Genomic DNA, 55,554 nt, shown 5'->3' on the forward strand with positions numbered 1-55,554 from the left:
AGACCGGGGAGATCGTCTCCGGCGGCAATTTCCACGCCGAGCCGGTGGCGTTTGCCGCAGATGCCATCGCGCTGGCGCTGTCGGAAATCGGCGCGATCAGCGAGCGGCGCATCGCGACGCTGGTCGACCCCGCGCTCAATTTCGGGCTGCCGCCGTTCCTCACCCCCGATCCCGGCATCAATTCCGGCTTCATGATCGCCGAGGTGACGGCGGCCGCGCTCTATGCCGAGAACAAGCAGCGTGCGCTCGCCTGCTCGATCGATTCGACGCCGACCAGCGCTAATCAGGAAGACCATGTCTCGATGGCCGCGCATGCTGCGCGGCGCCTGTCCGACATGGCCGACAATCTCGCCGCCATCCTCGGCATCGAGCTTCTGGTCGCTGCCCAAGGCATCACGCTGCGCGCGCCGCATGCAACCAGTGCGCCGCTGGTCGCCGTCATTGCCGCATTGCGCGAGCAGGTGCCCGCACTGGGCGCCGATCGCTACATGGCCGGCGATCTGGCCAAGGCCGCTGCATTGATCGAGGCCGATGCGCTTCCAGCTGCTGCGCTCGCCCAGCTTCCCACCGATCCGTTTCCGAGACTCGTCTGAAGAGGCCCGCATGAACCGCCGTCTGGACAATGACCGTACCATCCGCGCTCCCCGCGGCAGCGACATCAGCGCCAAGAGCTGGCTCACGGAAGCGCCGCTGCGCATGCTGATGAACAATCTCGACCCTGACGTCGCGGAACGCCCGAGCGAGCTCGTCGTCTATGGCGGCATCGGCCGCGCCGCGCGCGACTGGGAGAGTTTTGACCGGATCGTTGCGGCCTTGCGCAAGCTCGAAGCCGACCAGACGCTGCTGGTGCAGTCCGGCAAGCCGGTCGGCGTGTTCCGGACCCATGCCGATGCACCACGCGTGCTGATCGCGAATTCCAACATCGTGCCGCATTGGGCGACGCTCGATCATTTCAACGAGCTCGATCGCCAGGGCCTGATGATGTACGGCCAGATGACGGCGGGCTCCTGGATCTATATCGGCAGCCAGGGCATCGTGCAGGGCACCTATGAAACGTTCGTCGAGGTCGGTCGGCGTCATTACGGCGGCAGCCTCGCCGGTAAATGGATTCTCACGGCCGGCTTGGGAGGAATGGGCGGCGCGCAGCCGCTGGCGGCGACCATGGCCGGCGCTTCGATGCTTGCGGTCGAATGCCAGCCGAGCCGCATCGAGATGCGCCTGCGGACCGGCTATCTCGACCGGCAAGCCGCAACGCTTGATGAAGCGCTCGCGATCATGGCGGACGCCGCGAAGACGAACAAGGCGGTCTCGGTCGGCCTGCTCGGCAACGCCGCGGAGATCTTCCCTGAGCTGGTGCGCCGCGGCGTCAAGCCCGACATCGTCACCGACCAGACCAGCGCGCACGATCCCATCAACGGCTACTTGCCGAAGGGCTGGACGCTTGCCGAATGGGAAGCCAAGCGCGCGTCCGATCCGAAGGCAGTGGAGCGCGCCTCGAAGACGTCGATGGTCGAGCATGTCCAGGCCATGCTGGATTTCCATGCCCAGGGCATTCCGACGCTCGACTACGGCAACAACATCCGCCAGATGGCACAGGACATGGGCCTGAAGAACGCCTTCGATTTCCCCGGCTTCGTGCCCGCCTATATCCGCCCCCTGTTCTGTCGCGGCGTCGGGCCATTCCGCTGGGCCGCGCTGTCGGGCGATCCCGAGGACATCTTCAAGACCGATGTCAAGGTCAAGGAGCTGATGCCTGACGACAAGCATCTGCACAATTGGCTCGACATGGCAAAGGCGCGCATCAAATTCCAGGGCCTGCCGGCACGCATCTGCTGGGTCGGCCTCGGCGATCGCCATCGCCTCGGTCTTGCCTTCAACGAGATGGTGGCGCGTGGCGAATTGAAAGCGCCGATCGTGATCGGCCGCGATCATCTCGACAGCGGCTCGGTGGCGAGCCCCAACCGCGAGACCGAGGCGATGAAGGACGGATCGGATGCGGTGTCCGATTGGCCGCTGCTCAATGCGCTGCTCAATTGCGCCAGCGGAGCGACCTGGGTGTCGCTGCATCATGGCGGCGGCGTCGGCATCGGCTATTCGCAGCACGCGGGCATGGTGATCGTCGCCGACGGCACGCCCGAGGCTGCGAAGCGGATCGAGCGCGTGCTGTGGAACGATCCCGCCACCGGCGTCATGCGCCACGCCGATGCAGGCTACGACATCGCGATCGAGTGCGCGCGCGACAAGGGGCTCGATCTGCCGAGCTTGGCGGAGTAGACGAGGCTCAGGCCACGACCTTGGTCCCGGTGCCGTCGAGGCGCCGGCTCTCCTTCGCAAGATGGTCGCCAATCGCATCGGCCGGCATGGGCTTGGCGAAATAGTAACCCTGGATGAAGTCGCATCCCAGGCGGCGCAGGGTGTCGAGCTGAGCACGCGTCTCGACGCCCTCGACGACGCAGGCGATCTCCATGTCGTCGCAGAGACCGGTGAGCGATTTGATGATCTTGTGGCTGACGGGATTCTCGTTGATGTCGGAAACGAAGCTGCGGTCGACCTTGATCTTGTCGAGCGGCAACCGGTGCACGTGGCTCAACGACGAATAGCCGGTGCCGAAATCGTCCAGCGAAATGCCGCAGCCCATTGCCTTCAGCGTTGCGATCGATTGCTGTGCGCGGACGAAATCGAAGGTGACGGCGGTCTCGGTGATCTCGAAATCGATCCGGCGCGGCGGCAGCCCGCTCTTCTCGATGATCGAGATCAGCGGCAGGATGCCCTCCGCCGCACAGACATCGTGGGCTGAGAGATTGAACGACAGGCGGATGTGATCGGGCCATGTCCTGGCGATGGCGAGCGCGCGCACCAGCAGCGCTTGCGTCAGCGGCCGGATCAGTCCGATGCGCTCGGCGGCCGGAATGAAATCGGCCGGGGAGACCAGGCCGAGGCGGGCGCTGCGCCAGCGCGCCAGAACCTCGAAGCCGGCGGTGTGCTCGCTCATGGCATCGACGATCGGCTGGAACACCAGGTCCATCTCGGTGCCGAAATCGGCGGTGCGCAGCAGATTCTCGATGACTCCGCGACTGCGGATCTCGGCCTCGAGCTCGCTCGAGAAGATCACGGTGCGGCCGCGCAGATGGCGCTTGGCATGATAGAGGGAATAGTCGGCACATTCATAGAGTGCTTCCGCGGTCGTTGCCGATTGGGGAAACGAGGCAAAGCCGATCGAGCAGGACAGCCCGGTATGGGCAGTGTCGAGCTGATAGGGAAGCCTGACCTGGTCACCGATGCGCTGGCCCAGCCGCAGCAGGTCCGCATCGTCGGGGTCGCCGCAAACGACCAGGCCGAACTCGTCGCCGCCTAATCGGGCGAATTCGACCAAAACCCTCGCAGACCTCGCGGATGCGCCGGCCGGCCTCGATCAGGACGCGGTCTCCCACCGAATGGCCGTAATTGTCGTTGATCGGCTTGAAACCGTCGAGATCGATGATGCCGACCGCGATCCGAACTTTCCTGCGTTCGGCATCGGTGAAGGCGCTCGACAGCTCGGCGAAGAAGCGGCGGCGGTTCGGCAGCTCGGTGAGTGAATCGAGATTGGCAAGGCGGAAGTTCTCGTCAGAGAGCGCCTGCGTCGCCGCCTGTTGCGCGAGCAGCGACTTGCGGCTGGCGACGAGATCGGCGAAGTCGCGGTAGTAGATGAACAGCACCGTCACCATCGCGGCGGAAACCAGGAGGTTGTTGACCGCGATCGCCTTCAGCGTCGGCTCGCCCGTGGCAAAGAAGAACAGCACATAGGGCACGTCGACGATCAGCGTCACGATCAGCGCCGCCGAGCGCAGATGCATCAGCGAGAAGATGCAGCCGATCACGGTGACCGCCATGTAGAACGCGACCTGGCTCTTGGCGAAGGGATCGCCGTAGGGGTAGAGCGCGAAGGACCAGGCGGTGAAGCCGGCACCGATCGGCAGGGTCAGCCAGTTGGTGGCGCGCAGATTGCGCAGGATGTCGGCATCGCTGCGCACCAGCCGGCGCTGGCGTAGCCACCAGAAAGTCCGTAAGGCCGCGAGCACCGTCAACACGGCCGGCACGATCATCGTCAGCCAGTCCGGCGCCACGTTCACATAGGTGTAGGCGACCGCAATCGTGTTGCTGATGAGGATGAAGTAGAGCAGCGGGATCTGCTTGGAGAAGGCGTCGAACTGCGCCCGCGTCAGGTCCGGATTGTCGGCGGGAACGCGAAACAATCGCATCGCGGCGGCAAGATGAGATTTCAAATCGGCAATAGGCATTGCAATACGAGCCCCAGATCCCCTGAAAAACGTGGGCAATCTTGCACGGCAGGGGTAAAGGGCCCGTTAGATCAATTCTGGCCCGGGCAGGCCAGCACTGGTTGCGCGCTGCCTTACGATTTTCCGATCGCGTGCATTGGTGAGGTCCCGTTAAGGATGTCCGGCCGCAGCGTGCGCACGTCTCAGGCACAGATCGCCCGAAATCGCTGCAGCTACCGCCTGCTATCGCCCATGCGCGACATCAGCCTAGCACATGGCCACGGTCGGATCAGGCGAGGACGGCCTGGCGCTCGCGCGCCGGTTCGCGGACGCGCTCGCTGGTCCGCGGCTCGGCAAGCTGCGTGAAGCTCCGATGGCTCGCCTGAACCGGTGCCTCGACGATCACGCCCTCACAGACGATCTGTCCGCCGAGCATCCTGAATTCCAGCTTGTCGTAGCGCGGCATTGTCTCGCCGGGTGCCGGGGGCAGCAGCCCGATGCTTCCCTGGATGTTCAGCGCGGCTTCGCCGTTGCCGTGCAGCCGCGGATTCCACATCCTGATTCCGCTCTCCGCCCAGCGCTGCCGGATCAGCGCGGCGCGGTCGGCGGGCTCTGCGGCTCTCGCGCGAACTTTCGGTACGCGGCGGAGCTCGGAAGGGGGAGACGCGAGAGGCTGAACCGGCTCGATGGCGGTGACGCCGCTCAATGAGTCGTTAGTCGCCGCAGCGAGCGGAACATCGTTTGTAGGGACTTGCGGGCTTTCGACAACGAGCGCCGGTTCGCTGTCGGCGCTGGCTTCAGAGGCATCAGTCGTGACGCTATCGGCCTCGGCGCGGAGAAGCTCGACTTCTTCGACGGCGACCGGATCGACAGCGGCGGAAACGTCGGGCGAGGAGGCTGCCTCGATGATGACATCAGGGACATCAGTCAAGGCGGTCGCGACCTCCGCCGACGAAATCACAACCTCCTCTATGACGGCGGAGTCGATCTCTGCAGGAATCTCAGCAGGCGATGCATCGTCGTCAACGATGGCGAGATCAGAGGCTGCAACTGGCCCGCTCTCCGCACCGACCGATGCAGTCAGCACCTCCTCGGAGACTGGCGGCGTCGCGGGCGCCTCGATTTCCGTCACGGTCTCCGGAGAGGAGTCCCCGCTGATACGGATTTCGTCGGACGGATTCTCCGCGACGACAGACACAGCCGCATCGTTCTCCGCGACCAGGGCCTTGGTGGCGGGGGCAGCGTCGTCGCGCACCGGGGCGGTGCTGATCTCGGCGCTTGGAGCTTGAGCCGGGACCTCGACGTCTTCGATTATGGCGGGCGAAGCGTCCGTGGCGGTCGGCGCGACCTCAATGTTGCCGCTGTGCGGCACAGGCCGGAGTCGGGAAAACGCCCAATTCACCGCAGGGATGCGGCGCAGCAACGATATCAGTCTCGAAAGCACTGGGAGTTGTCCAAGAGGTGCTCGGCGTGAGGCAATCGCTGATTCGTCAGCAATATGAAAACCTGCCCCGGCCGTCACATCCGTGTCAATGTAGGGTGGACCAATTGCAGAACATCCGCGCATCCAGCGCGCATCCGCCCGAGTTACGCAACCCGCACAGCAGCCGATGATGCAATAATACCCCTGTTTTGCCCGACGCCGCAAGCGTGTCTTCGGCAACACCGAAATGCTCAAGCCTTTCAACCCCATCGCTACTGTGCATGGGGTTGTTTTTTCACTTCTTGTTTTGCAGGCGTGCCTAGCGCGCCGGCGCGCTTTTTCTGCCAGACGAGGTGCACCGCGCGCATCAACTCTCGTTGCAATCCAAGCTTGGGGTTCCCGTCGTCGCCGCGAGCCGCTATTCAGAACCGTCATTGTATGGCCGAGGACGTCGCATGAGGAAGCTTGTTGCCATCGGAGCGGTCCTGCTCTGGTCCACAATCGCATCCGCACAGGATCGCACCATCACCGTGGCTTCGACCACCTCGACGGAACAGTCGGGGCTGTTCGGTCATCTGCTGCCGCTGTTTTCGAGGGCCGAAGGCATCGGCGTGAAGGTCGTCGCCGTCGGCACCGGTCAGGCGCTGGACATCGGGCGGCGTGGCGATGCCGACGTCGTGTTCGTTCACGACCGGACGGCCGAAGACAAGTTCATGTCCGAAGGGCAGGGCGTGAAGCGCTTCGACGTCATGTACAACGACTTCGTCATCATCGGCCCCAAGAGCGATCCGGCGCAGATCTCGGGCAGCAAGGACGTGGTCGATGCGCTGCGCAAGATCGCGACGCAGAAGGCGCCGTTCATCTCGCGCGGCGACAAGTCCGGCACGCATGCGGCCGAGCTGAGACTATGGAAGGAGGCAGGCGTCGACCTCAGTGCCGGCAAGGACATTTGGTACCGGGAGATCGGCCAGGGCATGGGTCCGGCGCTGAACATGGCCTCGTCGTCGAATGCCTACCTCCTGTCGGACCGCGGCACCTGGCTGTCGTTCAAGAACCGTGGCGAACTCGCCATCCTGACCGAGGGTGACAAGCGGCTCTTCAACCAGTACGGCGTCATGCTGGTCAATCCTGCAAAGCATCCGAACGTGAAGGCAAAGGAGGGACAGGCCTTCATCGACTGGCTGGTTTCGCCGCAAGGGCAGCAGGCGATCGCCGGGTACAAGGTCGGCGGCGAGCAGCTATTTTTCCCCAACGCGCCCAACTAGGACGAAGGCGACGGTCGAGACCGCGACGCTGAGAGCGAGCAGGATCAGCCCGAGTCCGAGCGCCAGCGGCAGCTCGCCTTTGCTGGTTTCCAGCGCGATCGCCGTCGTCATCGTGCGGGTGAAGCCACGGATGTTGCCACCGACGATGATGATGGCACCGACTTCTGCGATGGCACGTCCGAACGCGGCGAGAAAGGCCGTCAGCAACGAGGTCCGGCCGAGCGCGAACAGCAGGGCCATGCTGCGCAGGGCCGACAGCCCGTCGATCCGCGCCAGGTCGCCATACTCCGCCCACAACAGGCTTGCCGGCCGGTGCACCAGCGCCACCACGATCGGCGTCGCCAGCAGCGTCTGCGCGATCACCATGGCGGCCGGCGTGAACAACAAGCCCGCCGCCCCGAACGGGCCGGACCGCGACAGCAAGAGATAGAGCGCGAGCCCGACCACGACCGGCGGAAGCCCGAGCAGGGCATTGGTCAGAATGATGATGATTTGGCGTCCCCGGAAGCGGGTGATCGCAAGCAGGGCTCCAAAGGGGGCGCCGATCAGGAGCGCCAGGATGCTGGCGGTCAGGCTGACCCGCAACGACAGGGCGACGATGCCCAATAGCTCGGTGTCGGCGTCGCCGATCAGCGCAAAGGCGGCACCGATGGATCGTGCGAAATCGTTCATCCGGTCTCGGGCAAGCCCCTGTTCCGCGGTAGCCCCGCGCCGCCCTTCTCGCTGCTGCCGCTGCCATAATCAAGGGGCGAGGGGGTGGGCAGCCCCGCCGGAGCCGTTGGAGAAGGGCTCAGGATGATCGGTCAACGCGGCCAGGGACCCACAATCGAGGCACCTGGCCGGCCCCGCGGGCGGCTTTCTTCCGGCCTTGGATGCGCTAAGGAACAGGATCGGGTCGCGCCGGCCCAATGGCGGTGCTAGACCCTAATGCAGGAACAATGGAGCCGGGCTGCGACTGGCGCGCCCGCAAGGATGAAGGATGTGACGCAATGATCCAGACCGTTGGCATCATCGGGGCAGGGACCATGGGAAACGGCATCGCGCAGGTCTGCGCGGCCGCCGGCCTCTCGGTCGTAATGGTCGATATTTCCGATGCGGCGGTGAACCGCGGCCTTTCGACCGTCGGCGGAAGCCTCGAGCGGCTGGTCAAAAAAGAGAAGATGTCGGCGGCCGACCGCGAGGCGACGCTCAAGCGCATCACCGGCACCACGGACCGGGCGAAGCTGTCGGATTGCGACCTCGTCATCGAGGCCGCGACCGAGAACGAGGAGCTCAAGGTCAAGATCCTGAAGGATCTCTGCGCCACCCTGTCGCCGCGCACGCTGGTCGCGACCAACACCTCCTCGATCTCAATCACCAAGCTCGCCGCCGCGACCGACCGTCCCGACCGCTTCATCGGCATGCACTTCTTCAACCCGGTGCCGGTGATGGCGCTGCTCGAACTCATCCGCGGCCTGCAGACCTCGGACGACACCCATGCCAAGGCGCTGGATTTCGCCAAGCGCGTCGGCAAAGTGGCGATCACGGCCAAGAACAGCCCGGGCTTCGCCGTCAACCGCATCCTGTGTCCGATGATCAACGAGGCGATCTTCGCGCTCCAGGAGGGCATCGCGACGGCGGAAGAGATCGACGCGGGCATGAAGCTCGGCTGCAACCATCCGATCGGGCCGCTCGCACTTGCCGATCTCGTCGGGCTCGACACCATGCTTTCGGTGATGGAGGTCTTTTACAAGGGCTTCAACGATCCTAAATATCGGCCAGCGCCGCTGCTGAAAGAGATGGTCGATGCCGGCCATCTCGGCCGCAAGACCGGGCAGGGCTTTTACACTTATTCCGCCTGACGAAGGCATTGGCGGCGGGCGCCCAGCGTCCGCCGCCAGATCCCGCAATTTGCGCTGCGACAAAGACGCCGCGTGCGATAGGCCCGACAATGTCGAACGGGCGGCCTGCGGGGATAACGGAACGGATAGCAAAGGACATGTCGGATCGACTGAAGGCCGAGCGGGAAGCTGCGGCCGCGCGCCGGAGCCTGTTGACCCAGGATGCGATCGAGCGCACCGGGATCACCGAGGAGATGATTGGAGAACTCGTCACCCGCTTCTACGGACGCGTGCGCGAGGACGCGCTGTTGGGGCCCGTCTTCGGCGTCGTGCAGAATTGGGACGAGCATCTCGCCAAGCTCAGGGATTTCTGGTCGTCGGTCGTGCTGATGAGCGGCCGCTATCATGGCTCGCCGATGCGGGCACACCTGCCGCTCAGCCTGGCCGGCGGCCATTTCGATCGCTGGCTCGACCTGTTCGAGCAGACCGCGCGCGAGGTCTGCCCGCCGGCGGCGGCTGCACTCTTCATCGACAAGGCGCGTCGTATCGCCGACAGCTTTGAGATGGCGTCGGCAACACTTGCGGGCCGCATCGCTTCGCCGCGTCACGTGCTCAGGTCGTGAAGGACACGATGCCTGCGTGGGATTCCGCATCGCATCGTGGCGTCGCAGCAATTCCTCCATCATCGGATCTGATCTGCGAAATCATCATGCCATTCGCGCAACGCGATGTAGAAATCGCGAAAACGCGCTTGAACGCATTTACTCCTACGCAATCAATGCGAGCAAAGCCATATTGATGCACTGCGGCGCCAAGTCTTCGCCTTGTTTTCGGCAGAGTTCCAGCGCCTGCTAGCGGGCATGGCTCGCGCATCGTTCGATACCCATTCATCATCTTCCGAAAATGCTACGGAACCCGACGTCGAAGCGGGCACCGAACAGACACGGCGATCCCTGCTGCTCGGTGCGATGGCCACGACGGCGTGTCTCGGCTGTTCAACCAGGGCCCGCGCAGGTGAGGATCCGCCCGGCTCGGACGAGCGGCCGCAGAAAGGCGATCTGCTCGTCTTTTCCGAAGGTGACCAGGAGGGAAAGCTCATCACTGCGGCTGATCTACGGGTCGGTGGACCGCCGATCCATGCCTGGCCGAAGGACCCCACCACATCGGTGGTGCGCAGCGCCTCGCGGCTCAACGAAATCCTGATCATCAAGCTCGATCCCGCCGACCTCGACGAGAAGACCCGCGCGCGCGCCGTCGACGGCATCATCGCCTATTCGGCGATCTGCTCGCATGCCGGCTGTCCCGTCACCGCCTGGGTGAAGAGCGATGTCGGCGACAAGGAGGTTTTCAAGTGCATGTGCCACAACTCCGAATTCGATCCCCGCGCGGGCGCGCAGGTCGTGTTCGGGCCGGCGCCGCGGCGGCTAGCAGCGCTGCCGCTGGCGCTCGCTGACGGTTCGCTCAGCGTCGCCGGCAATTTCATGGGAAAGGTAGGTGGCACACAGCCAGGATGATGGACGGTTGCGGGCTGGGCCCGCCTCACGACTAGCCGCCACCGCCGAAGGGCGGAAGACGGGACGAACGACAAGAAATCACAAAAAGAATTCAAGCGGATGAAAAAGGGGAACGTCCATGAAAACTTCCATGATCAGGAAGCAATGGTTACTGTCCGGCTTGGTCGCCTTCACGTGTCTTGCCTCAACCGCCGCTCTATCGGGGCCGATCGAGAGTTATTCTCCGGTCACCGCGCAGCGGCTGGAAAACCCCGAGCCCCACAACTGGATGCTTTACCGGCGCACCTATGACGGGCACGGCTATAGCCCGCTCGATCAGATCAACACCTCCAACGTGAAGAACCTCACACCGGTCTGGACCTTTTCCACTGGCGTGGTCGAAGGCCATCAGGCCCCGCCGATCGTCAACAATGGCGTGATGTTCGTGACGACCCCAATGGGCCAGGTGATCGCGCTGAATGCGAAGACCGGCGACGAATACTGGCGCTACAAACGGCAGCTTCCTGACGATCTGTTCCAGCTGCATCCGACCAACCGCGGCGTCGGCCTGTGGGAGGACAAGCTCTACCTCGCCACCACGGACGACCACGTGGTCGCGCTCGATGCCAAGACCGGCAAGGTGCTGTGGGACACGAAGGTGCAGGACTACAGGAAGGGGCAGTACCTCACCCTGATGCCCTTGATCGTCGACGGTAAGGTCATTGTCGGCGGCTCCGGCGGCGAGTTCGGCGTGCGTGGCTATATCGTTGCTTATGATGCCAAGGAGGGCAAAGAGTTGTGGCGGACCTACACCATCCCCGGTGAAGGCGAGCCCGGTCATGACACCTGGCAAGGCGACGACTGGAAGAACGGCGGCGGGTCGGCCTGGATGACAGGCAATTACGACAAGGAGACCAGGACGATCTATTGGGGTGTCGGCAATGCCGCGCCATGGCCCGGCGACTCGCATCCCGGCGACAATCTCTACACAGCATCGGTGCTCGCGCTCGATCCCGACACTGGCAAGATCAAGGCCTATCACCAATACCACCAGAACGATTCCTGGGATTGGGATGAGGTCGACGCGCCGATGCTGATCGATTTGCAACGCAACGGCCGCACCATCAAGAGCCTGGTCCATCCCGGCCGCGACGCGATCTTCTGGGTGCTGGAGCGGACTCCGACCAAGATCAATTACGTCGCCGGATGGCCGTTCGTCTTCACTGACGTCTGGAAGGGCATCGACGAGACCGGCAAGCCGATCGTGGATCCAGCGCACAAGCCGGTGATCGGCAAGCGCGTCGAGTTCTGTCCCTCGCTGTGGGGCGGCAAGGATTGGCCATCGGCGGCCTACAGCCAGAGGACCGGCCTCGTCTACGTGCCTGCCAACGAGAATTTCTGCGGCGGCTTTACCGGCGAGAAAGTGCCACTCAAGCCGGGCGAGCTCTGGCTCGGCACCAAGCCGGAAGACATCGGCCTGAAGACAAAGCCGGGCGCGGATCATTTTGGCGAGCTCCAGGCCTGGGATCCCGCGACCGGAAAGAAGGTCTGGCAGCACAACTTCCCCAAGTCGCATCTGTTCGGATCGGTCACCGCGACCGCGGGCGATCTCGTCTTCGTCGGCGGGACCAACGACCGTTATTTCCGCGCCTTCCACGCCAAGACGGGCGAACTGCTGTGGGAGCAGAAGACCAACTCCGGCATCGTCGGCATGCCGGTGTCATATGAGATCGACGGCACGCAGTACATCGCGATCCAGTCGGGCTGGGGCGTCGACGCGCAGCGCATCCAGGATGCGCTCGTGACCAACAATATCGGCATCGAAGCCAACGTGCCGCAGGGCGGCGTCGTCTGGGTCTTCGCGCTGAAGAAATAGCTCCGCGGGCGGATCGAAAGAAGCGGAGCAGCGGGGGGTGGCGAATGCGGCGGATGGCAACATCCGCCGCATTTGTTTGCGATGGGCGTCGAACGCGCCATGCACTCGTCGTCATGCCCGGGCTTGTCCCGGGCATCCACGTCTTCGTGCCGCGGCAAGGCCGTGGATCGCCGGGACAAGCCCGGCCATGAGGGCATGTGGTGCGAGGACTACTTCCCCTCGCGCTCGACCTCGTCCTTCTCCTTCTGGTTCATCTCGCGAATCTTGGGATCCGGATTGTGCTGCCCGGTGGTCTGGGTGGCGGAGGCGGGTGGGGCGTTGGCGTTCGGCAGCGAAGTCTGGTCGGGGCCGGTGGGGCGCGTCGCGGTGGTCGGCGGCGTCGTGTTGCTCTGGGCGAATGCGCCCGCGGCGGTCAAAAGAAAGGCGCCCGACAGCGAGACTGCGAGCGCACTTGAGATGTTGGTCATCGATCTGCTCCTGTCAGATCGATGGAAACGGCGCGAGGCGGCTTGTGTTCCGCCTCGCACTTCGGTTCCGTCTCACGCCTCCAATTGCTTGCCGATCGGAAGCGCGCGGATGCGTTTTCCCGTCGCTGCGAAGATCGCGTTGATCAGGGCTGGCGCGAACGGAGGAACGCCGGGCTCGCCGACGCCGCTCGGCGGCGTGTCGGGTCCGGGCGGCACGATGTAAACGTTGGTCACCACAGGCGAGTCGTCCATCCTGACGACCTGGAAGTCGTCAAAATTCTTCTGCTGCACCTTGCCGTCCTTGAAGGTGATCTCGCCGTATTTGGCGAGACTGAGCCCCATGATCGCCGCGCCCTCGATCTGCGAAGCGATGCGCTCGGGGTTGACATAGGTGCCGCAATCGATCGCCGTGTCGACCCGCGGCACCGTCAGCTTGCCCTTGTCATCGACGGCGACCTCGACGATGGTCGCGATGTAGCTGACGAAGCTGCGGTGCACGGCGATGCCGAGACCGTGGCCCTTCGGCACCTTTCGTCCCCATTCGCCCTTCTCGGCGACCAGCTCGACCACCTTGCGCAGGCGCGCGGTGTCGATCGGGTAGCTGTCCTGGGGCTCGCCGTAATTCCAGAGGTCCTTCACGTTGGGCTTGACGATGCGAGGCGAGCCGATCAGCTCGAGCAGCATGTCTTTCTGGTCGCGGCCCGTTGCCTGCGCGATCTCGCCGACCATCGACTGGACGGCGAAGGCGCGCGGGATGTTCGAGACCGCGCGGAACCAGCCGATGCGGGTGAACGCCGCGGCTTCCGGGTTCTCACACGAGATGTTCGCGATCTCGAACGGCATATCGACCAGGCCCATGCCGATCTCGAACGGCGCCTGATGCACCGTGCCGGCGGCAAAGGTCGAGGCGATGCTGGGAGCCACGCTGCGGTGGCGCCAGGCGATCACCTTGCCGCTCTTGTCGAGGCCGGCCTCGATCCGCTCGACCGAGACGGTGTGCAGGAAGCCGTTGTGGATGTCGTCCTCCCGCGTCCACTGCACCTTCACCGGCGCGCCGAGCTCCTTCGAGAGCAGCGCGGCTTCGAGCGCAAAGTCGCATTTCGACTTGCGTCCGAACCCGCCGCCGAGCAGCGTCACGTTGACCGTGACGTTGGCCTCGGGAATGCCGAGCGTCTTGGCGACGTCCTCGCGGGTGCCGCCGGGGCTCTGAACCGGCGCCCAGATCTCGGCCTTGTCGCCCTTGACGTCCGCGACCGCCACCGGCGTCTCCATGGCGACATGGGCGAGATGCGGAAGGTAGTATTCGCCGACGATCACCTTGTCGGCGCTCTTCAGGGCAGCGTCCGCATCGCCCTCCTTGCGCAGCACGAGCCCCGGCTTGCGCGAGGCCTCCTCGAGCTCCTTGCGGTAGGCGACGGAGTCGTACTTGCCGTTGGGACCGTCGTCCCAGGTCAGCTTCAGCGCGTCGCGGCCCTTGATCGCCGCGCCTGTGTTGCGCGCGATCACCGCGACGCCGCCGAGCGGCTGGAATTTCGAGGGCCACGGCCAGCCGCGCACCTGCATCACCTTCTCGACACCGGGGACCTTCAGCGCCTCCGCCGGCTCGAACTTGACCAGCTTGCCGCCGGTCACCGGCGGACGGGCGATCACGGCATATTTCATGCCGGGCAGCCGCACGTCGGCGCCGTAGTTCGCCTTGCCGGTGGTGATATCGTGGAGATCGACAATGCCGATCTGGCCCTTGCCGAGATAACGGAAGTTCTTGGGGTCCTTCAGCTTGAGGCCCTCGATGCTGGGCACCGATTCCTTGGCGGCGTCGGCAGCGAGCTCGCCGAAGCCGAGCTTGCGGCCGCTGGCGCTGTGCACGACCTCGTGGTTGACCGCCTTGACCTCGGTCGCCGGCACGCCCCAGCGCTTGGCCGCGGCCTGCTCTAGCATTGTGCGAGCCGAAGCGCCGATCTGGCGCATCGGGATCAGATAATGCCGCGTGCTGCGCGAGCCGTCGGTGTCCTGGTTGCCGAACTTGACCTCGTCGCCATGGGCTTGCTGCACCTTGACCCTGGACCAGTCGGCCTCCATCTCCTCGGCCACGATCAGCGGCAGGCTGGTGCGCACGCCGGTGCCCATTTCCGAACGATGCCCGACGATGGTGACGATGCCATCCGCGCCTACCGAAACGAACACGCGCGGATCGACCACGACGCCGTGCGGCATCTTGCCGGCGCCGGTCTCATAGGCGAGCGCCTGGCGCGACATCACGGGGGCGGCGAGCACGAAGCCGCCGGTGACGCCGAGCCCCTTCAGGATGCTGCGGCGCGACACCTTCTCGACCTTGATGTGCTTTTCGAAGCCGCGAAGCTTGCGGGGATTGTCGATGAAGTTCATGTCACACTCCCGTCGATGCGAGATGGACGGCGTTCTCGATGCGCTGATAGCAGCCGCAACGGCAGATGTTGCCGGCCATCGCCTCGCGGATCTGGTCGTGTGAGGGTTTGGGATTCTCCATCAGAAGCGCCGCGGCCTGCATGATCTGGCCGGCCTGGCAGAAGCCGCATTGGGGCACGTTGACCTGACGCCACGCCTTCTGCACCGGGTGATCGCCGTTCGGATGCAGCCCTTCGATCGTGGTGACCTCGCGTCCGGCGACGTCGTTGACGGACGTGATGCAGGCGCGCACCGCTTGCTTGTCGACGATGACCGTGCAGGAGCCGCACAGGGCCTGGCCGCAGCCGTATTTGGTGCCGGTGAGACCGGCCTCGTCACGCAGGAACCAGAGTAGCGGGAGATCCGGGTCACCGTCCCAGCTCTGTTCCTGGCCGTTGATCTTCACCTTGATCATGATCGTGCCTCGCTCTTCATAAGCATGCCAAATTCAAAGTCCGCCGACGCCGGTCGGCGACCGCTCGTGCGTCGTCTCGCCACATCCCGCCGTAGTCCCGCGCGGGCAAATCCCGGAGGGAGGCAGGAACGCAGGTAGCGATGTCTGGATGTGCTCGATACCTCCCGTTTTCTTCTTAATTGATTGTACGTCGTGCGGCATCGTGACGGCGCGACCCTAGCAGAGATCGCGCCGACCCGGCGTTCACAGCCGAGTGTTCTCACCGGGAAAAGATTGCATCGACGGTTTGTCAAAAGCAGGGCGCGTCATCCGCCACGTTGCCTATCAAATGGACGCAACGAAAAAAGCTTCGTCCGCCGGCTGCACCGAACGGACGAAGCAGTAGGCCTCAGTCGAGGGAGGGAGAACGCAGAGCACCGCGAACTTCAAGCAGGAAGCGGACGGTCCTGCGCAGTCATTCAGAGACCAGGACTGAGGAGCCGATGGTCCTCACCCACGCGTGGTGCAGAAGCGGCGGCATCGCGCCGCGGTGGTCCCGGCAGCGGGGACCCGTGAGGCTCGCTGGCGGCAACGAACGCCAGCGAGTTGCAGATGGTGTAGCCAAGATCCGGCGGCCGGCCAGTTCAGGCGGGCGTCCAGGCAGTCTTCCTAAGCGGCTTTGGCCTTCGCGACATGGGTCGCGATCGCGTCCATCAGGGGCGGGGACAGGCAGTCATAGGGCTCGAGGCCGATCTCCTTCAGCCGCGAACGGATGCCGGCCATCTGCTCGGGCTTCACACCCGATTCGATCACGGAGGAAACGAAGGCGGCGAATTGCGGCGCCTGCGAGCCCTGCTCCTGGAACAGTTCGGGATGGATGAAGTCGAGGCCGTAGAACGGATGGTTCTTGTTCTCGATCCGGCCGTACATGTGCGTGCCGCAGGCCTTGCAGGCGTAACGCTGGATCACCGCGGAGGGGTCGACGATTTGGAGCTTGTCGCCGTTCTCGAGCACGGTGACGTTCTGGCGCGGCACGACGGCGACGACGGAGAAGGTCGCGCCCTGCGGCTTCCAGCACTTGGTGCAGCCGCAGGCGTGATTGTGGGCGACGTCGCCCTTGATGCCGACCTTCACCGGATGGTCGCTGCATTTGCAGGCCAGCGTGCCGCCGGCGAAGCTGCCGCTGCCTTGCTTGATGCCGTTGTCAATCGAGGGATGGAGTGCAACAGTCATGGTCGATCCTCCTTGGTGTGACGTTTTCGAGCTAGAACACGACGACTGAACGGATGGATTTGCCCTCGTGCATGAGATCAAAGCCCTTATTGATCTCCTCGAGCTTGAGCACGTGGGTGATCATCGGATCGATCTGGATCTTTCCGTTCATGTACCAGTCGACGATCTTCGGCACGTCGGTTCGCCCGCGCGCGCCGCCGAAGGCCGTGCCGCGCCAGTTGCGGCCGGTGACGAGCTGGAACGGGCGGGTGGCGATCTCCTTGCCGGCCTCGGCGACGCCGATGATGATCGAGGTGCCCCAGCCGCGATGGCAGGCCTCCAGTGCCTGGCGCATCACGGTGGTGTTGCCGGTGCAGTCGAAGGTGTAGTCGGCGCCGCCGTCGGTGAGGCCGACGAGGTGCTGAACGATGTCGCCGGTGATCTTCTTCGGGTTGACGAAGTCGGTCATGCCGAACCTGCGACCCCATTCCTCCTTGGAATCGTTGATGTCGACGCCGATGATCTTGTCGGCGCCGGCCATCTTGGCACCCTGGATGACGTTGAGGCCGATGCCGCCGAGGCCGAACACGACCACGTTGGAGCCCGGCGTCACCTTGGCGGTGTTGACGACGGCGCCGACGCCGGTGGTGACGCCGCAGCCGATGTAGCAGCTCTTGTCGAACGGCGCGTCCTCGCGGATCTTGGCGACCGCGATCTCGGGCAGCACGGTGAAGTTCGAGAAGGTCGAGCAACCCATGTAGTGGTAGATCGGCTTGCCCTTGTAGGAGAAACGGCTGGTGCCGTCGGGCATCACGCCCTTGCCCTGCGTCGCGCGGATCGCGGTGCAGAGATTGGTTTTCTGGCTGAGGCAGCTTTTGCACTGCCGGCATTCCGGCGTGTAGAGCGGGATGACGTGATCGCCCGGTTTCACCGAGGTCACGCCGGGGCCGATCTCGCGGATGATGCCGGCTCCCTCATGTCCCAGGATCGACGGGAAGATTCCCTCGCTGTCGAAGCCGTCGAGCGTGTAGGCGTCGGTATGGCAGATGCCCGTCGCCTTGATCTCGACTAGGACTTCGCCGGCCTTCGGGCCTTCCAGATCGACCTCGACGATCTCGAGCGGCTTCTTGGCTTCGAAAGCAACGGCGGCACGTGTCTTCATCGGTAGCTCCTCAAATTCTCATCAGGCGCCAAGAAGTAGTCCTGGCAGCCCTCGTAACGTTCATTTCTTGCCCATGCAGGCGTCTTCAGCCTGGGTATAGGCCTCCGTCTTCTCCTCCTTTTTCGCAGGACGCTGCCGGCCCAAGGCGTCGGTGGAGCGCGCGCGGAGATAGACGTAGAGATCGTCCATGTAGCAGGCGACGTTCGGGTTGTCGCCGAAGGCCGGCATGACGTTCTCCTGCGCGGCCGAGATGTTCTTGCGGCCGGAGGCGACCACGCCGAGGAAGTCACCGTAGCTCATCGACTTCACGGAATCCCTCAGCGCCGGCGCGTATGTCGATCCCATGCCGTCGGGGCCGTGACACACGTGACAGTCCGAATGATAGCGGCGGTATCCGGAATAGGTGAACCAGTCCACGGTGCCGTCGGCCGAAATCTTGTAGGTCGGGTTTCCGTCCTTATCGAGCCACTTTCCGTCGTCTTCCTTCTTCACGGCGGTCGGGTCGCCCGGACCCTCTGCGACCGCGCTTCCTCCGGACACAACGAAGATCATCATCACAGCAATGACAGAGCAGATTTGACGCAAGAGATTGTTCCTCGGTCGGCATTCGGTGGAGACGAGCCGGCGCGTGGAGCGATCCACGCGCCGGAGCGATGCTGACGGGTTTAGTTCGGCAGCGAGAACACGGTCAGGGTACCGCCGAGCGCCGTGTAGTTGCTGAGGGCCGCGTAGCCGCCGACCGCACCGAGGCCTGCGGTCGGGTCGGTCAGGCCTGCCGCCAGTCCGATGCCGGCCCAGCCGCCCACGCCGGAGAGAATGGCAATGTATTGCTTGCCATTGTTCTCATAGGTGGTGACGTTGCCGATGATGCCCGAGGGAGTCTTGAACTTGTAGAGCTCCTTGCCGGTCTTGGCGTCGACCGCCTTCAGGTAGCCTTCGAGCGTGCCGTAGAACACCACGCCCCCGGCGGTTGCGAGCGCACCCGACCAGACCGAGAACTGCTCCTTGTTCGACCAGACGATCTTGCCGGTCTTGTTGTCCCAGGCGATGAAGTTGCCCATGTGGCTTTCGCCCTGCGGCGGATACATCGAGAGCGTCGCACCCACATAGGGCTGACCCGCGGTGTAGCTCACCTTGAACGGCTCATAGTCCATGCAGACGTGGTTGGTCGGAACGTAGAACAGCTGCGTGTCCGGCGAGTAGGCTGCCGGCTGCTGGTCCTTGGTGCCGAGCGCGGCCGGGCAGATGCCCTTTGTGTTCTTGTCCTCTCCGCCGTGCTCGGTCGAGTATTGTGCGACGACCTTGGGACGGCCGTAGGTCGGCGAGTTCTTGTCCATGTCGACGCCGCTGGTCCAGTTCACCTTCGGGTCGTACTTCTCGGCGACCAGCAGTTCGCCGCTCTCGCGGTCCATCGTGTAGGCGAGGCCGTTGCGGTCGAAGTGCGTCAGCAGCTTGCGGTTCTGGCCGTTGATCTGCTGATCGCTGAGGATCATTTCGTTGACGCCGTCATAGTCCCATTCGTCGTGGGGCGTCATCTGGTAGACCCACTTCGCCATGCCGGTGTCGGCATCGCGGGCGAAGATCGCCATCGACCATTTGTTGTCGCCGGGACGTTGCTTCGGGTTCCAGGTCGAGGGATTGCCCGACCCGTAATAGACGAGGTTCAGAGCGGGATCGTAGGAGATCCAGCCCCAGGTGCAGCCGCCGCCGATCTTCCACTGATCGCCCTGCCAGCTCTTCAGCGAAGAGTCCGGGCCGACCGGCTTGCCGAGCGAGGTCGTCTTCGCCGGATCGACCTTGATCTGATCATCCGGGCCTGTGGAATAGGCGCGCCAGACCTGCTTGCCGGATTTGAGGTCGTATGCGGTGACATGGCACTGCACGCCGAACTCGCCGCCGGAGATGCCGACCAGGACCTTGTCCTTGACGACCAGCGCAGACGACGTGCCGGTCTCGCCCTTCGCGGGATTGCCGTTGGTCGCCGACCAGGCCACCTGGCCGGTCTTGGCGTCGAGCGCGACGAGGTTGGTGTCGGCCTGATGCAGGATGATCTTGCCGTCGCCATAGGACAGGCCGCGGTTGACGGTGTCGCAGCACATAACGGGGATGACGTTGGGATCCTGCTTCGGCTCGTATTTCCAAACGATCTTGTTCTCTTGCGAAAGGTCAATGGCGTAGACCTTGTTCGGGAACGGCGTATGGACGTACATCATGTTGCCGATGATCAGCGGGCCGCCTTCGTGGCCACGCAGTACGCCGGTCGAGAAGGTCCAGGCAACTTGGAGTTTCCCGACATTCTGTGCGTTGATCTGGTTTAGCTTCGAATAGCGGGTATTGGCGTAGTCGCCCGCCGGCATCACCCAGTCTTTCGGGTTTTGCGACATCTTGATCAGCTCGTCATTTGCTGAAGCGCTGCCGACGGCGAGAGCCGCCGCCGAACCAAGACAGGTCGCCAGAAGCACCTTGCGCATAGTCATTCCTCCGTTGGTCTCGTTTATTATTTCCGAAGCATTGCTCAATCGCCGGGCTTCTCGTCCGGCGTCTGCTCGTGCAGGGCGGTCACGATGGGGACCAGAAACGATGCTGTGCTGTTTCCTCCTCCTGATGAGAGCCACGGGTCCACGTGCAGGAGCGGCCCGTTCTTGTTGTTCCTGCCGCAATCCCTAACGGCTTCGCCATCGGGAAACTTGCCCAAGAGCGAAGGCGGTTTGCTCGACAGCGCACGGAGGTGAAGATTTTGATTTTGCAGTAGCGAATTCAGCGGCTTCGGTGCGCCCTCGAGGCCGGCCTCGGCGCTCAGGTTCCCCTTGACGGCGCTGCAACTAAGGCGGAGGATTAAGTTTCAAGAGTGGCAATGGAACGATGGCGCTCGTTGCAAGAGACCGCTCAAATGCGAGGTAAACGTCACGCAATCACGGTTGAGGGCTCCGGCAGCGCTGGTTGCGATTCGCGCCGAACCTCCGGATCAAATCAGTGGCTGGATTAATGTCCGACACCATTCACACGCTCTCGACGACCGGAATGACGCCGAAGCGGCAGATCCAGAGCTGGATCGACGGGCTCACGAGCCTGTGCGGGCATTTCGACGTCGATCCGCTGGAAGCGTCCTCGCTCGAAGGTCGCATCGATTACACCACGGTCTCGCGCCTGAAGCTCTGCCAGATCGAGGTCAGCCAGCATCGCATCGCGCACACGCTGGCGCGCGCCAAGGCCAATGAACACCCGTACATAAAAATCCACTTCCAGACCTACGGCGTGTCTTATTTCGAACAAGAAGGCCGTCACATCGAGATCAATCCGGGCGACATCATCGCCTATGACGTCTCCTGTCCACATTCGATCATCAGTCCCGCCTTCACCCGTCACGACGTGGTGATCGTGCCGAAGGCGCTGCTGCGCGACCGCGGATTCCCGTCGCAGCGGATGCCGGCGTGCAAATTGACGGCGAAGACGGGGACCGGGCGGATCGCCCACGATTTCGTCCATGCCACCTTCGACGAGGCGGCAAAGCTGTCGGCCAACAGCGCGGTCGGCGTCGCCGATTCGCTGATCGACCTGTTGCTGCTGCCGCTGCGCGAAGCCGACACGATGTTCGATCGTGTCGGGCCCGAAGCGATGTATGTGCGCGCGCAGTTCTTCATCCGGGAGCACTTGCGCGACCCGGATCTGTGCATCGACCAGATCTCGGCCGAGCTCGGTTGCTCCAAGCGCTATCTGCACATGCTGTTCTCGGAGCGCGGCACCACGGTGAGCGACTACATCTGGCAGGCGCGGCTGCAGAACTGCCGCCAGGAGCTCGAGGCCCACGCCGGCAAGACCATTACCGACGTCGCCTTCTCCTGGGGGTTCTCCAGCTCATCGCATTTCAGCCGGGTGTTCCGAAAATACTTCGGCGTGGTGCCGTCCTCGATCCACAAGGCACAGCAGGGCGCGGCGAGCTCGGGCGAGCATTAGACGCGGTTTTTCCAGAAGCGGCGAGGCCGTCCTCCTGATGCGCCCAACTTTCTGATCAGGCCGGCTCGAGGCCCAACGACTTCGCGCTCTCGATCCAGATCGGCAGCTCGCGCTGGTACAGCGCATTAGTCTCCTTGAAGCCGATTGCGGGCTCGAGCACGAAAGTCGAGAGAACCTCCTTCACTTTCGGATCGGTGTTGGCGGCGACGCAGAGCTCGGCCAGGCGGTCGACGACGGCTTGCGGCGTCGCCTTGGGCACGGCCCAGCCGGTAAATCCGCTCACGGTGAAGAATTTCGACGTCGCGCCCTGCTCGGGAAGGGTCTTGATCGCGGGGATCGCATCGACCTTCTTCGAATGCACGGCGAACACCGTGCCGCGGTCGCTTTGCAGGACCGACTGCGCGGCCGTGTAGCTGCCCATCGCGGCATCGAGGGTGCCTTCCAGCATTCCCGTCCACATCGGCGCCTCGCCGCGATAATGCACCGGCTCGATGTTGAGACCATACTGCTTGTTGAGCTCGTTGACGGTCATGTGCGGGGCCGAGCCCGCGCTGTAGGTGCCGAAATTCACCTTGCCGCTCTTGCGCGCGAAGGCGACGAAATCCTCCAGCGTCTTGACCCCGGTTTTCGGGTTCGCGACCAGCAACAGGCCCGCGCCGGGAATGACGCTGACGAGCGTCAGATCCTTGTCCATGTCGTAGCCGGGATTTTTCATCACCACCCGGTTCATGATGTAGGTGGTCGAGATCGAGCACAGGATGGTGTGGCCGTCGGGCTCGGCGCGGGCGACTTCCGCCGTCCCGATCGCGCCGGAGGCGCCGGGCTTGTTCTCGATGACGACGGTCTTGCCGACCTGCTTGGAGATGAACTCGCCATAGGCGCGCGCGAGCAGGTCGGTCTGGCCGCCGGCGGGATAGCTGCAGATCATGCGAATTTGCCGCGCCGGCCAGCCGCCCTGCGCCGATGCGCCGCGCGCGACGAACGGCATCGCCAGTGCACTGGTACCGGCGGCGATGAAGTGGCGGCGATCGAGCTTGGCGGACATGATTCTCTCCCTGATTTTTGCCGAACCTACTGCATCAGGCCGTCGCTGCCATGGGCCGCAGGCGAGACAGATTGGCGCATTGGCTCGCACTGCGTTCGGGCCGCGGGAGCCTCACCGCTGGATGATCTTCGTCCAGACATCGCCGAGGATCGCGGGCTCGCGCGGCGGCAGATAGGTGAGGCCGGCCTGCTTGCCGAATTCGGCGATCTTGCCCGAAGCCGTGAGCTCAGTCAGCGCCTTGTTGACGGCCGCGATCAGCGCGCCATCGCTGGCGAGCCCGACATAGCCGCGATTGGCTCCGATCGGATAATAGTAGCCGGACGCCGTGATCGCCGTGTCCGGGTGCGCGGCGCGATGGGCGTCGAAGCGGGCAAGATCGATCAGCGTCGCGTCATGGTCGCCGCGCTCGAGTCCGCCGAGGAGATCGTCGCGGCCGGGGACGAGATGGGTGATGTTGTCGATCAGGCGCCCCTTGTCGAAGGTCATCAGGATGGCGTCGCCGAGCGATCCGCTTTCGATGGCGAGACGAAGGCCGGCGAGATCGCCGATGTCGCCGACCTTGCGCCCGCGGGCCTTTGGCCCCAGCACCACCGTCATCGGCGAATAGATGTAGGGCTGGCTCGGCGCGAGCACGCCGAGCGGGACGCGGCGCCGCCGATCGTCGCGCGTGGCGCCGGCGAAACCCGGCAAGCGCGCCGTCTTCATCCCGGGTGCGACAAGCGAATCCTGCGTCAGCGCGTAGCCACCGACCAGCGAGCAGCGCCCGTCCGAGAGCAACGCATTGGCCTCGAGCTGCGGGCTCGAATCCTCATCCAGCCTGCTCTCGAACCACTGGATCTTCAGCGGGCGTCCCATCCGCTCGGCGATCGCCTGCGCCAGCAGCACGTCGAAGCCGGCATCCGGCTTGTCGCGGCGATGCACCGAGAGCGGCGGCCGGTCCTCGTCGAGACAGACCTTCAGAGGATCGTCGGCTGCGAGAGCGACCGACGCCATCGCGGACAGAACGGCCGCAACGCTCCAGGCAACGCGCCGGCCCCTCATGGCTTCCTCCGGCTGGAGACGAACGCCCAGAGGTTTCCGATCTCGTCGTCGCTGAGAATGTCGGCCCAGGGTGGCATCTTGTTGTTCTTGCCGTTCTTCACCGTGGTGACGAAGCGCGTCTTGTCGTCGGGAATGGCACGCAGATCCGGCGTGACGGTGCCGGAATTCATCAGATTGGGGCCGTGGCAGTGGGAGCATTTCGAGGCGTAGGTCGACTTACCATGGTCGATCTGCGCCTGCATGGAATTGCCGGTGGTGTCATCGGCGCGGACGGTCGCCGCATGCGCGACCGAGAGCACCGCGACGGCGGCGATCATCGCCGCCGTCTTGTGAGAGATCACTTTCAGCATCGTACCCGTGTTTACTGCTTGACCGCAAAGACCCACAGCGAGCCGCCGGGCGGCACGTTGGCAAGCCGCTCGTCGCCGGAGAACAGCGAGTAGACGCCGCCATAGCCGCTCGTCACGGCGACATACTGCACGCCGTCCTGCTGCCAGGTCACCGGCTGTCCCTCGATGCCGGAGCCGGTCTGGAACTGCCAGAGCTTCTTGCCGGTGTCGGCGTCGAAGGCCTCGAACTCGCCGGTCAGCGCGCCAGAGAATACGACGCCTCCGGCCGTCGAGAGCACGCCGGAGAAGCGCGGAATGTCGCTCGGCGCTTCCCATTTCGATTTGCCGGTCATGGGATCGATAGCCTTGAGATGGCCGCGCGGCCCGTCGCCGTATTCCCAGAGGTCGGTCAGGTCCATGCCGAGGTACCATTCGCCCTGCTTGTAGGTGACGGGCTCGGTCTTGTACCTGCCGCCGAAGGCGAGCGTGTTGGCATAGGCGAGGCCGGTCTGCGGATTGAACGACATCGGCTCCCAGTTCTTGCCGCCGAGGATCGAGGGATACACCGTCACCTTCTTGCCCTCGCGTGCGTCCTTCGAGATGTCGGTCTCGATCGGACGTCCGGTCTTCATGTCGATGCCGGTCGCCCAATTCACCTTCACGTAAGGATTAGCCGCGAGCAGCTTCCCGTTGGTGCGGTCGAGCACGTAGAAGAAGCCGTTGCGGTTGGCATTCATCAGCGTCTTGGTCGGCTTGCCCTCGATGTTTACGTCGGCGAGCACCATCTCGGCCACGGCGTCGTAGTCGAACGGATTGTTCGGCGAGAACTGGTAGTGCCACTTGATCTTGCCGGTCTTGGGATCCAGCGCCAGCACGGAGCAGGTGTAGAGATTGTCGCCGGGGCGCACCGCCGAGTTGAACGGGCCGGGATTGCCGGTGCCCCAATACACCGTGTTCAGCTCGGCGTCATAAGAGCCCGTGATCCAGGTCGAGCCGCCGCCGAGCTTCCAGGTGTCGCCCTTCCAGGTGTCGCCGCCGGGCTCGTCCGGCGAGGGGATCGAGTGGGTTCGCCAGAGATGCTTGCCAGTCGCCGGATCCCAGCCGTCGATGAAGCCGCGGGTGCCGAATTCGGCGCCGGAAATGCCGGTAATGACGACGCCGTCGGCAACGAGCGGGGCCACCGTCATCGAATAGCCTTCCTTGATGTCGGCTGCCTTCTGCCGCCACAGCTCCTTGCCGTTCTTGGCGTCGATGGCAACCACGTGGGCATCGAGCGTCGTACGGAACAGCTTGCCCTCGTGAATCGCGACGCCGCGGTTAATAATGCCGCAGCAGACGATTCGCGGCGTCTCCGCCGGATATTCGATCTTGCTCTTCCAGATCTGCTTGCCGGTCTTGGCATCGACCGCCATCGTGGCATTGTGCGAGGTGACGTAGATGACGCCCTGATAGACGATTGGCTGTGATTCCTCGCTCCGATCGTCATTGAAGCTGTAATTCCAGATTGGGACGAGATTCTTGACCGTATCCTTGTTGATCTGCTTCAGCGTCGAGAACCGCTGGAGATTGTAGCCCATTCCGTAATTGAGAACGTTCGATGTGTCGGTCGCACCCTTGACCAGCTGCTCGGTGGTTTGTGCATTTGCACAGGTTGACGCAAGCATGACGAGGCTCGCGGCCATCGCAAAGCGTTTCATCCGTTCCTCCCAAAATGCGCGCCTTTTGACGCTGCGGCTGCAACACTCCGTCGGAAACCAAAACGCGTCAATACGAAAGTCGTAACTGCCGTGCCGATATCGTCGGCGGTCACCTGACGAAAACCTGACAAAGGCAACTCCAACTTGTGCGCAGACGCTGAGAAATTCCGCGACGCGAAGCACTATTGGGAGCAGGGCAATGCATCTCTACCGGTTGTGGCGCGCGCAAGTTGCAGGTCCGGACTTGAACCGAGGGCCGCTTGCGGGTTTATCTCGGCTCTGCCCCATTGATCTGGGGGCTATGTCAGGGAGGTCTCGATGATTTCGGCTCGCTCGATTGCCCTTGCACTTGTGATTGCACTTTCGGCCGGCCCGGCGTGGTCGGCCTCCGGCAATGCGGTCAAGTTGTTCGACACCGACAATGACGGTACGCTCGATCTTGCCGAGGTGAAGAAGGTGGCCGCCGCCTCGTTCGCAAAGCTCGATCCCGATCGCGACGGCACGCTCGATGCGCGCGAATTGCGTGGACGGTTGAGCGCGAAAGAACTCGCCGCGGCAGACCCCGACCGCGACGGGACCCTCACCCTCGACGAATATCTGTCGGTGGTCGAGCAGCGTTTCAACGCAGCCAATCCCGACAAGGATGGAACGCTGGATGCGAAGGAGCTGAATTCGCGTGCCGGGCGCGCGCTCGTACGATTGCTCCGGTGAAGCGCCGCAAGCGGAACGGGCATGACGGGCGTAACGTTTGCGATCATTCCGGCCTGACGCTCGGGAACATCGGGCTGCTCGGCCTGTTTCTCCGCATGTCCTGCCGGCGCCGGGGCTGCGCTGCGGGAGAAAAGGAGATGCAAATGAATACGAAGCGTTCCCTTCTTGCTGCCTGCGCAATCCTGACGCTGAGCGCCGGGGTTGCGGTCGCCGGTCCCTGCAACACCGGCAGCGCCAGCACCGACAAGACCGACAAGGATGCCGGTTCTGGCCCTGTCACCGTGGGCTCCGCGCAATCGCACACGTCCGGTTCGGCGAGCGATAGCAGCCAGCATCCGCCGACCAGCACGATGAACCGGGCCAGCGGTGAATCGCCGGCGTCGTCCGAGGATGCGCAGCGGCAAATGCAGAGCGAGCCGACGGCGGCTCAGCGCGCCGCGGGCGCCAAGCCGAATGCCGAAATGGCCGACAAGGACTGCTGACGGCACCGTTGTCGATTGGACGCGCGGTGCATTGCACAAGGCGGTGTCTCGCTGGTCGTGTTTGACCAGGAGGGAACTTGCTTTGTCCGAGAGAGAAATTGCGGCCGCGAAGTATCGGCACAGACGTGACGGCAGTCGAATCGAGGCTTGAACTGCACTCGACGCAGCCCTAGGTTTTTCGCCGCGCGATGTCGCGCTCAATACCTTGGGAGACCCGAATGGCTTGGAAAGCTCCGAAGATCGTGGAAGTGCCGGTCGGCATGGAAATCAACATGTACGCCTGCGCCTCGCGCAAGTAAGACCGACGACCTGCCGCGGCTTCGATGGCAAACGCCGTCGGAGCCGTGGCAGTGTCGGATCTGCGCCTCGCCGTGCTCCATGCTTTGCGGATCGCGCGAAAGCCGCACGTGGAGGGGCTTCAATTCTTTCCCCGCAAAATTTCGACCGTGCTCTGCGGCAGTGTGTTACGCTGACGCCCGGTCAGCGCTGCTGCCGGATCACAGCGGCGCGCGCCTTTGGGGCACGGGATGGGCGGCAGAGCCTGCAAGTTCTGGACGGTGATCGTGTGCGCGATCGTGCTGGCGCCGGCGCGCAGCAGCGCCGAGGCAGGTTTTGATACCGAGCACATCTTCGGCTTCATGATCGGCACCGATATCGGCAATGTCGGCGAGCGCGAATTCCAGACCCAGACGACGGGGCGCTTCGGCAAAGGCGGGGGCGCTTATCGCGCCCTTGAACATGAGGTCGAGATCGAGGTGGTGCCGCTGCCGAATTTTCGTGTCGAAGTCGGCGGCACCGCCAGCTTGCACCACATTACCGGCGTCCCTGACATCGACGACCGCCGCCAGTTCAACTTCCAGGGCATCTCGCTCGACCTGCGCTATCGCCTGCTCGACCGTGAGCGCGCACCATTCGGCCTCACCATTGCGGCCGAGCTCCACGGCGACCGCATCGACGAGACCAGCGGCGCGAAAGGGCGGATGTACGGCACCGAATTTACGCTCGCCTTCGACCGCGAACTCATTCCGAACTTCGCCATCGGCGCCCTCAACCTGATCTACCAGCCGGAATGGGCGCGCTTCGAGATTGGAGGGGCATCCGAGAAGAGCTCGACGATCGGGGCCGCGTTTGCCGGCCTGGTTCGCGTGCGGCCCAATGTGCTGCTTGGCGGCGAGATGCGCTACTTCCGGCAATATGAGGGCATCGGCCTTAGCGAGTTCTCAGGCCAGGCCCTGTTTGTCGGCCCCACCGCCTATTTCCAGCTCTCCGAGCGTTCCCGGCTCACCGCAAGCTGGAGCATGCAGGCCTGGGGGCGCCCGGCCGGCTCAGGCGGCAATCTCGACCTCGTCAATTTCGAGCGGCATCAGGCGCGATTGGTGTTCGGCGTGAACTTCTAACACGGAAGGTCGTCATGCTCGGGCTTCTCCCGGCTACGCGGCCTAAGCCGCTTCGGCGAGGCGACGGCCCGGGCATCCACGTTCTTTGTTCCACGAGGCAAGGCGTGGATGGCCGAGCCCGGCCATGACGAGGCTTCGGCGCTATGAAACTTCCCCCTCCTTCGCGCGTAGCTTCATGTGCTAATCTCTCCATCGCCCCCTTGCGAGAGGATCCCGGCATGAACCCGATTGACCTGGTGGTGACTGTGTGCGCGGTGCTCTCGCCTGCGACCTGCGAGGAGCGGCATCTGGTGTTCCACTATTCCGGGTCGCCGCGGCAATGCGCGATGGCCGCGCCGCCCTATATCGCGCAATGGGTCGGTGAGCATCCGAAGTGGCACGCGGTGAAGTGGCGCTGCGAATATCCACACCCGAACGACAAGGCATAGCAGCTCCAACGGAGAGCCGCTGCGCTACTTGGTGCAGTCCTTCAGATCCTTGTCCGCAATCGAGAACACTGCATCCGCCTTGATCTCGATATCGCGGACGATGCACTGCCGTGCATTGGGGTAGCTGACCCTGGCGTCGTAGCGGCCGGGCTCGACGCCGGTGATGCGCAACCGCTCGTCGTGGTCGACCTCCTTGTCCTTGTCATTCAGGCACTGGTTCGGACCCCAGTCGGTCTTGCCGGCGGGTGCGAGCTGGAAGCCGGAGATGGTCTCCGTCGTGAGATTCCAGAGCCTTATGCCCTTGCCCTTGGTCTGCGCGGCGGCTTCGCCGGCAAGCGTCAACAACGCGGTCAAAGCAAGAACCCCACGCATCAGCCAGTCCTCCCAAAGGGCGCCGTCATTCCCTGATCAGGCGCTCGCGGTTCTTTGCCTTGTCGAAATTCTTGGCGCGGTCAAGGCCGTTTGGTGCGATCAGCTTCGCCGAGACGAGATCGGCGCCGTCGAAATCGGCGTCGATGACGATGGCGCCGGTCAGATCGGCTCCGCCGAGTTGGGCGTTTTTCAGTGATGCGCCGCTCAGATCGGCGCCCCTGAGGACTGCGAATTCGAGGTCGACGCGCGACAAATCGGCGTTGCGCGCGTTCAGCCGTTCCAGCTTGGCGGATCTCAGCACCGCGCGCATCAGTCCCATCGACTGGTTGCGCATATCGGCGCCGAGATTCGCGTCCGCGATCGAGGCGCCGACCAGGCTTGCGCCGGTGAGGTCGGCAGCGATGCGCGCTCCTGACAGGTTCGCACCGTCGAGACGCGCGCGGGCCATTTGCGAGGCGAATAGATTGGCGCCCTTCAGGCTTGCGCCGGTAAGATCCGCATCCAGCAGCCACGCCTGATCGAGGATCGCACCGTCCAGCCGGGCGTCTCGAAGTATTGTCTTGTTGAGCCGCGCGGCGCGGAGAACCGTGTTGGACAGGTCCAGCCCCGAGAGATCGAGACCCGACAGGCGTTTGCCGGTGAAATCGGCAGGCTGCTTTGGGCTCGCTTTGGCCAACATGGCCTCGACCTCCGGCCTCGTCATTTCAGCCGAGACCATCGCGGGGGAGGTGAGGTCGACGCCACGCATCATGTCCTGCGCGCCCGCCGTCACCGCAACGAGTGCGAGGCTAAGCGCTGCAAGACCAAGCGTTGCGAAGGCGACTGTTCGTGTCATCATCAGCTCCGCCGCCCGCTAATCTAGCACGTCCGCCAGGCGACCGGCTATGAGGCATCTCGCTCAGTGCGGTCGCCTTGAGTTCGTTGCGCGAGGCCGGCCTTTATCGCCGCAATTTCGGCTTCGCCGCGTGTGTCGCGCGGGATGCCGATAGGCACCTCGGCCACGATCCGCGCTGGTCGCGGCGATAGGAAGAACAGCCGGTCGCCCAGGCGCACGGCATCGTCCAGGCTGTGTGTCACCAAAAGCGTCATCACCGGCCGGCTCGCGACGAGCGTTGCAATCTCATCGCGCAGGCGTCCGGCGAGAGCGTCATCGAGCGATGCCAGCGGTTCGTCGAGCACCAGAATATCCGGCTCGACGGCAAAGGCGCGGGCGAGCGCCACGCGCCGGGCCAAACCCAGCGAGAGCTCACCGGGATAGTGGTCGCGATGCGCTTCCAGCTCCAAAATCCTGAAGAGCTCGGCGAGCTTGGCATCAGCGACATCGGGCGCAGCCAGCCGCACATTCTGCTCGACCGAGCGCCACGGCAGCAGGCGCGGCTCCTGGAACACCATGCCGATCCGTGCCTCCGGCGGTCGCGCGACGTGGCCCGCAAAGTCGTGGTCCAGTCCCAGGATGATACGCAGCATCGTGCTCTTGCCGCAGCCCGAGGGGCCGATCAGCACGCCGACCTCGCCGGATTGCAGCGCGAACGTGACGGGCGCCAGCACCTCGTGCGTTCCGCCCGCGGCACTCCTGAAAGTCTTGCCCGTGATATCGACCTCAAGCCGCACGGGGCCGCCACCTGTTTGCGCGGGCTTCGAACGGCTGCACCAGCAAGGTTTCTATGACGAGCACGACGGCGGCGAAGGTGAGGGAATAGGCCAGCAGCCGCGGCGTGTCGAACAGCTGGAAGGCGACGCCGATCTCGAAGCCGACGCCGTTCGGCCGCCCCAGCAGCTCGGCGACGAGCACGATCTTCCACACCAGCGACAGGCCGGAGCGGGCCGAGGCCGCGATATAGGGCGCCAGTTGCGGCAGCACGACGTGGCGGAAGGCGCGCCAGCGCGGCATTGCGAACACGCTCGCCATCTCGTCGAGCGAACGGTCGAGCGCGCGCGTGCCCTCGCGCAAGGTGACGATGGCGGTCGGCAGCTTGTTGATGGCGATCGCTGCGATCGCGGCGGCCTCGGTGAGGCCAGCCCAGATATAGGCCAGCACGATCACGACCAATGCGGGCAGGTTGAGCAGCAGGATCAGCCAGGGATCACCGAGCCGGTCGGCGAGCTTCACCCGGCCCATCAAATAGCCGATGGCACTGCCGAGCGACATCGCGAGTGTGAAGGCGAGCGCGACGCGCGCCAGCGTGGCGCCGAGATGCAGGAATAGCGCGCCGCTTGATGCTTCCGCGATCATCACCTGAAGCACCGCCGGCGGGGAGGGCAGCTTTGCGCCGCCGACCGCGAGCGCGGCAATCCACCAGATCGCGAGGAACAGGGCGAACGACAGCAGGCGCAGCACCTCAGTCTCCGGGGACTGCGTGATAGAAGGTGCCGGGATCGAGCTCGGCTGCGGGGCCGACGAGGTCGCGGCCGCCGATCTCGGCCAGCACGCGGTAGAGCACGCGCGCGTCCTTTTCCTCGTCATCGATGCTCCGGCGCGGAATGCCGTCGCGGTAGCGCTCGCGGTAGGTCCTGAGCAGGGCAGGATCCGTCGTGCCGGTGAGCGGCGCGACCTTGTCCCAGGCCGCATCCGAGGTCGCCAGCAACTCCTTGGCCTTGCGGGTCATCGCGATGAAGCGCGCGACGGCCTCCTTATGGCTCGCGGCCCAGCTCTCATCGAAGACATAGCCGACCGCGGCGACCGCGCCTTTGGCACCCAGCTTCGGCAAGATGTCCTCGATGCCGGTCAGGCGCCTGAAACCCTTGGCCTCGAGCTGGGCGCAGAAATTCCAGAAGTTGAGGCTCGCATCCATCTCGCCGTCCAGCGCCTTGGCGGCGATCAGCGGCGGGGCACCGTAGACGATGGTTGCTTCCGACTTGAGGTCGATGCCGTCCTGCTTCATCCGCGCCTGCAGCAGCAGCCAGCTCTTGTCGATCGCCCCGCCGGCGACCGCGAGCTTGCGGCCCTTGAGGTCGGCGAGCGTCTTGATCGGCGATGAGGCCGGCACCATCACGGCGCCGAGCGCGCTGGAATAGGGATAGAAGGTGAGCTTCGCACCGAGCGTGCGCTCGCGCGACACCCACAGCCAGTCCGACAGGATGATGTCGGCGCTGCCGGCGCGCATCGCGATCTTGCCGGCCTCGGTGCTCGCGAGCTCGGTGACCTCCAGCGCCAGGCCGGCCTCCTTGTCGAGGCCGGCGCTTCGGATCGCGGCCAGCTCCCACGAGAATGTTCCGGTCTTCTGCACCGCAAGGCGGATTGTGTCCGCAGCGCCGGCAGGTGCGGCTAGCGCCAGCACCGTTGCGAGCGCCCAAATTCGCGCCAAAACTGTCATCACCTTGTGAGCCGTTTCCTCTGACAGAGTGCTTTTCAGCACAATACGCATAGCATAGCCTTGGTCGCAACCAGCGGGAGGACGCGCATGGATCTGGCCGGACGGCTACGACCGATTGTCGCCGCATTGACGGCGCTCGCTGCCAGCGTATGCGTGGCACGGGCCGAAGAGGCCAATGATTATCCCACCGCGGCGCGCGCGGAATACGTCTATGGCTGCATGAAGGCCAACGGCGAGACGCGCTCCGCGATCGAGCAATGTTCCTGCTCCATCGACGTGGTCGCCTCGATCATACCCTACGAGCGCTATGTTACCGCCGAGACCGCGCTCAGCATGTCGCAAGTGCGCGGCGATCTCGGCGTGCAGTTTCGCACCTCGGAGCAGGCCAACTCGGCGGTGAATGACTTAAGGCGCGCGCAGGCGGAAGCCGAGGTGAGGTGTTTTTAGCTATCGCGGCACAGACGGTGCGATCTTCCTTCTCCCCTTGTGGGAGAAGGTGGCGCGAAGCGCCGGATGAGGGGTTCTATCGGCATGTTCCAGCATGAGAGGCAGGTGGGCGCGGAAACATACCCCTCACCCGTCTCGCCGCTACGCGGCGATCCACCCTCTCCCGCAAGGGGAGAGGGGGCTTCAGCGCAAGTCTGACGAAACTAAGTCCCCGGCTTCTCCACCTCCCATTCATTGCGGAACACATGCCCGTCCGTATCCCGGGCCTCCGCACGAAAGCGCTTGGCGCCGTTGGAGACATAGGTGAAGCGCAGGTTGGGATCTTCCGAGATCGAGATGCCGCCTTCCATCGACAGCACGGGGCTATCGTCCTGCGTCAATCTGAGCTGGTTGATGAAGAAGGCGGGGATATAGAGCTGCGTGACCTGGTCCATCTGCAGGCCGGAATTGTTGGGATGGCCGATCATGATCTGCGCTTCGCGCAACCGGCTTGCCGGACCCTCTTCACGGGCGAATTGCCGGTAGCGCATCTGGCCGAGCCGGTTCTTGGCTTCCTCCACGTTCTTTGCAGCCGGCGCCGAGCAGCCGCCAGAGGCCTTCACATAGACTTTCGAGACGTAGAGCTGGCCGTCGCTGAGCTCGGCGACCGCGTGCACGTCGGTGTAATTGTTGACGCGCACACGGGTCGAGATTTCCGTGACATTGGCCTCCGGCCCGAGCTCGAACTTCGCGGCCATCGGCGCGGGATTGCGGTCGATCACCAGCGTGATCGAACGGATGCGTCTGCTGTCGCCGGGCGACAGCTTGCTGCGCAGCGTCACCGGCACGATGGCGGCATCCTCGGCGCGATAGGGCATCTCGATGCCGATGACCTCGGCGCCGTCGTTCATCGGCCGGTTGCTGAAGATGTCCTGCACCAGGCCCGGCCAGGGATCGGAGGCCTCGTCCGCCTGCGTCGGCGCGGCGAAGGCGATGCCGAGGAGTAGGGCGATCAGGGGCAGGCGGCGTGTGCATCCCATCATGGTCATGCTCGTGGGTTTAGGCGACGCTGATCTCCTGCCAGCGTAGCGTGCCCGCTACTCCCATTCAATTTCCGAAAATGCTGCAGTTGCGTTGCGGGCATTGTAGTCCTCGAACAACTGCCAGTGCGGCCGCTCGTCCGCGGCCGCCTTGTCCGCAGCGGCGCGGATCGGCGCGCCCCTCTTGTTCAGGGCGCGGACGTCGGACAGCAGCGTTGACAGGTAACGTCGTTGATCGCTCAGCGCCGCTGGCCAGTCGCTCACAGGACCGTGACCGGGAACAACGCGCAGCGCCGGAATCGTCTCCAACTCTTTCAGCGTGGCGAGCCAGCCGCGAATGCTGCCGTCCATCACCGGAATGTGGCCGAGAAAGACGAGATCGCCGGCAAGCAGGGTTTTGGTGCTCTCGTCGAACACGGTCAGATCGTTGTCGCTGTGCCCGGCCGGCCAAGCGCGCAAGGTCAAGCGGCGCGAGCCCAGATCGAGCGTGAGCGTGTCCGTTACGAGCAGGGTCGGCGGTACGATCTTCACGGGATCGATCAGCTCGGGGCCCATGAGGCGCCTGAAATTGTCGAGATAGAAGGGCCCGCGGCTCGCCAGCGCCTGCGGCAGCTTGCTGTGGCCGACGAAGCTGGTTCCCTCTGCCATGAAGGCAGCATTGCCGAAGACATGGTCGGGATGGCCATGGGTGTTGATGACATAGTGGATCGGCTTTTGCGTGCGCGCTCGTACCGCCGCCAGCAGCGCCTCGCCTTCGCGCAGGCTGCCGCCAGTGTCGATCACGGCCACCGCGTCACCTCCGATGATGAAGCCGATATTGGCGATGCCGCCTTCATTCTCGCGGCTCATCAGCGCGATGGCCCCGGAGTGTACGAAGATTCCCGGCGCGACTTCGCTCACAGGCAATTCGCCCGCCCCGGCGCGTGCTAGCGTAGCTGTTACCAGGGACAAGGCTGCGATCACGAGAGCGATGCGAGACACTTTTCCGCCTCAGTTCAAAGGATTGGCCTCATTGCACTGCAACAAAGCAAAGCCGGCAAAAGTTGGCACACGTGGCGCGTCATGCGTTGCATGGATAACATTCAAACAAAACGAGGAGGAAGCGCGATGACGCAGGCCGGACGACATCGTCGCTGGTGGTTTTCACTCTGGATCGTGATCGCATCATGTGCCTATGGCGATCTCGCCATCGCGCAGACCAACGAGACCGGAGATCTCTCATTCGAGCTGGTCGACCCGAAGGTGCTGCGCGTCTGCGCCGACCCGCGCAACCTGCCGTTCTCGAACGAGAAGGGCGAGGGCTTCGAGAACAAGCTCGCCGAGTTTCTGGCGGACAAGCTGCAGAAGAAGCTGGACTACGTGTTCTTCCCGCAGGCCGCCGGCTTCGTGCGCATGACGTTGGGTGCGCATCGCTGCGACGTCATCATGGGCTACCCGCAGGGCGACGACCTCGTGCAGGGCACCAATCCCTATTACCGCACGACCTATGCACTGGTTGCCAAGACCGGTAGCGGGCTCGAGGACGTCGACACGCTGGAGGACGCACGCCTGAAAGGTAAGCATATCGGCATCGTCGCCGGCACGCCGCCGGCGACCAATATGGCGTTGGCAGGCCTGATGGGCGATGCAAAGCCCTATCAGCTGATGATCGACACGCGCTTCGACAATTCCGCGCAGGCGATGATCGACGACCTCGCTGCCGGCAAGATCGACGCCGGCGTGCTCTGGGGACCGATGGCCGGCTATTATGCGAAGAAAGCCGGCCCCTCGCTGCACGTCATGCCGCTGGTCAAGGAGACCACCGGGTCCAAGCTGGTTTATCGCATCGGCATGGGCGTGCGACCCGCCGACCAGAACTGGAAGCGGCAGCTCAACCGGGTGATCCAGGAGAACCAGGGCGAGATCAACAAGATCCTGCTCGATTTCGGCGTGCCGCTGCTGGACGAGAACAACCGGCCGCTCGGCGCGGAGACGGCCAAGAAGGCGCCATGAGCCGGCCGCTTGCCGCTGCGTTCGTCGTTGCCTTGCTCGTGGCCCCGGCGTCGGCGCAGCAGCAGGAGCCGTTCGAGCCCGAGGGATATCGTACCGACAATTATCGCGCGCCGGTGCCGGCGACGCTCGCTGGCGCGCGCGTGCTCACGACCGGCGAGGCGGAGGCGATCTGGCGTGCGAACAGCGGCACCTTCGTTGACGTGATGCCGCGCGCGCCGAAACCAAAGAACCTTCCTGTGAGCACGGTGTGGCGTGACGCGCCGCGCAGGAACATTCCGGGCAGCTTCTGGCTGCCGGACACCGGCTACGGCAACTTGCCGCCCGCCATGGACGATTATCTTCAGCGTGGCCTCGCGCGCGCCTCACGCGGCGACAAGGCCGCGCTGCTGGTGATCTATTGCCTCGCCGATTGCTGGATGTCCTGGAACGCGGCGAAGCGTGCGCTCGCTTACGGCTATGCCAACATCGCCTGGTATCCTGACGGCACCGACGGCTGGGAGGGCGCGAAGCTGCCGACGGAAGAGGCGCAGCCGGAGCCGCGGCCGGAGCAATAGTGATCAAGCGCAGGTGCGCTCCCTCGCCCCGTTCTTACGGGGAGAGGGTTGGGGTGAGGGGCCTCTCTCCGCGCATGAGATGGTCGAGAGACCTGTGCCCCCTCACCCGGATCGCAAGAGCGATCCGACCTCTCCCCGCAAGCGGGGAGAGGTGAAGATCCAACCTACTACTTCTGCTTCTGCAACTTCGTCAACGTGCCCGTACCGTTGGTCTCGGTCGCAGAATAGCTCACCCTGTCGCCGGCATGGACGGCATCCAGCATCGCCGCATCCTTGGCCTTGTACTCCTGGAGCGCGCCGGCGCTGCCTGTGCTGGCGCCGACCGTGCCCTTCTGGGTCTGCTGGATCGAAATCGTGCCGTTGAGCCGATCGATCCGCGTGATCATCCCGGTCATGTCGTCAGCAAAGGCGCTGGTTGCGAGCATGCTGAGGACCGCAGCGCCCGCAAACATGATTCTTGTGGTTCCCATCGAGGCCTCCCGACGTCTTGAGTTCACGTCGACAAGCCATCATAAATCGATTTGGTTCCGGCACATAGCGCGGCGAAAGGTTAACGTTGCCGGGGCGATTGCGGGAACTTTTCGTGAGCGGTCAGCGTAACTGACGCTATTCCATTTCCTGCTGGATGACGCGTCCGAGCGCGAACAGGCGCTGGTCGAGCGAGGTTGGAACCTCGCAGACGAAGCGCACCACCTTGTTACGGTCCTCGAAGATCCGGGTCTTCCAGATCAGCTCGTTGCTGAGCGCCTGGACCTTGGCCTCGTCACGCGGTGTGGCCCCTTGCAGGGCCTGGAGCTGAATTGCCTCCTCGCGGATCTTGTCGGCGGCATCGCGCTGCTTGCGGCTGACGCGCTCGAGTCCGTTCATGACCTGGGAGCGCTGGGCGTTGAGCGTGTCGAACAGGCCGGCGAACAGCAGCTTTGCGTTCGCGGTCTTGTCGGCAGCGGAACCCGCGAGAAACTCCTTCACCAGCTTTTCCGCCTCATCCAGCGGCGTCTTGCGCGCCGCCAGTTTCGCAACGAGCGCGCTGATCCTGGCGTCGTCCTTCCATCTGTTCTGGAGGTCGTCGAGCGGCGGACCGCCCCACACGGCCGCCAGCGAGATCTCGGGCACCTTCGCCTGGGTGCACGGCCAGTCCGGATAGCGCGGATCGGCGGCGTGCGCCGTCGTGCTCGCGACAGCGAGCACCAGTACAGAGGTGACCAGAACCCGAACAATCATCCTTCGCCTCCCGCAGGCCCGCGTCGCGCCAGCCCGCGCGAGGGATCATAGGCCAGGATCGCACCGATCATGAAGACGATTGTGCAAACCGCGACCACCGCCAGCGAGATCCAGTTGATCTGGCCATACAGCGCGAAACGGATCAGCTCGACCGCATGGGTGAACGGATTGGCCTCGCACAGATAATAGAGATAGGGGTTGCCCTCCTGCACGCGCCAGAGCGGGTAGAGCGCGGAGGAGGCGAAGAACATCGGGAAGATCACGAAGTTCATGACACCGGCGAAGTTCTCCAGCTGTTTGATGCCCGACGAGATCAGCATGCCGAGCGAGCCCAGCATCAGCCCCGACAGGATCAGCGCCGGCAGCACGGTGAGATAGCCCTGGGGCGGCGGGGTGATGTCCCAGAGCCAGGCGATCAGCAGGAACGCATAGACCTGGAGCAGCGATACCGCGGTGCCCGCGAGCAGCTTGCAGAACAACAGGAACCCCCGCGGCAGCGGGCTCACCAGGAGCGTGCGCATGTTTCCCATCTCGCGGTCATAGACCATCGAGAGCGAGGACTGCATGCCGTTGAAGAGCTGGATCATCGCCATCAGTCCCGGCGCGATATAGACCTCGTAGAGGATGTAGGTCTCGTAGGGCGGGATGATGGAGATGCCGAGCACCTGGCGGAAGCCGGCGGCAAAGATGAACAGCCACACCAGAGGCCGCACCAGCGCCGAGGCGAAGCGCTCGCGCTGATGCAGGAAGCGCAGGCCCTCGCGCCAGACGATGCCGCTGAGGCAGGTCATGTACTCGGCGAACGAGAAGCCGCGCGGCGCCTCGCGCGTCGTGATGCTGCTCATGCGCCGCCTCCAGGCATGGTTTGCGCGCCGGTCAGGCGCATGAAGGCGGTGTTGACGTCCTGCGCGCCGGCTTCCGCGACGACGCGGTTCATCGGTCCCTGCGCCAGCACCTTGCCCTGGTGCAGCACCACGAGATCGTCATCGGGCATGATCTCGTCGAACAGGTGCGTGGCCCAGAGCACGCCGATGCCTTGCTCGGTCACGAGCTGCCGCACGTGGCTGATGATGTCGGCGCGCGCCTTGACGTCGAGGCCGACGGTCGGCTCGTCGAGCAGCAAGAGGCGCGGCCGGTGCAGCAGCGCCCGGGCGATCTCCAGCCGCCGCATCTGTCCGCCCGAGAGGTCGCGCACCTTGCTTGCAGCGCGATCGGCAAGGCCGATCCGGCCGAGCAGCTCGGCGCTGCGCGCCGAGGCCTCGCGGCGGCCAATGCCGTGCAGGGCGGCGTGGTAGAGCAGGTTCTGCGTCAGCGACAGGTCGAGATCGAGCGTGCGCGGCTGGAATACGACCCCGAGCAGCCGCAGCGCCTCGCCGGGGGTCTTGCTGACGTCGTGCCCGAAAATGCCGACGCGGCCGGACTGGATGCCGAACAGCCGCGTGATCAGCGAGAACAGCGTGCTCTTGCCGGCGCCGTTGAGTCCCAGCAGCGCCGTGAAGCTCGCGGGCTGCACATTGAAAGACACGTTCGTCAATGCGCGCCGCGGACCATAGGCATGGCTGACACCGTCGATCGACAATGCCGGCACCGCGGCCTCTTCGGGTCTCGGCGTCTCCTGGGCTTCGGCGATCGGGGCGGGGCTGGTCATGGCGCGATCGCGACGCCCCAGGGCAGCTCGCCGACCTGAATGGTCTTGATCACCTTCTGCGCGGCGACGTCGATGACGGAGACGTCGTTCGACACACCGTTGGTGGTGAGCAAATATTTCTCGTCCGGCGTGAACGCCACGTGCCAGACCCGCTGCCCGACCAGGAGATATTTCGTCACCTTGCGCGAGGCGACGTCGACCACCGCGATGCGGTTGGCGGGGCCGAGCGCGACGAAAGCGGTCTTGTCGTCCCTGGTCATGCCGATGCCGACCGGCTGGATCGCCTCTTTGCGCAGGCCCGGGATCTCGAACGTGACCTTGCCGATCACCTCGTGCTTTTTGGGGTCGATGATCGAGACGGTGCCGCCGATCTCCGAGGACACCCAGACTTCCGAAGAATCGTGCTTGTACTCGGCAAAGCGCGGCCGCGCGTCCACCAGCACGTTGGCGACGATCTGGCGCGTGGCGGTGTCGATGAAATGCGCCATGTTGGTGGTTTCCGAGGTGTTGATCAGCGTCTTGCCGTCCGGACTGATGGTCATGCCCTCTGGCTCGACGCCGACCTGGATGTCGCCGAGCCGGGCGCGCTTCTCGAGGTCGATCACCGTCACCGTGTTGTCGTTCTCGTTGGCGACATAGAGGGTCTTGCCGGCGGCATCCTGCGCGAACAGCTCGGGGTCGGGACCGGAGGGCAGGCTGTCCACCACGGTTTGCGTCTTGGCGTCGATCACCTGGATGGTGTCGTCGTCGCCGACCGCGACCATCACGAACTTGCCGTCGCGGGTAAGGTCGATGCCGCGCGGACGCTGGCCGACCTTGATGGTCTTGGTCACGGTCCAGCTGTCGGTATCGATCACCGAGACCGTATTGCTCTTCTCGTTCGAGACATAGGCGATGAACGCATGCGCTGGGGCTGCCGCCAGCGCCAATGCGGAGAGAAGTCCAACACGCCACATCCGCGACATCTGCATCCTCATTTCAGCTTGCATTTGCTCTCCGGGCGATCGTAGCCGAGCGTGTCGAGCTCGGAGACCTGGTGCAGGAATCCTTCCTGCGGCGACACCGACACCACCATGCGGCCGTCGACCAGGAGGATCGGCTGGCGCAGCTGCAGGTTCCAGTCGCGCAAGGTCAGCCGCGTGCCCTTGAAGGCGGCGACCGAGAAATCCGGGCCCTTGATGAAATCGGTGACCTTCCTGACCTCGCCGGAATTGGTGCGCGAGGTGGCTTCGCCGATCATGCGCACCGCCGTCCAGGCCTGCATGTCGCGCGCGGTCATCCGGCGCAAATTCAGCTTGATGAAGCGGTTCTGCATCTGGATCGCGCCCCACTGATCCTGCGATGCGTCCCAGCTGCGCGGCACGAGGCCGGCGGAGCCGGCGACCGGGCGCGGATCCCAGGTGCGATAGGGCAGATAGGCGCCGAACACCTCGCTCTCGTCGGCGGCGACCAGCACGTCATAGGCCGGTGCCTGCTGCGTGAAGACGGGGATCTGACGCTGGATCTGCGCTACGCCGCTATCGGTGCGCCGCGCCCCGCCCTTGTCCTCGAAGGTTCGCTCCTGCACGATCTTGGCGCCGAACCGCGCCGCGGTGCGCCTGATAGCATCCGCGAACAGCTTGTCCTCGTCGTGCGAGCCGACCACCAGCAGCCAGCGCGACCACTTCTTCCACACCAGATATTGGCCGAGCGCGTCGGCGAGCATCGCACGCGTCGGCGCGGTGTGGATGACGTTGGCGCGGCAATCGGTCTCGCGCAGCCGCTCGTCGATCGCGCCGGCGTTGAACAGCAGCGTGCCGCGGTCGCGCAAGGCGTCCGCGACCTTCAACAGCGCATCGGCGGGCAGGTCGGCGATGATGAAGCCGTTCTTCTCGGCGAGCGCGGTCGCAGCCTGCGCCACGTCCTCGTCTTCCCTGATGCGGCGCTCCTCCAGCGTGAAGCGCTGGCCGGTGAATTTCCCGGTGGTGTTGTTGTCCTCGATGGCAAGGCGCGCGCCGGCGAGGCCGTCGTTCTCGGCAGGCTGCTCGGCCAGCGACAGCGTTGATCGGGTGCCGGCGATTGCGAGATAGCCGACGCCGATCGTGACGGGATCGGCCGCAAGCGCGCTCGTCGCGGCAAGACCAAAGCCGATCAGGCCGGCCAACCATCGGATCATGTTTCCTCCAGACGATCTCCCCGGCTTGACCGCCGGTGAAGAATTGTCTCTGCTTCAAGCATGACCAATTTGTCAGGCCGTGCAACCCCGCATTTCGTCCCCGCGCGCGCGAAGCCGGGCATCACGATCATGCGAGCATTGTTGGCAACCGCAGCATTGCTGTGGATGGGGGCGGGCGCGCTCGCCGATCCACCGAAGCTCGCGGTGTTCGATTTCGAGTTGGTCGACACCAGCCTGCCGGGCGAGTTCTACGGCTCCAAGCCGGAAGAGGCGCGGCTCATGTCAGCGAGCAGCTGCGCAAGGAGCTGGCAGAGTCGGGCAAGTTCCAGGTGCTCGACATCGCGCCGGTACGGGAGGCCGCCCGTCGCGCGAACCTGCAGGCCTGCGGCGGCTGCGACCTCAAGCTCGCCGGGCAGCTCGGCGCCGATCTGGAGATCACCGGCCTCGTGCAGAAGGTCTCCAACCTGATCATCAATCTCAACATCTATCTGCGCGACGTGAAGACCGGCAACATGGTCGCGGTCGCCAGCGCCGACATGCGCGGCAACACGGATGAATCCTGGTCGCGCACGATGAGCTATCTCATCCGCAACCGCCTGCTGGCGCCGAACTACGGGAAGCCGTGAAGGGGTTTTCCCTCTCCCCTTGTGGGAGAGGGTGGCTCGCCGCGTAGCGGCGAGACGGGTGAGCCATCCCCACGAATGGTCGTGCGAGCGGAGAGAACCCCTCATCCGGCGCTTCGCGCCACCTTCTCCCGCAAGGGGAGAAGGAGAAAGACATCACCCCTTCAATCTCTCCGCATGCCAGTGCAGATGATCGCTCATGAAGGTCGAGATGAAATAATAGCTGTGGTCGTAGCCCGCCTGGCGCCGCAGCGTCAGCGGGATGCCCGCCTTGGCGCAGGCGGCCTCGAGCAGCTCCGGCCTCAGCTGCTCCTTCAGGAAATTGTCGGCCTCGCCGACGTCGACCAGGAAGCCGGAGAACTTGGCGCCGTCCTCGATCAGCGCCACCGTGTCGTGATTGCGCCAGGCCTCCTTGTTCGGTCCGAGATAGCCGGTCAGCGCCTTGATGCCCCAGGGCACGAGTGAGGGCGCCACGATTGGGGCAAAGGCGCTGGCTGCGCGAAAGCGGTGCGGGTTGCGCAGCGCCACCGTCAGCGCGCCATGGCCGCCCATCGAGTGGCCCATCACCGATTGCCGCTTGGCATCGACCGGAAAGCTCTCCGCAACCAGCTTCGGCAGCTCGTCCGTGACGTAGCTCCACATGCGATAATTGCGCGCGAACGGCTCTTGCGTGGCGTCCACATAGAAGCCGGCCCCGAGGCCAAAATCATAGGCGTTGTTGGCATCGCCCGGCACATCGGGCCCGCGCGGTGAGGTGTCGGGCGCGACGAAGATCAGGCCGAGCTCGGCACAGGCCTTGCGGAATTCGCCTTTCTCGGTGACGTTGGCATGCGTGCAGGTGAGGCCGGAGAGATACCAGACCACGGGCAGCTTGGCGCCGTCCCCATGCGGCGGGATATAGACCGAGAACACCATGTCGGTTCCGGTCACCTGGCTGGCATGGCGATAGACGCCCTGCACGCCGCCATGGGATTTGTTGGTCGAGACAGTCTGAATCGTCATGCCTAAGAGCTCCGTGGCATCTCACCACACCAAGATTGCAACGCTTGTGTGACCGAATTCGTGGCGTGGTCAGGCGACACCGCTGTCGATCGCCAGCCGCACCAGCTCCACCGAGGTCTTCACCCCGAGCTTCTGGCGCATGATGGACGAGGTATTGGCCACCGTCTTGTAGGACGATTGCACCAGCCACGCGATCTCGGACAGGCTCTTGCCGGCGCTGAGCAGCCGCAGAATCTCCATCTCGCGCGCGTTCAGCTTCGACAGCGGGTTTTGTGCCAGCGTCGGCCCGGCGAAGGCGATGCTGCGCGCGATCGCGGTCGGAAGATAGGTGCCGCCGCTTCCGACGGCGCGGATCGCCTCGACGAGGTCGTCGGGGTCGCCGGTCTTGGAGACGTAGCCCTTGGCGCCGCACTCGATCGCGCGCGCAGCGAAAGCGGGGTCGTCATTCATGCTGAACATGATGATGCGCGCCTCGGGCGCGCGCTCTAGGATGCGGCGCGCGAGCTCGAAGCCGGAGACGGTTGGCAAATTTATGTCGATGATGCAGAGGTCGGGACGTTCGACGATGAAGACGCACTCGCCGTCCTCGGCGTCGGCGGCTTCCAAGATTTCGATCTCGCCTTCGTCGGCCAGCACGGCACGGCAGCCGGAGGCGACGATGGGATGATCGTCGACGATCAGAATGCGCATAGGCGTTCCCCGCGACAGCCCGTTCCCTTGGAGCTTGCCTGTTCTGCGCCGCATGAGACTGACCAGACAAGACGCGCGTCTCGTGTCGGCTCATGCAACCCGGCTGGGATTGCTGTACGCTTCCGATTAGATATCGGGCGGTTCGCCTCTGTCAACGTCGTCGGACAGGCGCCAACCCTTCGCGAGGCACGAGCGAGACCAATGTGGCAGAATCTTTCCTTGCGCGGGCGCATCAATCTCTTGCTGGCGCTGCTGCTGGCGCTGGGGCTCGCGGTCAATATCGGCCGCCAGATCGCCGAGGCGGGCCCGCGCGTGCAGGCCGAGGACCAGAGCGTGATCCGCCTCGCGCGCGAATTCATCGAGATGATCGTTGCCGATCTCAACGAGGCACCCGATCCTGATGCCAGGCTGAACCAGATCGCCCGCGATCTCAGCCGCCTGCGCCATGTCAGCATCGCGCTGCACGATTCCGGTGGGAACCCGCTGACGCCCCGCCGGCTTGGCTCCGATGTCGACACGCGTGCCCCGCCGGCCTGGTTCGTCAGCCTTGTCCATCCCGAGCAGACCGCGGTCAGCGTGCCGGTCTCGATTCGCGGCAAACCCGGCTCGCTCGTGATCACCTCGCATCCCGACGACGAGATCGCCGAGATCTGGGACGGCATCGTGACCCAGCTCGAGGTCGGCTCGGTGATCGCGCTTGCGCTGTTCTTCCTGATGATGAAGGTGGTCGGCCGTGCCCTGGCACCGTTGCAGTCGCTGGCGGACGCCATGGGGAAGCTCGAAAGCGGACATTACGAGGCCCGTGTCGCGCCGGGCGGCGCGCCGGAGCTCGCGGCGATCTGCACCAGGCTCAACCATCTTGCCGCGACGCTTGGTGAAGCGGTCGAGGACAAGCGTCGCCTTGCCGAGCGCGCGGTGTCGCTGCAGGACATCGAGCGCAAGGAGATCGCGCGCGAATTGCACGACGAGTTCGGGCCCTATCTGTTCTCGCTGCGCGCGCATGCGAGCGCGCTGGCGAAGCAGGCGGACGGACGCGAGCCGAGTGCCGATGCGGTGCGCAAACATGGCAGCGCCATGCTGGAGCAGATCAATGCACTCCAGCAGTTCAATCGCCGCGTGCTGGAGCGTCTTCGGCCCGTGGGCCTCGCCGAGCTCGGCCTGCGCCAGGCGCTCGAATCCCTGTCGCGGCTGTGGCGGGAGTCGCATCCCGACGTTGCGATCGAGACCTCGATCTCGCCGGCGCTGGGCCCCACCGGCGAGACCGCCGATCTCACCATCTATCGCATCGTGCAGGAGGCGCTCACCAATGTGTTCCGCCACGCCGGCGCGACCTCGGTCAGTGTCGTCATCGAGCCGGTCGAGCAGGCCGGCGGCCGCTTCTGCGCCCGGGTGCGGGTCAGCGACGACGGCCGCGGCATGGAGCCAGGCCAGAAGCTCGGCTTCGGCCTCGTCGGCATGCGCGAGCGGATCCTGGCGCTCGGCGGCACGCTCAATGTGGTCTCGGGTGAGGGCGGTGTGACCGTGGAAGCGCTGGTGCCGACAGCGGCAACCTGATCGCATCCAAAGTGATCGGGAAAAATTCCCGATTTGGTCGGGAAAATGGGTGTGGATAGGGTCCGACCTTTTGTGGCTGGCGTCCCCATTGCGGCCGAATAAACTCGTCCCGACCAATCGGCGGAACATCAAAACAGTCGGTGGTCACGGATGGGAAGGCGGGGATGGGCAAGGTTGTTTCGTTGAAGCGTGCTTTGTTGATGGCTTCGGTGTCGACCGGGCTGGTATCGGGCTTGGTCTATGCGACCCCTGCCGGGGCCGCGCCGGACGAGGAGACCAACGTCCAGAACCTGCCGCCGGTCGAGGTGACCGCACCACCTTCGGCAGCGCGGCGCGCGGCGCCGTCGCGACCTGTTGCGCGCGTGGGGGCGCCGGGATCGGCCGCGCCGAGGACACGCCTTTACGTCTATCCGACCTCGCCGGGCACCGGCCGGGGTCTCGATGTCGACAAGGTTCCGTCGGCGATCAATGCCGTCGATGCCAACCAGATCAGGCGCACCGGTTCGCTGAACGTCACGGACGCGCTGCGCGACAACATCGCCGGCATCAACATCAGCGAAGTCACCGGCAATCCGTTCCAGCCGGATGTCGAATTCCGCGGCTTCGTCGCTTCGCCCGTGACGGGCACGCCGCAAGGCCTTGCGGTGTACCAGAACGGCGTCCGCATCAACGAGGCCTTCTCGGACGCCGTCAATTGGGACCTGATTCCGACGGCCGCGATCAGGTCGGTGACGCTGGTGACCAACAATCCGGCCTTCGGCCTCAATGCACTCGGCGGCGCGATCAACTTGCAAATGAAGGACGGCTTCACCTATCAGGGCGCCGAGCTCGACCTTATGGGCGGATCGTTCGGCCGCATCCAGGGCTCGGCGCAATGGGGCAAGCAGGTCGACCAGAACTTCGCCGTCTACGGTGCGCTCGAAGGACTGCGCGACAACGGCTTCCGCAATTTTTCCCAATCGACCGTGCGGCGCTTCTACGGCGATGTCGGCTACAGGGCCGGCGACAGCGAATTCCACGCCAATATGGGCGTGGCCAAGAACGATTTCGGCGCCAGCGCCACCGTCCCGGCCGAGCTGCTCGACAGATATTGGGGCGCGACCTACACCACGCCGCAGACCACCTCCAATCGCGTCGGCTATCTCAACCTGACCGGCAAGGTCGACGCGACGCCGACCTGGACGCTCGAAGGCACCGCGCGTGTGCGCAGGTACGAGCAAAAGGTGGTCGACGGCAACCCGACCGACGTGGAGGAGTGCGCTGCAGATCCGGCGCTGCTCTGCTTTGGCGACGACACCTCACCCGCCTACGGCGCGGGCGGCGTGCAGCTTGCCAACCCATTTGCGCCGGGCACGATCCTCGGCGCGATCGACCGCGGCTCGATCCGTTCGACCACGTTCGGCGTGTCGGGGCAGGCCACCAACACCGACCAGTTGTTTGGTCATGACAACCGCTTCGTGGTGGGCGCAACCTATGACGCCAGCGTCACGCGCTACAACGCCTCCTCCGAAATCGGCTCGATGGGAGAGAACTACGTCGTCAGCGGCAGCGGCGTTTTCCTGGGAGCGACTCCTGTGGCGGACCCCGTCGCCGGCCCGGTCTCGCTGCGGACCGTCAATCAGTATAACGGCCTCTACGCGATGGATACGTTCAACGTCACGGATGCCTTCGCCATCACGGGGGGCGGCCGCTTCAATGCGGCGCGGATCACGTTGGAAGATCAGCTTGGGACTGCGCTCAACGGCGATCACACCTTCACGCGTTTCAATCCGATCATCGGCGGCACCTACAGGATCACGCCGGAATTGACCGCCTATGCCGGCTACTCCGAGGCCAACCGCGTCCCGACGCCGCTCGAGCTCGGCTGCTCCGATCCGGCCCGTCCCTGTCTGATCGCGGCGTTTCTGGTCTCCGATCCGCCGCTCAAGCAGGTCGTCTCCAAGACCGTGGAGGCCGGTTTCCGGGGCACCAAGGAGTTGAACATCGGCACCCTCGGATGGAAGATCGGCGGCTTTCGCGCCACCAACCACGACGACATCATGGCGGTGCCGGTCGTTGGCCGGACTGGTTTCGGCTATTTTTCGAACGTAGGCCGCACCCGGCGGCAGGGGCTCGAAGCCGAAGTCAACATCAAGTCGCCCACGCTGCAGTTCCAGGCGAGCTACGCCTTCGTCGATGCGCGCTTCCTTGATTCGCTCGAGCTCGGCTCGGAAAGCCCGTTTGCCGACGACACCTCCGAGACCATCCAGGTCAGGCCCGGCAACCAGATCCCCGCAATCCCGCGCCACCGCGTCAAGGTCGGCGTCGACTATGCCGTGACCGACGTCTGGAAGGTCGGCGGCAATGCGCTGTTCGTCTCCAGCCAGTATCTGGTCGGCGACGAGTCGAACCAGTTCGCGAAGCTGCCGTCCTACACGGTGTTCAATCTCCATACCTCCTATCAGGTCGCGAAGAACGTCCAGCTCTACGGCCGCGTCGACAACATCTTCGACAAGCGTTACGTGACCTACGGCCAGTTCTTCGACCGCGACGCCTTGCCCAACTTCACCAATGGCGGCGCGGATTTCACCGACCCGCGCTCGCTGAGCCCGGCAAGGCCGCGCGCGTTTTACGCGGGGTTGCGGGTGACGTTCTAGATTTTCACTCCACCTTCACGCGCTCGAGCGGAGCCGCAGCGACGCTCGCCTGCTCCCGGCCTTTGGCCGCACTCGCGCGGTGGCGTCGCTGCACCAGATATTGATCGCCGAGCACGCCGACCAGGATCACCGTTCCCATCACCGCGAAATTGAGCGAGCTCGGAATGCCCAGCAGGTTGACGAGATTCTGCAGCACCTGGAGCAGCACGGTGCCGAGCACGACGCCGATGATCGAGCCTTCGCCGCCGCGCAAGGAGCAGCCGCCGAGCACGGCGGCGGCGATGGCGTAGAGCTCGTAGAACGAGCCGTGCACCGCCGGCGAAATCGAACGGGTGTACATCGCGATCAGGATCGCCGAAAACGCAGTCAGCCCGCCACAGATGACATAGGCCGAGATGATCACGCGGTTGGTGCGAATGCCGGAGTAGCGTGCCGCTTCCTCGTTCTTGCCGACGGCAAGAAGATAGCGGCCGAACACCGAGCGGTGAAGCACCACCCAGGCGATCACGGCCACCACGGCGAGCGCCACCACGCTGTGCGGCAGCGGGAATCCGAGCACGTTTGTGCGGCCGGCGGCCAGCCATTCCAGCATCGGAAAGCTCGCGCCGAAGCCGAAGCCCGCCGTCGCGTCCTCGGTGTAATAGCGCGCCGCGCCGCGATAGATCAGAAGGCCGCACAGCGTGACCACGAAAGCCTGGATCCGCATCCTGGTCACCAGCGTGCCATGAATGAGGCCGATCACGAGCCCGGCCGCGACGATCATCGCGAGGGCTACGACCCAGTTGACGTCGTGATTGACGATCAGGTCGATGAACAGGACGCCCAGCAGTGCGATCACCGAACCCACCGACAGCTCGATCCCGCCGATGATGATGATGAAGGCTTCGGCGATGGAGAAGATGCCGAACAACCCGATCTGGTTGGCGGTGTTCGAGAGATTGCCAACGTACAGGAATCTCGGATTGATCAGGGCGACAACGGTCCCGACCACCAGAATCAGAACGAGAAGGCTCAGGTCTTTCTTGCTCAAGGTCCCTCCGCCGTGATTGTGTGGCCAACGGCAAGCTGCAGCACATTGTGCTCACTGAACTGGCTGCGATCAAGGAAGCCCGAGATCGCGCCTTCATGCATCACCGCGAGCCGGTCGCTGACCCCGATCACCTCCTCCATGTCGCTGGAGATCATCAGGATCGCCACCCCGGCATCGGTCAGGCGGCGCAGCATGCCGTAGATTTCCTGCTTGGCTCCGACGTCGACCCCACGCGTCGGCTCGTCGACAATCAGCACCTTCGGCCGCATCGACAGCCATTTGGCGAGCACGACCTTCTGCTGGTTGCCTCCCGACAGCGAGCCGACGGCGGTCTTGACGTCGGGCGCGCGGATTTTTAGGCGCTCCCGCTGACGCACCGCGTTCTCGTTCTCGCGATCCGTATCTACCAGCCAGAAGCGCATATAGGACGCCAGATCCGGCAGCGAGATGTTTTCGGCGATCGAGACGTCGAGCAGCAGGCCTGCGCCCTTGCGGTCCTCCGGAACGAGATAGATGCCTTGTTCGATGGCGGCCCGTGGGCTTGCGATACGGATCGGCTCGCCATCGAGTCGTATCGTGCCGCCACGCAGTGGATCGATGCCGAAGACGGCGCGGGCGAGCTCGGTGCGGCCGGACCCGACGAGGCCGGCAAGCCCGAGGATCTCGCCGCGGCGGACCGACAGGCTCACGGCGCGGCCGGGATAGGTGTCGGTGACGGCATCGACGATCTCCAGCACGCTGTCGCCGGGCGGCGCGGCCGGCGGAACGTAGAGCGATTTCAGGTCGCGGCCGATCATCAAGCGGATCATCGCCGCCGGAGAGAGCTCCGCACGCGTCAGCGCGCCGACCACGCGACCGTCGCGCAGCACGACCGCACGGTCGGCGCACTGCATCACCTCGTTGAGCCGATGCGTGATGAAGATGATGCTGACGCCGTGGGCTTTCAGGCCGGCCACGGTGCGCATCAGGCGGTCCGTCTCGGCGAGCGTCAGGCTCGAGGTCGGCTCGTCCATGATGACGAGACGAGCGTCGAGCGAAAGCGCCTTCATGATCTCGACCAGCTGGCGCTGCGCCAGCGACAGGTCGGCGAGCGGCGCATCGGCCGCGAAATCGCAGCCCAGCCGCTCCAGCAGCGGCGCGACATCGGCATACATCCGTTTGCGGTCGATCAGCCGCAAGGGCCCGCCGTGCACGGGCTCGCGGCCGATGAAGACGTTGCCGGCGACATCGAGATTGTCGAACAGGTTCAGTTCCTGATGGACGAAGGCGATGCCCGCCTTGATCGCATCCGCCACGGTGAGCGAAGATCGCGCGGCGCCATCGACACGAATAAAGCCGCCGCTGGGCTCCACGACCCCGCCGAGCACGCGCATCAGCGTCGACTTGCCGGCGCCGTTCTCGCCGATCAGCGCAACGACCTCGCCGGGCGACACTTGGAGACCGACGTGGTCGAGAGCGACCACGCCTGGATAGCTCTTGCTGATGTCGACCAGTTCGAGAAACGGTTCTGGCATGGCAGGCTGCACGGCGGGCAGCGCGGATCTCTCCTATTTCTTCAGCATCTGCTTCATCGAGGCCATGAACTCGTCGACATTCGCCTTTTCGATGACCTTGCCGGGCACGATGATGATACCGTTAGCCGGAATGCCGGACTTGTTGCCGCCGATGTAGTTCGCCATCAGCTTCATGCCCTGATAGCCCCATTCGAACGGCTGCTGCACCACCGTGCCGACGATGCTGCCTTCCTTGACGCCACCGAGCGTAATCGGATCCTCGTCGAAGCCGATGATCTTGATCTTGCCGAGCTTGCCGGCCTCCTTGAGCACCTCGTAGATCCGCGGTGTGTTGTAGGAGTAGAAGCCGACGAGGCAGCTCACATCGGGCATGGCGGCGAGGATGTCCTCGACGTTGCGCTTGGCGCGGGTCTGGTCGATCTCGTCGCCGCGAACGTCGACGAGCTCGACCTTCGAGCCTTTGAGCGTCTCCTTCACGCCTTCGATGCGCTCGCGTGCGTTGTCGGCGCCGGGTAGGCCGACGAAGCCGACGCATTTGCCGCCGTTCGGCAGCGCCTTGACCATCAGCTTTCCTGCCTCCTTGCCGAGGTCGGTGTTGGAGGAGCCGATATAGGCCACGCGCTTGGATTTCGGCGCGTCGCTGTCGGTGGTGAACAGCACCGTCTGGGACGCAACCTTGTTGAGATGCTCGGTCTGGTTCTTCGGATCGACTGCGCTGACCATGATGCCGGCGGCACCGGCGGCGACGAGGTCGTCCATCACGCGCTGCTGCACGGCGGCTGCAGCCTGTTCCGGATATTTGAACTGGAGCTCGTAGTTGGGCAGCTCGCCCTGCGCCTTCTTCATCCCGGCCTCGGCGATCTTCCAGAAGTCGGACGCCCCGTTGACGACGAAGGCCAGAACCTTCTTGTCCGCCGCATCCGTCGGGCCGACACCCGCTGCGATCGCGAAGGCAACAGACACACCTGCAAGCAAGAGACGCTGCATATCATTCCTCCCCTAAGGCGGTCGGCCCTTTTTGATGGCCAACTCTGCTTGAACCCAGATTGGGCGCATGCCTCACCCCCAGCGGCACGGCAATCAGCCGCTACCCGCATCGTTGCGGCAGAGGCGGGTCACCGACCCGGCCGGCGAGGTGAAATGAGGCACGTACCTCAAGCTAGCAGAAGCCCGCCGCGCACGCAATTGGAAGCAACGGTCTGGACGTCAACCGCCGCGCTCAGGCTGGTGTCGCCGGTCCCGCGGCAGCCTTTTCGGGCAATCCGCAGCCCGCTTGCGCCTTTAACCGATTGGAAACCATCGCAAATGATCTGAAAATTGTAACGAAACTCTCCGGCCGTCTCCGCGTCGGTTCGCCGGAGGGCCTGTGATGACTGAGCAGCAGTTGAGAGAGCAGGAATTCCAGATTGCGCGGTACCGGCATCTGGAGCGCGAGGTGACCGATCCGCTTGCAGCGTGTCTGCTTCACAGCATCATCGAGGAGCTCGAGGCCGAGCTGCGCAAGGAAAGGCCGGATTGGCACGGGCCCGGTCATTAACCGTTTGTTGGCGCTAATGATGCCAATTGTCGGCGTGGGAATACCAGGGGAGGCTGCTCCCATGCTGAAGGACGGCACCTACGCCGCTTGGTACAAGACGCCCATCGACCAGGGTACCGGGATCGTCCATGTCGCAGACGGCCAGATCTGGGGCCGTGACAGCCTGATGACCTATCACGGCACCTGCCAGATCGATGGAGATCGCTTCACCGCAACCGTATTGACGAAGCGTCACACCGACGGACGCGCCACCGTGTTCGGCAACGATCAAGAGCTGACGTTGACGATCGAGGGAAGCTGCCCTGGCAAGATCGCGACCTACACCGCGACAGCACCTCAGGCGCCGGGCATGATCCTCCACGGAACGCTCATCCTCAGGGAACAACAGCCGCCCCCACCTGAACCACCAGGGCAGATGCCGGCATTCAATCCCGACAACCTGCCGAAATTGCCGAAGCGCTCGCGCTGAACATCGCGACGAATCGCTCGTCTGGCGGCCGGGCCAGCTCCGACTCCAGTTCTGCAGCGCTTCGTCATTTTTCCTCCGGCCATCCCCGGGCGAGTGTCGCCGCCTGTTGCAAGGTGATGCTTCGGACCAGCGGATCCGCATGACGGTGCACGAGTTGCCAATCCGTGCCGTCCTTGCGGTAGACTTCGGTCACGCGCAGCGACCAGTCTTGAGCCGGCAACCCGCCCACCTCGGCGCGCTGGCGCTCGACCATGACGAGAGCGACGAGCGCGTCGGATGCATAGGTTTGCAAAACCTCAAGTTCGGTTTGGCCTCCCCTGAAGTATCGGGAGAGGGCAGCCAGACGCTGGGGACTAGCGTCGAATCCCCGACTCGTAGGCCCGCCAAAGGGCTGCATCAGCGTGAAATCGGGCGCGATGCGGACAAGCTGGGACCAGCGGTCCACATCGCCACGCATGAAGGCGGCATTCTTCTCGCGGGCGCGTTCGACGAGGCCTGCTATCGCGTCGCTTCCAGCGGCCGCATCGGCCGAAAGCTGACCGGACAGGGGAATTGCTGCGGTAGCGGCCATCATCGAGCGCCGCGATATCTTTTCCTGCTCGCATGGCCACCTGTTCAGCCCGGACGGTTTGTTGGTCATTTCTCAGCTCCTGATCGAACGACGAGGCCCATGCATGAAGCCTTGATCCCAATGAATCCAGCGATATGATTTCAGCAACATGCTGAACCAAATTGATTTATCCAGGATCGACCTCAATCTCCTCGTGCTCTTCCGCGTGGTTTTGGAAGAGCGCCATGTGGCGCGCGCAGCCGCTCGGCTGAGCCTGACACCGTCGGCGGTCAGCCATGCGCTCGGCCGGCTCCGGCTTCTGCTGAACGATCCGCTGTTTCTGCGGACACCGAAGGGCGTCGTTCCAACGGCACGGGCCTTGGAGCTAGGGGAGCCGGTGGCTGAGATCATCGCGCGCGTCGAACAGCTGTTCGGCTCGGCTACGCCGTTCGACCCCGAAAAGAGCAGCCGCAGGTTCACCATTGGCGCACCCGATGCGGTGCTGGTCTCGGCTACCGGTCCGCTGTTGCGATCGATCGCAGCTGCTGCGCCGCACATTGACATCGGGTTGATCCACCTGATGCCCGCGCCGCGCGACGGCGCGATCGGAGAGCCTTGGCAGCAATGCCTCGACATGCTGGAAAGACGCGAGCTGGACGTCGCAATGTTGCCGCTGCCCGCTGTGCCACCGCGTTTCGAGGCGCGCAGGCTTTACGAGGAGGAGTTCGTGCTGGCCATGCGCAAGGGACATCCCTTCGCAAAAGCGCCAACCCATGCTGCGTTCGCGCGATCACAGCACCTGCTGGTCTCTCTCAGTGGGGAACCGCGCGGTTTCGTTGATGAGATGTTGGCAAAGCGCGGCCTCGAACGCCGCATCGCTTTGACTGTTCCGAATTTCATGATGGCGCTTGCCCAGCTTTCCGGGTCTGATTTGATCGCCGCATTGCCGCGCCGACTGGTGGAGCAGCACGCCAGCCGTTTCGGCCTCGTGTTGGTCGAGCTGCCTTTCGCGCGCAAACCGGATACGATCCGGGCCATCGCGACCAAAGCGGCTATGAAAGACGCGGGCATCGCGTGGCTGATGCAGATTGTGGTCGGTTCAATCGGAGCAGGCCGACGCTAGAATCCGGTTTGAACTCAATAGGCGTTCATCTCGGCAAGGGAACGGCATTGTGCTGCCGCGCCTGCGGTGGCGGATCTGGGACCTCCTGCACCCGCTTCTCAAATCGCCCGGAACTGTTCATTGTGCCGGCCCGAAACGAAAAGAAGTGGAGCAGCATCAATGACGGAGGGGGTCTCGCGCCGCCGGTTTGCCAAGCTGGTGGGATTGTCCGCAGCTGGGATTGCGAGTCCCCTTGTCGCCGAAGCCAAGCCGGCGCGGCCGCCGCGCAATGCAGCCGGTTTTCCGGCGGGCTTTCTCTGGGGCACGGCGACCTCGTCCTATCAGGTCGAGGGTGCGGTCGAGGAGGACGGGCGAGGGGCCTCGATCTGGGACAAGTTCGTCCGCATCCCCGGCAAGATCGAGGACGGCACGAACGGCGACCGCGCCAACGAGCACTATCACCGCTACAAGGAGGACATCGCCCTCATCAAGGAGCTCGGCTGCAAGGCCTATCGCTTCTCGGTGGCCTGGCCGCGGCTGTTCCCGGACGGCGACGGCAAGCCCAATCCGAAGGGGCTCGACTTCTACAACCGTCTCGTCGACGAGCTGCTGAAGAACGGCATCGAGCCGTGGCTGACCCTCTATCATTGGGACCTGCCCCAATCGCTCCAGGACCGGTTCGGCGGTTGGCGTTCGACCCAGACCTGCAAGATCTTCGGCGACTACGCGGCCTATATCGCCGCGCACCTCACCGACCGCGTCAGGAACGTGTTCACGTTGAACGAGAGCGGGCGCTTCGTCTATTTCGGTTACGGCGTCGGCATCGACGCGCCGGGCTTGAAGCTGCCGCAAGCCGATGTCAATCAGATCAGGCACAACAGTGCGCTGGCGCACGGGCTCGCGGTGCAGGCGGTGCGAGCCCATGGCCGCCGCGGCACCAGGGTGGGGCCGGCGGAGAACATCGATGCCTGCGCGCCTGCCTTCGACACGCCGGAAAACGTGCGGGCCGCGGAGACCGCGCTGCGCGAGATGAATGCCGGCTACCTCAACGTCATCATGACGGGCCGCTATACCGACGCCTTCCTGAAATACGCCGGGTCCAACGCGCCGAAATACACCGATGCGGAGCTCAAGATCATCTCTTCGCCGGTCGATTTTCTCGGTCTCAACATCTATGCGCCGCAGAACTACGTGGTGGCCTCCGACCAGGGCGCGGGCTTCAAGCCGCTGCCGATCCCGAAATCGT

Annotated in this window: 54 protein-coding genes and 2 pseudogenes (2 of these 56 running past the window's edge); 23 read left to right on the plus strand and 33 right to left on the minus strand. The window is 64.3% G+C overall.

Translation table 11 applies throughout. From position 1 onward, the window contains the following. Together hutH and hutU are read left to right on the plus strand one after the other, a co-directional pair. Window positions 1-593 carry the final stretch of a histidine ammonia-lyase gene (gene hutH, locus XF30_RS12915; protein ID WP_109145694.1) on the plus strand. The gene continues 967 nt to the left of window position 1, outside the view, so the window shows 593 of its 1,560 coding nt (coding positions 968-1,560); its start codon lies off the left edge, out of view; the stop codon is at window positions 591-593. A 10-nt stretch (window positions 594-603) separates the two neighbouring features. Continuing rightward, window positions 604-2,274 (plus strand): urocanate hydratase, encoded by a 1,671-nt coding sequence (gene hutU / locus XF30_RS12920; RefSeq protein ID WP_109142928.1) that lies wholly within the window; start codon window positions 604-606, stop codon window positions 2,272-2,274. A 7-nt stretch (window positions 2,275-2,281) separates the two neighbouring features. Here the strand turns inward: hutU and XF30_RS12925 are convergent. Next, window positions 2,282-4,280 (minus strand): annotated as a pseudogene (locus XF30_RS12925) (putative bifunctional diguanylate cyclase/phosphodiesterase). Window positions 4,281-4,548: 268 nt separating this feature from the next. Further along, window positions 4,549-5,682 carry a hypothetical protein gene (locus XF30_RS12930; protein WP_109142929.1) on the minus strand — a complete coding sequence of 378 codons (1,134 nt, stop codon included), beginning with the start codon at window positions 5,680-5,682 and terminating at the stop codon, window positions 4,549-4,551. Between the two features lie 455 nt (window positions 5,683-6,137). Between XF30_RS12930 and XF30_RS12935 the strand changes: the two genes are divergently transcribed. Further along, on the plus strand, window positions 6,138-6,947 hold the full coding sequence (locus tag XF30_RS12935; RefSeq protein WP_109142930.1) for an ABC transporter substrate-binding protein: 810 nt from the start codon (window positions 6,138-6,140) through the stop codon (window positions 6,945-6,947). Here the strand turns inward: XF30_RS12935 and XF30_RS12940 are convergent. Beyond that, window positions 6,921-7,619 carry an ABC transporter permease gene (locus XF30_RS12940; RefSeq protein WP_036007971.1) on the minus strand — a complete coding sequence of 233 codons (699 nt, stop codon included), beginning with the start codon at window positions 7,617-7,619 and terminating at the stop codon, window positions 6,921-6,923. The genes XF30_RS12935 and XF30_RS12940 overlap by 27 nt on opposite strands. A 317-nt stretch (window positions 7,620-7,936) precedes the next feature. Between XF30_RS12940 and XF30_RS12945 the strand changes: the two genes are divergently transcribed. The 4 genes from XF30_RS12945 to XF30_RS12960 all read left to right on the plus strand — a co-directional run bounded on the left by XF30_RS12945 (window position 7,937) and on the right by XF30_RS12960 (window position 12,136). Further along, window positions 7,937-8,788 (plus strand): 3-hydroxybutyryl-CoA dehydrogenase, encoded by an 852-nt coding sequence (locus XF30_RS12945; protein ID WP_036007996.1) that lies wholly within the window; start codon window positions 7,937-7,939, stop codon window positions 8,786-8,788. Window positions 8,789-8,925: 137 nt separating this feature from the next. After that, on the plus strand, window positions 8,926-9,390 hold the full coding sequence (locus tag XF30_RS12950; protein WP_036029348.1) for a group III truncated hemoglobin: 465 nt from the start codon (window positions 8,926-8,928) through the stop codon (window positions 9,388-9,390). A gap of 237 nt (window positions 9,391-9,627) precedes the next feature. Next, window positions 9,628-10,281, plus strand: a complete 654-nt coding sequence (locus tag XF30_RS12955) for a QcrA and Rieske domain-containing protein (RefSeq protein WP_036007969.1) — start codon at window positions 9,628-9,630, stop codon at window positions 10,279-10,281. A 130-nt stretch (window positions 10,282-10,411) separates the two neighbouring features. Beyond that, the gene (locus tag XF30_RS12960; RefSeq protein ID WP_085969009.1) at window positions 10,412-12,136 is read left to right on the plus strand and encodes a methanol/ethanol family PQQ-dependent dehydrogenase; all 1,725 of its coding nucleotides are present in this window, start codon (window positions 10,412-10,414) and stop codon (window positions 12,134-12,136) included. 209 nt (window positions 12,137-12,345) lie between these two features. Here the strand turns inward: XF30_RS12960 and XF30_RS12965 are convergent, their stop codons facing one another. From XF30_RS12965 to xoxF5, 7 genes are all read right to left on the minus strand, one after another. Then, complete coding sequence (locus XF30_RS12965) at window positions 12,346-12,603, minus strand: hypothetical protein (protein WP_109142931.1); 258 nt, start codon at window positions 12,601-12,603, stop codon at window positions 12,346-12,348. A 72-nt stretch (window positions 12,604-12,675) separates the two neighbouring features. Beyond that, a complete protein-coding gene (locus tag XF30_RS12970; protein ID WP_036029355.1) occupies window positions 12,676-14,988 on the minus strand; it encodes a xanthine dehydrogenase family protein molybdopterin-binding subunit in 2,313 nt (770 codons plus the stop codon). 1 nt (window position 14,989) lies between these two features. Continuing rightward, complete coding sequence (locus XF30_RS12975) at window positions 14,990-15,442, minus strand: (2Fe-2S)-binding protein (protein ID WP_109142932.1); 453 nt, start codon at window positions 15,440-15,442, stop codon at window positions 14,990-14,992. 648 nt (window positions 15,443-16,090) lie between these two features. After that, complete coding sequence (gfa, locus tag XF30_RS12985; protein WP_036007953.1) at window positions 16,091-16,654, minus strand: S-(hydroxymethyl)glutathione synthase; 564 nt, start codon at window positions 16,652-16,654, stop codon at window positions 16,091-16,093. Window positions 16,655-16,685: 31 nt separating this feature from the next. Then, on the minus strand, window positions 16,686-17,795 hold the full coding sequence (locus tag XF30_RS12990; protein WP_027574628.1) for an S-(hydroxymethyl)glutathione dehydrogenase/class III alcohol dehydrogenase: 1,110 nt from the start codon (window positions 17,793-17,795) through the stop codon (window positions 16,686-16,688). 60 nt (window positions 17,796-17,855) lie between these two features. Further along, the gene (locus XF30_RS12995; RefSeq protein ID WP_036007993.1) at window positions 17,856-18,347 is read right to left on the minus strand and encodes a c-type cytochrome, methanol metabolism-related; all 492 of its coding nucleotides are present in this window, start codon (window positions 18,345-18,347) and stop codon (window positions 17,856-17,858) included. A 113-nt stretch (window positions 18,348-18,460) separates the two neighbouring features. Then, complete coding sequence (gene xoxF5, locus XF30_RS13000) at window positions 18,461-20,266, minus strand: lanthanide-dependent methanol dehydrogenase XoxF5 (RefSeq protein ID WP_036029357.1); 1,806 nt, start codon at window positions 20,264-20,266, stop codon at window positions 18,461-18,463. A 514-nt stretch (window positions 20,267-20,780) separates the two neighbouring features. Between xoxF5 and XF30_RS13005 the strand changes: the two genes are divergently transcribed. Further along, window positions 20,781-21,749, plus strand: a complete 969-nt coding sequence (locus tag XF30_RS13005; protein ID WP_025037738.1) for a helix-turn-helix domain-containing protein — start codon at window positions 20,781-20,783, stop codon at window positions 21,747-21,749. Between the two features lie 55 nt (window positions 21,750-21,804). On the opposite strand, the gene XF30_RS13010 is transcribed toward XF30_RS13005, so the two are convergent. The 4 genes from XF30_RS13010 to XF30_RS13025 form a co-directional block, all read right to left on the minus strand. Next, complete coding sequence (locus XF30_RS13010; RefSeq protein ID WP_036007944.1) at window positions 21,805-22,794, minus strand: Bug family tripartite tricarboxylate transporter substrate binding protein; 990 nt, start codon at window positions 22,792-22,794, stop codon at window positions 21,805-21,807. A 111-nt stretch (window positions 22,795-22,905) separates the two neighbouring features. Continuing rightward, window positions 22,906-23,835: a substrate-binding periplasmic protein gene (locus XF30_RS13015; RefSeq protein ID WP_036007940.1), complete on the minus strand. Its 930-nt coding sequence runs from the start codon at window positions 23,833-23,835 to the stop codon at window positions 22,906-22,908. Then, the gene (locus XF30_RS13020; RefSeq protein ID WP_036029363.1) at window positions 23,832-24,185 is read right to left on the minus strand and encodes a c-type cytochrome; all 354 of its coding nucleotides are present in this window, start codon (window positions 24,183-24,185) and stop codon (window positions 23,832-23,834) included. Before XF30_RS13020 ends, XF30_RS13015 begins: the two co-directional genes overlap by 4 nt. Before the next feature lie 11 nt (window positions 24,186-24,196). Continuing rightward, window positions 24,197-25,861, minus strand: coding sequence for a methanol/ethanol family PQQ-dependent dehydrogenase (locus tag XF30_RS13025; RefSeq protein WP_109142933.1), 1,665 nt, complete (start codon window positions 25,859-25,861; stop codon window positions 24,197-24,199). Window positions 25,862-26,179: 318 nt separating this feature from the next. Here XF30_RS13025 and lanM point away from each other — a divergent pair, with 318 nt between their 5' ends. The 5 genes from lanM (at window position 26,180) to XF30_RS13050 (ending at window position 28,879) form a co-directional block, all read left to right on the plus strand. Continuing rightward, window positions 26,180-26,572, plus strand: a complete 393-nt coding sequence (gene lanM, locus XF30_RS13030) for a lanmodulin LanM (protein WP_036007934.1) — start codon at window positions 26,180-26,182, stop codon at window positions 26,570-26,572. After that, window positions 26,569-27,054: a hypothetical protein gene (locus XF30_RS13035; protein WP_225127670.1), complete on the plus strand. Its 486-nt coding sequence runs from the start codon at window positions 26,569-26,571 to the stop codon at window positions 27,052-27,054. The genes lanM and XF30_RS13035 overlap by 4 nt, the downstream gene beginning before the upstream one ends. Before the next feature lie 218 nt (window positions 27,055-27,272). Then, complete coding sequence (gene pqqA, locus XF30_RS13040; protein WP_008562446.1) at window positions 27,273-27,353, plus strand: pyrroloquinoline quinone precursor peptide PqqA; 81 nt, start codon at window positions 27,273-27,275, stop codon at window positions 27,351-27,353. Window positions 27,354-27,581: 228 nt separating this feature from the next. Then, entirely contained in the window at window positions 27,582-28,451 is an 870-nt protein-coding gene (locus XF30_RS13045) for a DUF6662 family protein (RefSeq protein WP_109142934.1), read from the plus strand. Between the two features lie 218 nt (window positions 28,452-28,669). Then, complete coding sequence (locus XF30_RS13050) at window positions 28,670-28,879, plus strand: hypothetical protein (RefSeq protein ID WP_036007926.1); 210 nt, start codon at window positions 28,670-28,672, stop codon at window positions 28,877-28,879. Window positions 28,880-28,903: 24 nt separating this feature from the next. Here XF30_RS13050 and XF30_RS13055 read toward each other — a convergent pair whose 3' ends face one another. Genes XF30_RS13055 through XF30_RS13075 form a run of 5 tightly spaced genes read right to left on the minus strand, consistent with a single transcriptional unit; the run spans window position 28,904 to window position 32,565 of the window. Beyond that, on the minus strand, window positions 28,904-29,251 hold the full coding sequence (locus XF30_RS13055; RefSeq protein WP_109142935.1) for a hypothetical protein: 348 nt from the start codon (window positions 29,249-29,251) through the stop codon (window positions 28,904-28,906). Window positions 29,252-29,276: 25 nt separating this feature from the next. Then, entirely contained in the window at window positions 29,277-30,086 is an 810-nt protein-coding gene (locus XF30_RS13060) for a pentapeptide repeat-containing protein (protein ID WP_036007988.1), read from the minus strand. Window positions 30,087-30,133: 47 nt separating this feature from the next. Continuing rightward, on the minus strand, window positions 30,134-30,862 hold the full coding sequence (locus tag XF30_RS13065; RefSeq protein WP_109142936.1) for an ABC transporter ATP-binding protein: 729 nt from the start codon (window positions 30,860-30,862) through the stop codon (window positions 30,134-30,136). Beyond that, window positions 30,852-31,589: an ABC transporter permease gene (locus XF30_RS13070; protein ID WP_036007920.1), complete on the minus strand. Its 738-nt coding sequence runs from the start codon at window positions 31,587-31,589 to the stop codon at window positions 30,852-30,854. The genes XF30_RS13065 and XF30_RS13070 overlap by 11 nt, the downstream gene beginning before the upstream one ends. 1 nt (window position 31,590) lies before the next feature. Beyond that, window positions 31,591-32,565, minus strand: a complete 975-nt coding sequence (locus XF30_RS13075; protein WP_109142937.1) for an ABC transporter substrate-binding protein — start codon at window positions 32,563-32,565, stop codon at window positions 31,591-31,593. Window positions 32,566-32,652: 87 nt separating this feature from the next. On the opposite strand from XF30_RS13075, the gene XF30_RS13080 reads away from it, so the two are divergent. Further along, complete coding sequence (locus XF30_RS13080) at window positions 32,653-33,012, plus strand: hypothetical protein (RefSeq protein ID WP_109142938.1); 360 nt, start codon at window positions 32,653-32,655, stop codon at window positions 33,010-33,012. A gap of 203 nt (window positions 33,013-33,215) precedes the next feature. On the opposite strand, the gene XF30_RS13085 is transcribed toward XF30_RS13080, so the two are convergent. Further along, window positions 33,216-34,034, minus strand: a complete 819-nt coding sequence (locus XF30_RS13085; RefSeq protein ID WP_192893119.1) for a quinoprotein dehydrogenase-associated SoxYZ-like carrier — start codon at window positions 34,032-34,034, stop codon at window positions 33,216-33,218. Window positions 34,035-34,088: 54 nt separating this feature from the next. Continuing rightward, on the minus strand, window positions 34,089-35,012 hold the full coding sequence (locus XF30_RS13090) for a quinoprotein relay system zinc metallohydrolase 2 (RefSeq protein ID WP_109142940.1): 924 nt from the start codon (window positions 35,010-35,012) through the stop codon (window positions 34,089-34,091). A gap of 126 nt (window positions 35,013-35,138) precedes the next feature. On the opposite strand from XF30_RS13090, the gene XF30_RS13095 reads away from it, so the two are divergent. Together XF30_RS13095 and XF30_RS13100 are read left to right on the plus strand one after the other, a co-directional pair. Then, the gene (locus XF30_RS13095; protein ID WP_192893120.1) at window positions 35,139-36,023 is read left to right on the plus strand and encodes a substrate-binding domain-containing protein; all 885 of its coding nucleotides are present in this window, start codon (window positions 35,139-35,141) and stop codon (window positions 36,021-36,023) included. Next, on the plus strand, window positions 36,020-36,577 hold the full coding sequence (locus XF30_RS13100; RefSeq protein WP_109142942.1) for a PQQ-dependent catabolism-associated CXXCW motif protein: 558 nt from the start codon (window positions 36,020-36,022) through the stop codon (window positions 36,575-36,577). The genes XF30_RS13095 and XF30_RS13100 overlap by 4 nt, the downstream gene beginning before the upstream one ends. A gap of 167 nt (window positions 36,578-36,744) precedes the next feature. Here XF30_RS13100 and XF30_RS13105 read toward each other — a convergent pair whose 3' ends face one another. From XF30_RS13105 to XF30_RS13130, 6 genes are all read right to left on the minus strand, one after another. Beyond that, a complete protein-coding gene (locus XF30_RS13105; protein WP_036007909.1) occupies window positions 36,745-37,047 on the minus strand; it encodes a copper-binding protein in 303 nt (100 codons plus the stop codon). A 136-nt stretch (window positions 37,048-37,183) separates the two neighbouring features. After that, window positions 37,184-37,798, minus strand: a complete 615-nt coding sequence (locus XF30_RS13110; protein WP_109142943.1) for a BAR domain-containing protein — start codon at window positions 37,796-37,798, stop codon at window positions 37,184-37,186. Continuing rightward, a complete protein-coding gene (locus XF30_RS13115) occupies window positions 37,795-38,643 on the minus strand; it encodes a lanthanide ABC transporter permease protein PedC (RefSeq protein WP_109142944.1) in 849 nt (282 codons plus the stop codon). The genes XF30_RS13110 and XF30_RS13115 overlap by 4 nt, the downstream gene beginning before the upstream one ends. Then, window positions 38,640-39,446, minus strand: coding sequence for a lanthanide ABC transporter ATP-binding protein PedB/LutE (locus tag XF30_RS13120; protein WP_109142945.1), 807 nt, complete (start codon window positions 39,444-39,446; stop codon window positions 38,640-38,642). The genes XF30_RS13115 and XF30_RS13120 overlap by 4 nt, the downstream gene beginning before the upstream one ends. Beyond that, the gene (locus XF30_RS13125; protein ID WP_192893405.1) at window positions 39,443-40,411 is read right to left on the minus strand and encodes a YVTN family beta-propeller repeat protein; all 969 of its coding nucleotides are present in this window, start codon (window positions 40,409-40,411) and stop codon (window positions 39,443-39,445) included. The genes XF30_RS13120 and XF30_RS13125 overlap by 4 nt, the downstream gene beginning before the upstream one ends. Before the next feature lie 8 nt (window positions 40,412-40,419). Continuing rightward, on the minus strand, window positions 40,420-41,601 hold the full coding sequence (locus tag XF30_RS13130) for a lanthanide ABC transporter ABC transporter substrate-binding protein PedA1 (protein WP_109142947.1): 1,182 nt from the start codon (window positions 41,599-41,601) through the stop codon (window positions 40,420-40,422). Window positions 41,602-41,661: 60 nt separating this feature from the next. Here XF30_RS13130 and XF30_RS13135 point away from each other — a divergent pair. Next, window positions 41,662-42,227, plus strand: a pseudogene (locus tag XF30_RS13135) (DUF3280 domain-containing protein). Window positions 42,228-42,380: 153 nt separating this feature from the next. Here the strand turns inward: XF30_RS13135 and fghA are convergent. Together fghA and XF30_RS13145 are read right to left on the minus strand one after the other, a co-directional pair. Then, window positions 42,381-43,226, minus strand: coding sequence for an S-formylglutathione hydrolase (gene fghA, locus XF30_RS13140; protein WP_109142948.1), 846 nt, complete (start codon window positions 43,224-43,226; stop codon window positions 42,381-42,383). A gap of 69 nt (window positions 43,227-43,295) precedes the next feature. Beyond that, window positions 43,296-43,916, minus strand: a complete 621-nt coding sequence (locus XF30_RS13145) for a response regulator (RefSeq protein WP_036007891.1) — start codon at window positions 43,914-43,916, stop codon at window positions 43,296-43,298. Between the two features lie 201 nt (window positions 43,917-44,117). Between XF30_RS13145 and XF30_RS13150 the strand changes: the two genes are divergently transcribed. Next, entirely contained in the window at window positions 44,118-45,470 is a 1,353-nt protein-coding gene (locus XF30_RS13150) for a histidine kinase (protein ID WP_192893121.1), read from the plus strand. 164 nt (window positions 45,471-45,634) lie between these two features. Next, the gene (locus XF30_RS13155; protein ID WP_192893122.1) at window positions 45,635-48,106 is read left to right on the plus strand and encodes a TonB-dependent receptor; all 2,472 of its coding nucleotides are present in this window, start codon (window positions 45,635-45,637) and stop codon (window positions 48,104-48,106) included. A gap of 4 nt (window positions 48,107-48,110) precedes the next feature. Here XF30_RS13155 and XF30_RS13160 read toward each other — a convergent pair whose 3' ends face one another. The 3 genes from XF30_RS13160 to XF30_RS13170 are packed head-to-tail and all read right to left on the minus strand — an operon-like array spanning window position 48,111 to window position 51,637. Continuing rightward, window positions 48,111-49,136: an ABC transporter permease gene (locus XF30_RS13160; protein WP_109142951.1), complete on the minus strand. Its 1,026-nt coding sequence runs from the start codon at window positions 49,134-49,136 to the stop codon at window positions 48,111-48,113. After that, window positions 49,133-50,650: a sugar ABC transporter ATP-binding protein gene (locus XF30_RS13165; protein ID WP_109142952.1), complete on the minus strand. Its 1,518-nt coding sequence runs from the start codon at window positions 50,648-50,650 to the stop codon at window positions 49,133-49,135. The genes XF30_RS13160 and XF30_RS13165 overlap by 4 nt, the downstream gene beginning before the upstream one ends. Window positions 50,651-50,683: 33 nt before the next feature. After that, window positions 50,684-51,637, minus strand: a complete 954-nt coding sequence (locus tag XF30_RS13170; RefSeq protein WP_109142953.1) for a sugar-binding protein — start codon at window positions 51,635-51,637, stop codon at window positions 50,684-50,686. A 382-nt stretch (window positions 51,638-52,019) separates the two neighbouring features. Between XF30_RS13170 and XF30_RS38470 the strand changes: the two genes are divergently transcribed. After that, entirely contained in the window at window positions 52,020-52,187 is a 168-nt protein-coding gene (locus tag XF30_RS38470) for a hypothetical protein (RefSeq protein WP_192893123.1), read from the plus strand. A gap of 61 nt (window positions 52,188-52,248) precedes the next feature. Next, window positions 52,249-52,656, plus strand: coding sequence for a hypothetical protein (locus XF30_RS13175; RefSeq protein WP_192893124.1), 408 nt, complete (start codon window positions 52,249-52,251; stop codon window positions 52,654-52,656). A gap of 64 nt (window positions 52,657-52,720) precedes the next feature. Here XF30_RS13175 and XF30_RS13180 read toward each other — a convergent pair whose 3' ends face one another. Continuing rightward, window positions 52,721-53,296, minus strand: a complete 576-nt coding sequence (locus tag XF30_RS13180) for a YybH family protein (protein ID WP_109142954.1) — start codon at window positions 53,294-53,296, stop codon at window positions 52,721-52,723. A 79-nt stretch (window positions 53,297-53,375) separates the two neighbouring features. Between XF30_RS13180 and XF30_RS13185 the strand changes: the two genes are divergently transcribed. Both XF30_RS13185 and XF30_RS13190 read left to right on the plus strand, forming a co-directional pair. Next, window positions 53,376-54,329 carry a LysR family transcriptional regulator gene (locus tag XF30_RS13185; RefSeq protein WP_109142955.1) on the plus strand — a complete coding sequence of 318 codons (954 nt, stop codon included), beginning with the start codon at window positions 53,376-53,378 and terminating at the stop codon, window positions 54,327-54,329. A gap of 159 nt (window positions 54,330-54,488) precedes the next feature. Further along, window positions 54,489-55,554, plus strand: partial view of a GH1 family beta-glucosidase gene (locus XF30_RS13190; RefSeq protein WP_109142956.1) — the 5' portion only. The gene runs 395 nt beyond the window's last position; the window shows 1,066 of its 1,461 coding nt (coding positions 1-1,066); the start codon lies at window positions 54,489-54,491; the stop codon falls past the right edge of the window.

Origin of the sequence: Bradyrhizobium sp. SUTN9-2, assembly GCF_003122645.1 — a bacterium.
Classification (GTDB): Bacteria; Pseudomonadota; Alphaproteobacteria; order Rhizobiales; family Xanthobacteraceae; genus Bradyrhizobium; species Bradyrhizobium yuanmingense.

Excerpts from the sequence above, each read along its gene's own strand:
- hutU (WP_109142928.1), top strand. The coding sequence starts at position 604 with ATGAACCGCCGTCTGGACAATGACCGTACCATCCGCGCTCCCCGCGGC.
- XF30_RS12935 (WP_109142930.1), top strand. The coding sequence starts at position 6,138 with ATGAGGAAGCTTGTTGCCATCGGAGCGGTCCTGCTCTGGTCCACAATC.
- XF30_RS12940 (WP_036007971.1), bottom strand. The coding sequence starts at position 7,619 with ATGAACGATTTCGCACGATCCATCGGTGCCGCCTTTGCGCTGATCGGC.
- XF30_RS12945 (WP_036007996.1), top strand. The coding sequence starts at position 7,937 with ATGATCCAGACCGTTGGCATCATCGGGGCAGGGACCATGGGAAACGGC.
- XF30_RS12950 (WP_036029348.1), top strand. The coding sequence starts at position 8,926 with ATGTCGGATCGACTGAAGGCCGAGCGGGAAGCTGCGGCCGCGCGCCGG.
- XF30_RS12955 (WP_036007969.1), top strand. The coding sequence starts at position 9,628 with ATGGCTCGCGCATCGTTCGATACCCATTCATCATCTTCCGAAAATGCT.
- XF30_RS12960 (WP_085969009.1), top strand. The coding sequence starts at position 10,412 with ATGATCAGGAAGCAATGGTTACTGTCCGGCTTGGTCGCCTTCACGTGT.
- XF30_RS12965 (WP_109142931.1), bottom strand. The coding sequence starts at position 12,603 with ATGACCAACATCTCAAGTGCGCTCGCAGTCTCGCTGTCGGGCGCCTTT.
- XF30_RS12970 (WP_036029355.1), bottom strand. The coding sequence starts at position 14,988 with ATGAACTTCATCGACAATCCCCGCAAGCTTCGCGGCTTCGAAAAGCAC.
- XF30_RS12975 (WP_109142932.1), bottom strand. The coding sequence starts at position 15,442 with ATGATCAAGGTGAAGATCAACGGCCAGGAACAGAGCTGGGACGGTGAC.
- gfa (WP_036007953.1), bottom strand. The coding sequence starts at position 16,654 with ATGACTGTTGCACTCCATCCCTCGATTGACAACGGCATCAAGCAAGGC.
- XF30_RS12990 (WP_027574628.1), bottom strand. The coding sequence starts at position 17,795 with ATGAAGACACGTGCCGCCGTTGCTTTCGAAGCCAAGAAGCCGCTCGAG.
- XF30_RS12995 (WP_036007993.1), bottom strand. The coding sequence starts at position 18,347 with ATGATCTTCGTTGTGTCCGGAGGAAGCGCGGTCGCAGAGGGTCCGGGC.
- xoxF5 (WP_036029357.1), bottom strand. The coding sequence starts at position 20,266 with ATGCGCAAGGTGCTTCTGGCGACCTGTCTTGGTTCGGCGGCGGCTCTC.
- XF30_RS13005 (WP_025037738.1), top strand. The coding sequence starts at position 20,781 with ATGTCCGACACCATTCACACGCTCTCGACGACCGGAATGACGCCGAAG.
- XF30_RS13010 (WP_036007944.1), bottom strand. The coding sequence starts at position 22,794 with ATGTCCGCCAAGCTCGATCGCCGCCACTTCATCGCCGCCGGTACCAGT.
- XF30_RS13015 (WP_036007940.1), bottom strand. The coding sequence starts at position 23,835 with ATGAGGGGCCGGCGCGTTGCCTGGAGCGTTGCGGCCGTTCTGTCCGCG.
- XF30_RS13020 (WP_036029363.1), bottom strand. The coding sequence starts at position 24,185 with ATGCTGAAAGTGATCTCTCACAAGACGGCGGCGATGATCGCCGCCGTC.
- XF30_RS13025 (WP_109142933.1), bottom strand. The coding sequence starts at position 25,861 with ATGAAACGCTTTGCGATGGCCGCGAGCCTCGTCATGCTTGCGTCAACC.
- lanM (WP_036007934.1), top strand. The coding sequence starts at position 26,180 with ATGATTTCGGCTCGCTCGATTGCCCTTGCACTTGTGATTGCACTTTCG.
- pqqA (WP_008562446.1), top strand. The coding sequence starts at position 27,273 with ATGGCTTGGAAAGCTCCGAAGATCGTGGAAGTGCCGGTCGGCATGGAA.
- XF30_RS13045 (WP_109142934.1), top strand. The coding sequence starts at position 27,582 with ATGGGCGGCAGAGCCTGCAAGTTCTGGACGGTGATCGTGTGCGCGATC.
- XF30_RS13050 (WP_036007926.1), top strand. The coding sequence starts at position 28,670 with ATGAACCCGATTGACCTGGTGGTGACTGTGTGCGCGGTGCTCTCGCCT.
- XF30_RS13055 (WP_109142935.1), bottom strand. The coding sequence starts at position 29,251 with ATGCGTGGGGTTCTTGCTTTGACCGCGTTGTTGACGCTTGCCGGCGAA.
- XF30_RS13060 (WP_036007988.1), bottom strand. The coding sequence starts at position 30,086 with ATGACACGAACAGTCGCCTTCGCAACGCTTGGTCTTGCAGCGCTTAGC.
- XF30_RS13075 (WP_109142937.1), bottom strand. The coding sequence starts at position 32,565 with ATGACAGTTTTGGCGCGAATTTGGGCGCTCGCAACGGTGCTGGCGCTA.
- XF30_RS13080 (WP_109142938.1), top strand. The coding sequence starts at position 32,653 with ATGGATCTGGCCGGACGGCTACGACCGATTGTCGCCGCATTGACGGCG.
- XF30_RS13085 (WP_192893119.1), bottom strand. The coding sequence starts at position 34,034 with ATGATGGGATGCACACGCCGCCTGCCCCTGATCGCCCTACTCCTCGGC.
- XF30_RS13095 (WP_192893120.1), top strand. The coding sequence starts at position 35,139 with ATGACGCAGGCCGGACGACATCGTCGCTGGTGGTTTTCACTCTGGATC.
- XF30_RS13100 (WP_109142942.1), top strand. The coding sequence starts at position 36,020 with ATGAGCCGGCCGCTTGCCGCTGCGTTCGTCGTTGCCTTGCTCGTGGCC.
- XF30_RS13105 (WP_036007909.1), bottom strand. The coding sequence starts at position 37,047 with ATGGGAACCACAAGAATCATGTTTGCGGGCGCTGCGGTCCTCAGCATG.
- XF30_RS13110 (WP_109142943.1), bottom strand. The coding sequence starts at position 37,798 with ATGATTGTTCGGGTTCTGGTCACCTCTGTACTGGTGCTCGCTGTCGCG.
- XF30_RS13115 (WP_109142944.1), bottom strand. The coding sequence starts at position 38,643 with ATGAGCAGCATCACGACGCGCGAGGCGCCGCGCGGCTTCTCGTTCGCC.
- XF30_RS13120 (WP_109142945.1), bottom strand. The coding sequence starts at position 39,446 with ATGACCAGCCCCGCCCCGATCGCCGAAGCCCAGGAGACGCCGAGACCC.
- XF30_RS13125 (WP_192893405.1), bottom strand. The coding sequence starts at position 40,411 with ATGTCGCGGATGTGGCGTGTTGGACTTCTCTCCGCATTGGCGCTGGCG.
- XF30_RS13130 (WP_109142947.1), bottom strand. The coding sequence starts at position 41,601 with ATGATCCGATGGTTGGCCGGCCTGATCGGCTTTGGTCTTGCCGCGACG.
- fghA (WP_109142948.1), bottom strand. The coding sequence starts at position 43,226 with ATGACGATTCAGACTGTCTCGACCAACAAATCCCATGGCGGCGTGCAG.
- XF30_RS13145 (WP_036007891.1), bottom strand. The coding sequence starts at position 43,916 with ATGCGCATTCTGATCGTCGACGATCATCCCATCGTCGCCTCCGGCTGC.
- XF30_RS13150 (WP_192893121.1), top strand. The coding sequence starts at position 44,118 with ATGTGGCAGAATCTTTCCTTGCGCGGGCGCATCAATCTCTTGCTGGCG.
- XF30_RS13155 (WP_192893122.1), top strand. The coding sequence starts at position 45,635 with ATGGGCAAGGTTGTTTCGTTGAAGCGTGCTTTGTTGATGGCTTCGGTG.
- XF30_RS13165 (WP_109142952.1), bottom strand. The coding sequence starts at position 50,650 with ATGCCAGAACCGTTTCTCGAACTGGTCGACATCAGCAAGAGCTATCCA.
- XF30_RS13170 (WP_109142953.1), bottom strand. The coding sequence starts at position 51,637 with ATGCAGCGTCTCTTGCTTGCAGGTGTGTCTGTTGCCTTCGCGATCGCA.
- XF30_RS38470 (WP_192893123.1), top strand. The coding sequence starts at position 52,020 with ATGACTGAGCAGCAGTTGAGAGAGCAGGAATTCCAGATTGCGCGGTAC.
- XF30_RS13175 (WP_192893124.1), top strand. The coding sequence starts at position 52,249 with ATGCTGAAGGACGGCACCTACGCCGCTTGGTACAAGACGCCCATCGAC.
- XF30_RS13180 (WP_109142954.1), bottom strand. The coding sequence starts at position 53,296 with ATGACCAACAAACCGTCCGGGCTGAACAGGTGGCCATGCGAGCAGGAA.
- XF30_RS13185 (WP_109142955.1), top strand. The coding sequence starts at position 53,376 with ATGCTGAACCAAATTGATTTATCCAGGATCGACCTCAATCTCCTCGTG.